The organism is Pseudomonadales bacterium (assembly GCA_024234165.1).
Taxonomy (GTDB): Bacteria; Pseudomonadota; Gammaproteobacteria; order Pseudomonadales; family UBA5518; genus UBA5518.
Genome location: JACKOP010000002.1, coordinates 692,059 through 749,729 on the forward strand (window position 1 = coordinate 692,059; position 57,671 = coordinate 749,729).

The 57,671-nt window shown below is 65.5% G+C and carries 42 protein-coding genes, 2 pseudogenes and 1 riboswitch (2 of these 45 only partly in view); of the genes and pseudogenes, 13 read left to right on the forward strand and 31 right to left on the reverse strand.

The features are described from left to right. From rlmN to H7A12_08825, 5 genes are all read right to left on the reverse strand, one after another. Positions 1-66, reverse strand: the 5' end (the start) of a protein-coding gene (gene rlmN, locus H7A12_08805) for a 23S rRNA (adenine(2503)-C(2))-methyltransferase RlmN (GenBank protein ID MCP5320906.1). It extends 1,092 nt beyond the left edge of the window; 66 of the gene's 1,158 nt are visible here — the first part of the coding sequence; it begins with the start codon at positions 64-66; its stop codon lies off the left edge, out of view. A 16-nt stretch (positions 67-82) separates the two neighbouring features. Then, entirely contained in the window at positions 83-511 is a 429-nt protein-coding gene (gene ndk, locus H7A12_08810; protein MCP5320907.1) for a nucleoside-diphosphate kinase, read from the reverse strand. Between the two features lie 120 nt (positions 512-631). After that, on the reverse strand, positions 632-1,810 hold the full coding sequence (locus H7A12_08815; GenBank protein ID MCP5320908.1) for an IscS subfamily cysteine desulfurase: 1,179 nt from the start codon (positions 1,808-1,810) through the stop codon (positions 632-634). A gap of 14 nt (positions 1,811-1,824) precedes the next feature. Beyond that, positions 1,825-2,319, reverse strand: coding sequence for an Rrf2 family transcriptional regulator (locus tag H7A12_08820; GenBank protein MCP5320909.1), 495 nt, complete (start codon positions 2,317-2,319; stop codon positions 1,825-1,827). Between the two features lie 60 nt (positions 2,320-2,379). After that, a complete protein-coding gene (locus H7A12_08825) occupies positions 2,380-3,162 on the reverse strand; it encodes an RNA methyltransferase (protein ID MCP5320910.1) in 783 nt (260 codons plus the stop codon). A gap of 131 nt (positions 3,163-3,293) precedes the next feature. Between H7A12_08825 and H7A12_08830 the strand changes: the two genes are divergently transcribed. Further along, complete coding sequence (locus H7A12_08830; protein ID MCP5320911.1) at positions 3,294-4,130, forward strand: inositol monophosphatase; 837 nt, start codon at positions 3,294-3,296, stop codon at positions 4,128-4,130. A gap of 12 nt (positions 4,131-4,142) precedes the next feature. Here the strand turns inward: H7A12_08830 and secF are convergent, their stop codons facing one another. From secF to purL, 3 genes are all read right to left on the reverse strand, one after another. Further along, positions 4,143-5,066, reverse strand: a complete 924-nt coding sequence (gene secF, locus H7A12_08835) for a protein translocase subunit SecF (GenBank protein MCP5320912.1) — start codon at positions 5,064-5,066, stop codon at positions 4,143-4,145. A gap of 15 nt (positions 5,067-5,081) precedes the next feature. Next, the gene (secD, locus tag H7A12_08840; GenBank protein MCP5320913.1) at positions 5,082-6,941 is read right to left on the reverse strand and encodes a protein translocase subunit SecD; all 1,860 of its coding nucleotides are present in this window, start codon (positions 6,939-6,941) and stop codon (positions 5,082-5,084) included. Between the two features lie 130 nt (positions 6,942-7,071). Further along, positions 7,072-10,944, reverse strand: a complete 3,873-nt coding sequence (gene purL, locus H7A12_08845; protein ID MCP5320914.1) for a phosphoribosylformylglycinamidine synthase — start codon at positions 10,942-10,944, stop codon at positions 7,072-7,074. A gap of 276 nt (positions 10,945-11,220) precedes the next feature. On the opposite strand from purL, the gene mltF reads away from it, so the two are divergent. Further along, on the forward strand, positions 11,221-12,714 hold the full coding sequence (gene mltF, locus H7A12_08850; GenBank protein ID MCP5320915.1) for a membrane-bound lytic murein transglycosylase MltF: 1,494 nt from the start codon (positions 11,221-11,223) through the stop codon (positions 12,712-12,714). Here the strand turns inward: mltF and tadA are convergent. Then, complete coding sequence (gene tadA / locus H7A12_08855) at positions 12,697-13,176, reverse strand: tRNA adenosine(34) deaminase TadA (GenBank protein MCP5320916.1); 480 nt, start codon at positions 13,174-13,176, stop codon at positions 12,697-12,699. The two genes, mltF and tadA, sit on opposite strands and share 18 nt — an antisense overlap. An 89-nt stretch (positions 13,177-13,265) precedes the next feature. On the opposite strand from tadA, the gene H7A12_08860 reads away from it, so the two are divergent. Genes H7A12_08860 through H7A12_08875 form a run of 4 tightly spaced genes read left to right on the forward strand, consistent with a single transcriptional unit; the run spans position 13,266 to position 18,518 of the window. Continuing rightward, on the forward strand, positions 13,266-13,958 hold the full coding sequence (locus H7A12_08860) for a class I SAM-dependent methyltransferase (GenBank protein ID MCP5320917.1): 693 nt from the start codon (positions 13,266-13,268) through the stop codon (positions 13,956-13,958). Continuing rightward, complete coding sequence (locus H7A12_08865) at positions 13,958-14,734, forward strand: TVP38/TMEM64 family protein (protein ID MCP5320918.1); 777 nt, start codon at positions 13,958-13,960, stop codon at positions 14,732-14,734. Before H7A12_08860 ends, H7A12_08865 begins: the two co-directional genes overlap by 1 nt. Then, positions 14,731-16,128: a glucose-6-phosphate dehydrogenase gene (gene zwf, locus H7A12_08870; GenBank protein ID MCP5320919.1), complete on the forward strand. Its 1,398-nt coding sequence runs from the start codon at positions 14,731-14,733 to the stop codon at positions 16,126-16,128. The genes H7A12_08865 and zwf overlap by 4 nt, the downstream gene beginning before the upstream one ends. Continuing rightward, positions 16,125-18,518: a glycosyl hydrolase gene (locus H7A12_08875; GenBank protein ID MCP5320920.1), complete on the forward strand. Its 2,394-nt coding sequence runs from the start codon at positions 16,125-16,127 to the stop codon at positions 18,516-18,518. The genes zwf and H7A12_08875 overlap by 4 nt, the downstream gene beginning before the upstream one ends. Before the next feature lie 87 nt (positions 18,519-18,605). Here the strand turns inward: H7A12_08875 and H7A12_08880 are convergent, their stop codons facing one another. Next, a complete protein-coding gene (locus H7A12_08880) occupies positions 18,606-18,803 on the reverse strand; it encodes a DUF2892 domain-containing protein (protein ID MCP5320921.1) in 198 nt (65 codons plus the stop codon). A gap of 255 nt (positions 18,804-19,058) precedes the next feature. On the opposite strand from H7A12_08880, the gene H7A12_08885 reads away from it, so the two are divergent. Further along, positions 19,059-19,574, forward strand: a complete 516-nt coding sequence (locus H7A12_08885; GenBank protein ID MCP5320922.1) for a hypothetical protein — start codon at positions 19,059-19,061, stop codon at positions 19,572-19,574. Positions 19,575-19,625: 51 nt separating this feature from the next. Here the strand turns inward: H7A12_08885 and H7A12_08890 are convergent, their stop codons facing one another. Further along, the gene (locus tag H7A12_08890; GenBank protein ID MCP5320923.1) at positions 19,626-20,168 is read right to left on the reverse strand and encodes a hypothetical protein; all 543 of its coding nucleotides are present in this window, start codon (positions 20,166-20,168) and stop codon (positions 19,626-19,628) included. Positions 20,169-20,323: 155 nt separating this feature from the next. Next, positions 20,324-20,914: an NAD(P)H:quinone oxidoreductase gene (gene wrbA, locus H7A12_08895; protein ID MCP5320924.1), complete on the reverse strand. Its 591-nt coding sequence runs from the start codon at positions 20,912-20,914 to the stop codon at positions 20,324-20,326. Positions 20,915-21,376: 462 nt separating this feature from the next. Between wrbA and H7A12_08900 the strand changes: the two genes are divergently transcribed. Beyond that, entirely contained in the window at positions 21,377-23,392 is a 2,016-nt protein-coding gene (locus H7A12_08900; protein MCP5320925.1) for an acyltransferase, read from the forward strand. A gap of 219 nt (positions 23,393-23,611) precedes the next feature. Here H7A12_08900 and H7A12_08905 read toward each other — a convergent pair whose 3' ends face one another. The 18 genes and pseudogenes from H7A12_08905 to H7A12_08990 form a co-directional block, all read right to left on the reverse strand. Beyond that, entirely contained in the window at positions 23,612-25,069 is a 1,458-nt protein-coding gene (locus H7A12_08905; protein MCP5320926.1) for an aminotransferase class V-fold PLP-dependent enzyme, read from the reverse strand. Positions 25,070-25,085: 16 nt separating this feature from the next. Continuing rightward, complete coding sequence (locus H7A12_08910; protein ID MCP5320927.1) at positions 25,086-26,282, reverse strand: tyrosine-protein phosphatase; 1,197 nt, start codon at positions 26,280-26,282, stop codon at positions 25,086-25,088. Between the two features lie 38 nt (positions 26,283-26,320). Further along, entirely contained in the window at positions 26,321-26,755 is a 435-nt protein-coding gene (gene trxC / locus H7A12_08915) for a thioredoxin TrxC (protein ID MCP5320928.1), read from the reverse strand. 69 nt (positions 26,756-26,824) lie between these two features. Continuing rightward, positions 26,825-27,106 carry a hypothetical protein gene (locus H7A12_08920; protein MCP5320929.1) on the reverse strand — a complete coding sequence of 94 codons (282 nt, stop codon included), beginning with the start codon at positions 27,104-27,106 and terminating at the stop codon, positions 26,825-26,827. Positions 27,107-27,118: 12 nt separating this feature from the next. Continuing rightward, on the reverse strand, positions 27,119-27,760 hold the full coding sequence (locus H7A12_08925; protein MCP5320930.1) for a hypothetical protein: 642 nt from the start codon (positions 27,758-27,760) through the stop codon (positions 27,119-27,121). Positions 27,761-28,044: 284 nt separating this feature from the next. Next, a complete protein-coding gene (locus tag H7A12_08930; protein ID MCP5320931.1) occupies positions 28,045-31,563 on the reverse strand; it encodes an AAA family ATPase in 3,519 nt (1,172 codons plus the stop codon). Continuing rightward, positions 31,560-32,819, reverse strand: a complete 1,260-nt coding sequence (locus tag H7A12_08935; GenBank protein MCP5320932.1) for a DNA repair exonuclease — start codon at positions 32,817-32,819, stop codon at positions 31,560-31,562. Before H7A12_08935 ends, H7A12_08930 begins: the two co-directional genes overlap by 4 nt. An 11-nt stretch (positions 32,820-32,830) precedes the next feature. Next, positions 32,831-34,874 (reverse strand): annotated as a pseudogene (gene brxL / locus H7A12_08940) (BREX system Lon protease-like protein BrxL). A 2-nt stretch (positions 34,875-34,876) separates the two neighbouring features. Next, positions 34,877-37,219, reverse strand: coding sequence for a BREX-1 system phosphatase PglZ type B (gene pglZ, locus H7A12_08945; protein MCP5320933.1), 2,343 nt, complete (start codon positions 37,217-37,219; stop codon positions 34,877-34,879). Next, positions 37,216-38,193 carry a ParA family protein gene (locus H7A12_08950; protein MCP5320934.1) on the reverse strand — a complete coding sequence of 326 codons (978 nt, stop codon included), beginning with the start codon at positions 38,191-38,193 and terminating at the stop codon, positions 37,216-37,218. Before H7A12_08950 ends, pglZ begins: the two co-directional genes overlap by 4 nt. After that, positions 38,190-39,392: a putative DNA binding domain-containing protein gene (locus tag H7A12_08955; protein MCP5320935.1), complete on the reverse strand. Its 1,203-nt coding sequence runs from the start codon at positions 39,390-39,392 to the stop codon at positions 38,190-38,192. The genes H7A12_08950 and H7A12_08955 overlap by 4 nt, the downstream gene beginning before the upstream one ends. A gap of 13 nt (positions 39,393-39,405) precedes the next feature. Continuing rightward, positions 39,406-40,665: a putative DNA binding domain-containing protein gene (locus H7A12_08960; protein MCP5320936.1), complete on the reverse strand. Its 1,260-nt coding sequence runs from the start codon at positions 40,663-40,665 to the stop codon at positions 39,406-39,408. After that, positions 40,655-44,143 (reverse strand): N-6 DNA methylase, encoded by a 3,489-nt coding sequence (locus tag H7A12_08965; protein MCP5320937.1) that lies wholly within the window; start codon positions 44,141-44,143, stop codon positions 40,655-40,657. The genes H7A12_08960 and H7A12_08965 overlap by 11 nt, the downstream gene beginning before the upstream one ends. Position 44,144: 1 nt before the next feature. After that, complete coding sequence (locus H7A12_08970) at positions 44,145-44,765, reverse strand: DUF4276 family protein (protein MCP5320938.1); 621 nt, start codon at positions 44,763-44,765, stop codon at positions 44,145-44,147. Beyond that, a complete protein-coding gene (locus H7A12_08975; protein ID MCP5320939.1) occupies positions 44,762-45,979 on the reverse strand; it encodes an AAA family ATPase in 1,218 nt (405 codons plus the stop codon). Before H7A12_08975 ends, H7A12_08970 begins: the two co-directional genes overlap by 4 nt. Positions 45,980-45,995: 16 nt before the next feature. Continuing rightward, positions 45,996-49,442, reverse strand: coding sequence for a BREX system P-loop protein BrxC (gene brxC, locus H7A12_08980; protein MCP5320940.1), 3,447 nt, complete (start codon positions 49,440-49,442; stop codon positions 45,996-45,998). Beyond that, positions 49,439-50,002 carry a DUF1788 domain-containing protein gene (locus tag H7A12_08985; GenBank protein ID MCP5320941.1) on the reverse strand — a complete coding sequence of 188 codons (564 nt, stop codon included), beginning with the start codon at positions 50,000-50,002 and terminating at the stop codon, positions 49,439-49,441. Before H7A12_08985 ends, brxC begins: the two co-directional genes overlap by 4 nt. A 75-nt stretch (positions 50,003-50,077) precedes the next feature. Beyond that, the gene (locus H7A12_08990; protein MCP5320942.1) at positions 50,078-50,776 is read right to left on the reverse strand and encodes a hypothetical protein; all 699 of its coding nucleotides are present in this window, start codon (positions 50,774-50,776) and stop codon (positions 50,078-50,080) included. A 333-nt stretch (positions 50,777-51,109) separates the two neighbouring features. On the opposite strand from H7A12_08990, the gene H7A12_08995 reads away from it, so the two are divergent. The 5 genes and pseudogenes from H7A12_08995 (at position 51,110) to H7A12_09015 (ending at position 57,063) form a co-directional block, all read left to right on the forward strand. Beyond that, positions 51,110-51,529 carry a MerR family transcriptional regulator gene (locus tag H7A12_08995; protein ID MCP5320943.1) on the forward strand — a complete coding sequence of 140 codons (420 nt, stop codon included), beginning with the start codon at positions 51,110-51,112 and terminating at the stop codon, positions 51,527-51,529. Then, positions 51,526-54,024, forward strand: coding sequence for an IS1182 family transposase (locus H7A12_09000; protein MCP5320944.1), 2,499 nt, complete (start codon positions 51,526-51,528; stop codon positions 54,022-54,024). The genes H7A12_08995 and H7A12_09000 overlap by 4 nt, the downstream gene beginning before the upstream one ends. An 821-nt stretch (positions 54,025-54,845) precedes the next feature. Next, positions 54,846-55,457, forward strand: coding sequence for a hypothetical protein (locus H7A12_09005; protein MCP5320945.1), 612 nt, complete (start codon positions 54,846-54,848; stop codon positions 55,455-55,457). Positions 55,458-55,579: 122 nt separating this feature from the next. Further along, positions 55,580-55,685: riboswitch (SAM riboswitch) on the forward strand. Between the two features lie 123 nt (positions 55,686-55,808). Further along, complete coding sequence (locus tag H7A12_09010) at positions 55,809-56,144, forward strand: DUF3293 domain-containing protein (protein ID MCP5320946.1); 336 nt, start codon at positions 55,809-55,811, stop codon at positions 56,142-56,144. Positions 56,145-56,249: 105 nt separating this feature from the next. Continuing rightward, a pseudogene (locus H7A12_09015) lies at positions 56,250-57,063 on the forward strand (hypothetical protein). Between the two features lie 133 nt (positions 57,064-57,196). Here the strand turns inward: H7A12_09015 and H7A12_09020 are convergent. Further along, positions 57,197-57,671: the 3' end of a DEAD/DEAH box helicase gene (locus H7A12_09020; GenBank protein ID MCP5320947.1), read on the reverse strand. It continues 2,012 nt past the right edge of the window; the window shows 475 of its 2,487 coding nt (coding positions 2,013-2,487); the start codon falls outside the window, past its right edge; its stop codon occupies positions 57,197-57,199.

Consider the following 57,671-nt stretch of genomic DNA (forward strand, 5'->3'; position numbering starts at 1 on the left):
CAGTCCCAGCAGGTTGACCCGTGCCGGTGCAGCGTCGCTGGCGATCAGGGCGGCGTTTTCCATCATGCGTGCGGATCGATCCTCAGGAACGCTCGCAGAGCTCGGTGGCCGCGAAGAAATACGCGATCTCGCGGGCTGCCGAAGCCGGCGAGTCGGAACCGTGCACCGCGTTGGCGTCGATCGTGGAGGCGAAATCGGCACGAATCGTTCCGGCTGCCGCTTCCTTCGGATTGGTCGCACCCATCAGTTCCCGGTTGCGCGCAATCGCATTCTCGCCCTCCAGCACCTGCACCAGTACCGGACCCGAGGTCATGAACCCGATCAGTGCCGGATAGAACGGCCGCCCCTTGTGCTCGGCGTAGAAACCACCCGCACCGGCCTCGCTGAGGCGCAGCATCTTCGCCGCGACGATACGCAGTCCGCTGCGTTCGAAACGCGACAGGATCTCGCCGATGGCGTTCTTCGCCACTGCGTCTGGCTTGATGATGGAAAGGGTACGCTCGATGCTCATTCGGGTGCTCCATGGAACCGGGAACGCCCGGTGCGAACCGCCGGACGTCGGGAAAGGGACCGGGATTATACGCAGCAGGTCGACCGGCGGTAAGGTGACAAACGGCGGAAATCGAGCCGTTCAGGCCAGGCGTCCCGATTCGGGAAAGGCACTGCCCTGCAGACGCGTGCAGGCTCGCCGCACGCTTTCGGCGACCACGGCGATGTCGTCCACGCTCGTGAAGCGACCCATGCTGAAGCGCAGCGACGACAACGCAAGCTCATTGCCCAACCCGATCGCCCGCAGCACCCGCGAGGGCTCCACGTTCGCCGACGCACAGGCCGAACCGGACGACACCGCGACGTCCTTCATCGCGCTCATCATCGACTCACCCTCGATCCCGGCGAAATGCAGGTTCAGCACCCCGGGCAGGCGCCGCCGCACATCGCCGTTCTGCCCTATGCCATCGAGATCGGCAAGTGCGCTCCACAGGGCGTCGCGCAGACCGGCAATGCGCGCCGCATCCTCGCCCATCTCGGCGCGCGCTATGCGCGCCGCCTCGCCCATTCCGACCAGCTGGTGCGTCGCCAGCGTGCCGGAGCGCATGCCGCGTTCCTGCCCGCCACCGTGCGTCTGTGCTTCGAGGCGCAGGCTCGGCAACCGCCGTACATACAGCGCACCAGCACCCTTGGGACCGTACATCTTGTGTGCCGACAGCGACATCAGATCGACCGGAAGCTTACCGAGATCGATCGGCAGCTTGCCCACCGACTGCGCGGCATCCACATGGAACACGATGCCGCGCGACCGGCACAACGCGCCCAGTGCGGCAATGTCGTTGATGGTTCCCAGCTCGTTGTTTACATGCATCACACTGACCAGGAACGTGTCCTCGCGCAGCAACGACGCCAGTGCCTCGGGGTGCACGATGCCGCCACGATCCGGTTGCACCAGGCTCAATGCGAAGCCGCGCGACTCCAGGTGACGACAGACATCCAGCACCGCGCCGTGCTCGATCGCCGAGGTGACGATATGGCCTGCCTTGCGCCCACCATGGCACGCCAGCCCCTTCAGTGCGAGGTTATTGGCCTCGGTCGCCCCCGACGTCCAGACGATCTCGCGCGAATCGGCCCCGACCAGCTCCGCAACCTCGCAGCGGGCCTGTTCGATCGCCTGTTCGGCACGCCAACCGTAAACATGGGTACGCGATGCTGCGTTGCCGAAGATACCGTCGATGGTCAGGCATTGCGCCATGCGTTCGGCAACACGCGGGTCCACCGGCGTGGTCGCGAGGTAATCGAGGTAGACGGGTGCTCGCATGCGCAGGTTCCGGTTCAGGACAACGCCGCGACCGGAATGTCCCCGATCGCATGGCTGCCGGGCGGCCCAAGCTCGCGCTGGTCCTGGCGCTGCGATACGCGCTGCACATCGGCCCGTGACACCAGATCCGTCAGCGTGATTGCGCTCAGGAACGAATGGATGCGCCCGCTCAGGTCGTACCAGAGTGTCTGCGTCAGGCACATCCGGCCGCGATCGCAGCTCTCGATACCCTGGCAGCCCACCGCATCGTAGGCTTCGTTGACCGCGTCGATGATCTGCGCCACGTCGATTTCCGAATGCAGCCGGCCAAGCCGATAGCCCCCACCGGGGCCACGCACGCTGCTCACCAGGCCGGCGCGGCGCAACCGGGCAAACAGTTGCTCGAGATATGAAAGCGAGATTTCCTGACGCCTGGCGATGTCTGCCAGACTCACCGGCCCCGTACCCTCGTGCAGCGCCAGGTCGAGCATCGCCGTCACCGCATAACGTCCCTTGGTCGTCAAGCGCATGGCCGTCTCCTCCCACGATACTGAGCCGTCGAGTATTCTTATTCCTACTTCAACAGTCAACTAATGAGGCGATCCAGCCCGTCGTGCCGCACCACTCAGCTTGCCGATTTCGGTAAGCATGCCACGCAGGATATTCAGCTCCATCTGGTCGAGTTGCACCCGGTTGAACAACCGCCGCAGGCGTACCATCAACTGCCGCGGCGCAGCCGGATCCAGGAATCCGATATCGGTCAGCGTGCGCTCGAGGTGCTCGTAGAAGCGTTCCATTCCTTCCACCGTGGCCAACGGTTCGTCCCACGCGGGAGGAGCCGGCACGCCGTTCGTCTCGAGCGCGCACATGCGCAGTTCGTAGCACAGCAACTGTACCGCAGCGGCCAGGTTGAGCGAGCTGTAACTGGCGCTGGTCGGCACGTGCACGTGCCAATGGCACAGCCGCAGCTCCTCGTTGCTCAGCCCGGAGTCCTCGCGTCCGAACACGAGCGCCACCTCCTCACCGCCGTGCTCCAGCAGGCAGAGCGGGCCGAGTTCCCGTGGTCCCAACTGCGGCAACTGGATGCGCCGCTCACGCGCGCTGGTACCGATCACCAGACTGCAATCGGCCACCGCTTCGGCAAGCGTGGTGGTGACCACCGCCGACTCCAGCACATCGGTGGCCTGCACTGCCCGGTAAGTCGCTTCGCGATGCGGAAACTCGGCCGGTGCCACGAGGTACAGCCGTGACAGCCCCATGTTCTTCATCGCCCGCGCGGCAGAGCCGATGTTGCCCGAATGCAGCGTCCCCACCAGCACCACGCGCAGTGACGCGAAACGTCGTTCGAGCACCTGCTCGTCCACCTCGACCATCATGATCAGTGCACTTCCCTGGCAAAGCGTGCATTTTGCGCGGCGGCATCACCGCTGCAAAGCACCTCGCACACCCGCTGTGTATACTGGCGCGCCTTTCGTGCGGCGCCCGCAGCAGGAGATTCCCGTCGATGCATCCCATGGTCAACATCGCCCTCGCAGCGGCACGCAAGGCCGGTGAGATCATCGCGCGCGCTGCAGACCGCATCGACCTGATCGAGGTGAGCCGCAAGGCGAGCAACGATTTCGTGACCGAAATCGACCGCGCTGCCGAGCGCGAAATCATCTTCCAGTTGCGCAAGGCCTACCCGGATCACCAGATCCTCGCGGAAGAAAGCGGACCTTCGGGCGATGACACGCGCTCCGGCGGCTTTCGCTGGATCATCGATCCGCTCGACGGCACGACCAACTTCGTGCGGGGCATCCCGCACTTCGCGGTGTCGATCGCGTGCGCGCGCGACGGCCGTCTCGAACACGCCGTGATCGTCGACCCGATCCGCCGCGAGGAATTCACCGCCACGCGCGGCGCAGGCGCCCAACTGAACGGTCGGCGCATGCGTGTCAGCACCCGCGCGGGGCTGAAGGAAGCCGTACTCGGCACCGGAATCCCGTTCCGCGAGCCTGCAATCGAATATCTCCCGGCCTACCTGCGCACGCTGGAGCAGTTCACCACGCGCAGCGCCGGGATCCGCCGTGCCGGTGCTGCCACGCTCGACCTCGCCTACGTTGCGGCGGGACGTCTCGACGGTTTCTGGGAAATCGGATTGCAGCCCTGGGACATCGCTGCCGGCGCCCTGCTGGTGCAGGAAGCCGGCGGCCTGGTCAGTGACTTCGACGGTGGCAACGACTGGATGGACAGCGGGCGCATCGTTGCGGCGAACCCGAAGTGCCTGAAAGCGATGCTGCAGGTGATCCGGCCTGCGCTCGGCAGCGAGGCCCGCGCTGCGGCTACCGCTGCCGACGGCTGAACTCCAGCACGCTCACGGCGTTTCCTGCGCTTCGCCCTGCTCGGACGATTGCGGCAACAGATCCGCCCGCCCGACGCCCAGGGTGAGAGCGAGGCTGGTCGCGATGAAAATCGACGAATAGGTCCCGATCACGATACCGATCGTGAGCGCCGCTGCGAAACCGCGCAGCGTCTCGCCACCGAAGAACAGCAGTGCGAGTACCGACAGCAAGGTGACGCCGGACGTCATCAGGGTACGATCGAGCGTCTGGTTCAGCGAGGTATTGGCCAGCGTGTACATGTCCGCACGGCGCATCTTGCGCACGTTCTCGCGAATGCGGTCGTACACCACGATGGTGTCGTTGATCGAATAACCGATCAGCGCGAGCACGGCCGCCAGCACCGTGAGATCGACCTCCCAGCCAAACACCGCAAACGCACCCATGGTGATCACGACGTCGTGCACCAGCGCCGCCACCGCACCCACCGACAGCTTCCACTGGAAGCGTGTCGAGACGTAGACCATTATCATCAGGAACGAGGCCATCACGGCCAGCAGGGCCTGGCCAGCCATCTCGTCGCCCATCTGCGGCCCGGCCAGCTCGGTTCGCCGCAGCGTCACGCCGCCATGCTCGTGCGCCGAGAGCGCCGCGACGATACGCTGCACGGTGGCGGGAGTTTCCGCACTCGACAGACGGATCAACACTTCGTGTTCCGATCCGTAGTGAACCACCGAGGCACGCGAAAATCCGGTTTCGGCAAGCGTGCTGCGCACCTCATCGAGCGCCACCGGGCCCGGGAAGCTCACCTCCAGCAAAGTGCCGCCGGTGAAATCGAGCCCGAGGTTCAGGCCGCGCACGCCAAACCCGACCAGCGAGATCAGGATCAGCAACCCGGACAGCACGAATGCCCCCGGACGCAGGCGTATGAAATCTATCGCGAACTGATGCACTTTCATCGATCGCTCCTGCACCTAGATGGAGAGCCGGGACGGACGCCGGCCGCCGTAGACCAGATTCACCAACACGCGAGTACCCATCACCGAGGTGAACATCGAGGTCAGGATGCCGAGCGACAGCACCACCGCGAAACCGCGCACCGGACCGCTGCCCACCGCGTAGAGAATCACTCCCGCCAGCAAGGTCGTGATGTTCGAGTCCATGATGGTCAGCCAGGCACGATCGTAGCCGGCCGCGATCGCCGAATGTGGTGGCATCCCGTTTGCGAGCTCCTCGCGAATGCGCGAGTTGATCAGCACGTTCGCGTCGACCGCCATGCCGACGGTAAGCACGATGCCCGCCATGCCGGGCAGGGTCAGCGTCGCCGACAGCATCGACATCACCGACAGCAGCAGCATCACGTTGAACGTCACCGCCAGGTTCGCGAATATGCCGAACACACGGTAGACGGCCAGCATGAACACGATCACCAGCACCGAACCTATCGCCAGCGAACGCACACCGAGCGCGATGTTGTCGGCACCGAGCGATGGTCCGACCGTGCGCTCCTCGACGAAATCGAGCGGTGCGGCCAGTGCACCGGCACGCAGCAGCAACGCCAGTTCGGCCGATTCCGCCGGGCTGTCGAGCCCCGTGATACGGAACTGCGTACCAAGCGCCGACTGGATCGTCGCCAGACTGATGATCTTCTTCTCGTCGTAACGCTGCAGCACCGGCACCTCGTTGCCGGCGTCATCCTTCTCGTAGCCGACCGTGCGCGACTTGCGCTCGATGAACAGCACCGCCATGCGTCGCTTGATGTTGTCGCGCGTGGCGCGGTTCATCAGCGTGCCGCCCTGGCTGTCGAGGCTGATGTTCACCTGCGGGCGCCCGTTTTCATCGAAACTTGAAGAGGCGCTGGTCACGCGATCACCGCCGATGATCAGATCGCGCTCGACCCAGGCACTGCGCTCCGGCCCCGCCTCGGCCCGGAACTCGAACTGCTCGCGCTCGGTGGCAGGGGTATCGGGCCTCGCCTCCAGGCGGAACTCCAGGTTCGCCGTCTTGCCGAGGATGCGCTTGGCTTCGGCGGTATCCAGCACGCCGGGCAACTCGACGACGATGCGGTTGCGCCCCTGCTTCTGGATCAGCGGTTCGGCCACACCGAGTTCGTTGACGCGGTTGCGCAGCGTGGTGAGGTTCTGCTCGACCGCGTACTCCTCGAGTTCGCGGACCTGCTGTTGTCCGATCGACAGCGTAAGCAGGAAACGCCCGCGTCGATCCTCGCTGAGCCGCTGCAGTTCCGGTGCCTGGTCGCGAATCAGCGCGGCGGCGGCATCACGTGCCTCGGCCGTCGTGAACGTCCCGTCGATGCGGTTGCCCTTGCCGGCCTTGACCAGCCCGCGTATACGCTGCTCGCGCAGCTTCTTGCGCAGGTCGGATTCGTAGACCGCGATGCGCTTGGCAACTGCGGCGTCCGTATCGACCTGCAGCAGGAAATGCACCCCGCCGCTGAGGTCCAGCCCGAGTTTCAACGGAGTCCCACCGATCGCGGTCAGCCACGCTGGCGTGGTCGGCGCGAGGTTCAGCGCCACCACGAAGTCATCGCCGAGCGCGCGGCGCACCAGTGCCTGTGCGCGCAGCTGCTGCTCGGGGTTCGTCAGGCGCAGCAGCCCCGAGCGCGGGCCGACCTCGCCTGCCTTGACATCGACCCCTCCGGTGACAAGCGCCTCGCGAGCGCGATCGAGCACGCCCTGATCGATCGCAAGCGCGCTGCTCGCGCCGGAGATCTGGATCGCAGGGTCCGGCGGGTAGAGGTTCGGCAGCGAATAGATGGCCGAGATGACCAGCACGAGCGCGACCAGCAGATTCTTCCAGAGCGGGTATCGATTCATGCGCGGACAGGTATCCGTGACGTGGGGGCTACGGGTCCGGTCGCGACCGGACCTCGAAGGCGGCGGATTATAGCGATGCGCTGTCGGCACGCCAATTCAAGACTCGGCCGACCCGACCGACCGCTGAAACTCAACCGAGCCATGCGCGCGCGTTGCGGAACAGCCGCATCCAGCCGCCGTCCTCGCCCCATTGCGGCGGACGCCACGAGTTCTGCACGCTGCGGAATACCCGCTCCGGGTGCGGCATCATGATCGTGACTCGGCCGTCGCGCGAGGTGACCGCAGCCACGGCAGCCGTCGAGCCGTTGGGGTTGGCCGGAAAGCGCTGCGTCGGCTCGCCGTGATTGTCCACGTAGCGCAGCGCCACGCCTGCCGCCCCGGTCAGCGCCTCGTACGCACCCGGTGCGAAACTCGCCCTGCCCTCACCGTGCGCGGTCGAGACCGGGATCAGCGATCCTTCCATACCGGCCAGCAGCACCGAGTGGCTGCGTTCCACACGCAGCAGCGTCACGCGCGCCTCGAACTGCTCCGACGCGTTGCGCAGGAACCGTGGCCAGTGCTCGCTGCCCGGAATGATCTCGCGCAGGCACGAAATCATCTGGCAGCCGTTGCAGACCCCGAGCGTGAACGTATCGGAACGCGCGAAGAAACGCTCGAACTGCTCGCGCGCCTGCGCGTTGAACAGGATCGTGCGCGCCCAGCCGGCACCGGCACCCAGCACGTCGCCGTATGAAAAGCCGCCACACGCCGCGATGCCGCTGACGCTGCCGAGGTCGAAGTCGCCACCGAGAATATCGCTCATGTGCACGTCGATTGCCGCGAAACCCGCCCGATCGAAGGCAGCCGCCATCTCGTACTGTCCGTTGACGCCCTGCTCGCGCAGGATCGCCACCCGTGGACGCGCACCTGCAGTGATGAACGGCGCCTCGATGCGCTCGGACGGATCGTAGCCGAGGCGTGCAACCAACCCGGGATCGTCGGCGTCGAGCAGAGCGTCGTACTCTTCGCGCGCGCAATCGGGGTTGTCGCGCAACGCCTGCATCCGGTAGCTCAGCTCGGCCCACGCACGGTGCAATGCAGTACGCGTATTCTCATAGACCACCCGCGCACCGCTGCGAATGCGCAGCGTGTCTCCGCGTGCCGGACGTCCCAGCACGTGCAGTGCATCCGCCAGCCCGGCATCCGCAAACAGCGCGCGCACCGCCTCGAGATCCGCCGTGCGCAGCTGCAACACCACGCCGAGCTCCTCGGCGAACAGCACTGCGAGCGGATCATCCCCGAGTCCGCCGATATCCACATCGAACGCAGCGTGTCCGGCGAAGGCCATCTCGCACAGCGTGACCAGCAAGCCGCCGTCGGAGCGATCATGGCAGGCAAGCAGCAGCCGCCATTGCAGGCAGCGCTGCATCGCGGCGAAAAACCCGGCGAGCATCGACGCATCGTCGACATCCGGCACGCTGTCGCCGACCTGATTGAATACCTGCGCCAGTGCCGAGCCACCGAGCCGGTTGCGTCCACGACCCAGGTCGATCAGCACCAGCAGCGTGTCGGTCTCGCCAGGATCGATCTGCGGCGTCACGGCAAGGCGCACATCGCTCACCGGCGCGAACGCCGAGACGATCAGCGACAACGGCGCGATCACTTCGCGCTCGCCGGCCGCGTCGCGCCAGCGCGTCTTCATCGACATCGAATCCTTGCCGACCGGGATCACGATCCCGAGCGCAGGGCACAGCTCCATGCCAACCGCACGCACCGCCTCGAACAGCGCCTGGTCCTCGCCCGGATGCCCGGCCGCCGCCATCCAGTTTGCCGACAGCTTCACGTCGGCAAGACGCGCAATCGGCGCCGAAGCCATGTTGGTCAGCGCCTCGCCAACCGCCATGCGTGCCGATGCGCCCGCATCGACGAGCGCGATCGGCGTGCGCTCGCCGATCGCCATGGCCTCGCCAGCGAAGGTGTCGAACGATGCCGTCGTGATGCCAGCATCGGCTACCGGTACCTGCCACGGGCCGACCATCTGGTCGCGCGCCACCAGCCCGGTCACGCTGCGATCGCCGATCGTCACCAGGAAACCCTTGCCGGCCACTGCGGGCAGGCGCAGCACGCGTTCGACCGCCTGCGCGATGTCGATGCCGCCGAGCGCGAGTGGCACGCGTCGCGGCGTCACGCGTGCGTATTCGCGGTGCATGCGCGGCGGCTTGCCGAACAGCACCGCGAGCGGCAGGTCTACGGCGCGGCTGCCGTCACGCCCATCGGTCAACGCCAGATGCGGCTCGGCGCTCGCCTCCCCCACCACCGCATACGGGCAACGCTCGCGCGCACAGATCGCATCGAAGCGTTCGAGATCCGCCGCGTCGATCGCGAGCACGTAGCGCTCCTGTGCCTCGTTGCACCACAGCTCGAGTGGCGACAGTCCGCTGTCGGCACTCGGGATGCGCTCCAGCGCGAAACGCCCGCCACAACCGCCATCCTTGACCAGTTCCGGCAGCGCGTTCGACAGGCCACCGGCGCCGACATCGTGAATGAACCGGATCGGATTGGCGTCGCCGAGCTGCCAGCAACGGTCGATCACTTCCTGGCAGCGGTGCTCCATCTCGGCGTTGTCTCGCTGCACCGATGCAAAATCGAGCTCCGCATCGCTGGCACCGGACGTCATCGAGGAAGCGGCACCACCACCGAGTCCGATCAGCATCGCCGGGCCACCCAGCACCACCAGCCGCGTGCCGCCCACCATGCGTCCCTTGTCGACATGCGCGTCCCGGATGTTCCCCATGCCACCCGCAATCATGATCGGCTTGTGATAGCCGCGTATCGCGCCGAGATGATTCTGTTCATAGCTGCGGAAATAGCCGCAGATCGCCGGACGTCCGAACTCGTTGTTGAAAGCGGCGCCACCGATCGGACCTTCGAGCATGATCCTGAACGCCGAAGCGATGCGCTCGGGACGTCCGTGATCGACCTCCCACGGCTGCACGAAGTCCGGCACACGCAGATTCGAGACGCTGAAACCCACCAGCCCCGCCTTTGGCCGTGCACCGACCCCCACCGCTCCCTCGTCGCGAATCTCGCCACCAGAGCCGGTAGCTGCGCCCGGATACGGCGCGATCGCAGTCGGATGGTTGTGCGTCTCGACCTTCATCAGGATATGCACCGGCTCGCGGTGGTAACCGAACTCGCGCGTTGCCGGGTCGGGGAAGAAGCGGCCTGCCTCGTGCCCGCGGATCACTGCGGCGTTGTCGGAATACGCACTCAGCACGGCCGGATCTGCAGCATGGCTGTGGGTGTTGCGGATCATCGCGAAAAGACTGTGCGACTGTGCCTCGCCGTCGATGCTCCACGAAGCATTGAAGATCTTGTGTCGGCAATGCTCGCTGTTCGCCTGAGCGAACATCATCAGCTCGACGTCGGTGGGATTGCGCTCGAGCGCAACGAAGCCTTCGCACAGGTAGTCGATTTCATCGGACGCCAGCGCGAAACCGAACTCGGCGTTTGCGCGCTCCAGCGCGGCACGGCCACCGTCAAGAACGTCGACTATCCGCAACGGACGCGCCGCTTCCTGCGCAAACAGGCTCTCGACCTGATCGAAGCTCGTGAACACCGTCTCGACCATGCGGTCGTGCAGCGCGCCGGCGATCCATTCGCGCGAGCGCGCATCCGCCGACCCGCCGGTCACGAGATAGGCGATGCCGCGTTCGACGCGCTGTACGCGCGCGAGCCCGCAGTTGCGTGCGATATCGGTCGCCTTGCTCGACCACGGTGATTGCGTACCGGGGCGCGGCACCACCAGAAAGAGCCCGCTGCCGGTCTCGTCGAGCTGCTCGGCACCATCCACCAGCTCGCACAGACGCTGCAGCTCCTGCGCGGCAAACGCGCCACTGGTTTCGACGAAGTACATGAAACGCGCACCGAGCGCGTCGATGCCGGGATCGAGTACACGCAACTGCGCAAGCAGCCGCTCGAGACGAAATGGCGAAAGCGCCGGAGCGCCGGCGAGTGTCAGCATGCGTGCTCCCGATGAAGTGATCGACGGATGCCGCAAGGCAGCGGCAGGGCGCAGATTCTACCGTAAGCGCCGGATGCCCGCCCAACGCCGATCGATGCGCCCGCACCCCTTGCGAACGCGACGCACACAGCAAATGCAGCGGTAGTACCCGCTGACATCAACCGCACATTAGACAATCCATTCCATGAATACCGGTATTTTTTGCTGTGATGCAAACTAGGCAGCCGCGTCTCAGCCTCTAGAATCGCGCTGCCAGTTACAGCGAGAGTGTGACCGATGAGGATCACAGTAACTACTGGAACACTGGAAAGCGGCTTCCGGCCTGTCACGAAGACCCTCAGGGCAGCGTTGATCGGCATTCTGTGTGCGGTTCTGGGCGCATGTCCCAACGAGACCCGACAGCCACACTCCGGAGCGCTTCCACGAGATTCCCTCGATGAAGTCCTGGCACGCGGCAAGCTGCGTGTCGTCAGCCGGGTAAACCCGGCGACCTTCGTCGTCGACAAGCACGGTCCTTCCGGGATCGAGTACGAACTCGCACGCGAGTTCGCCCGCTCGCTCGGTGTGAGGCTGGAGATGCTGCCGGCCGCCAATATCGCCGAGGTGTACGCTGCGCTCGACAGCGGTGCAGCGGACATGGCCGCATCGGGACTGTCGCAACGCGATGGTGTCGCGTCTTCCTACTGGTACAGCACACCGTATATGGAAGTGCGTCAGCAGATCGTGCATCGCAGCGGCACACCGCGCCCGACCACGCTCGCCGATCTCGTCGGCAAGCGCGTGATGGCACTCGCGCAGAGCAGCTCTGCCGATGCGCTGCACAGTGCACAGCGCGAGCAACCCACGCTCGGCTGGATGGAAGCGACGCGCATCGAGACATTCGACATGCTGCGCAAGATCGCCGATGGCAAGATCGACTATGCGGTCGTGAAATCGAACGAATTCCTGATGCACGCAGGCCTGTTCCCGACACTGGAAGTCGCGTTCGAACTCGAACAGGGCGAGCGCCTCGCATGGGCCACGGCGGAGCACTCGCCGAATGCGCGCCTGCACGGTGCGATGCAGAGCTTTCTGGCCGATCACGAGCGTTCCGGCAGTCTCGATCTGCTGCGTGAACGATTCTTCGGCTATCTGCCGGAGGTCAACCGGCACGCACTCACCGCATTCGCCAACCGCGTCGAAACGCTGCTCCCGCGCATCGAGAAGACCCTGCGCCGCGTGGCGACGGAAGAAGGTATCGACTGGCGCATGCTGGCCGCGATCAGTTACCAGGAATCGCACTGGAACCCGAACGCCGTCTCACGCACCGGCGTGCGCGGCATGATGATGCTGACGCAGACGACTGCACGCGAGATGGGAATCAGCAACCGCACCGACATGGAGCAGAGTCTGCGTGGCGGCGCGCGTTACTTCCTGCGCCTGCTCGAGGGCGTCGACCAGCGGATCGCTGCCGCAGAGCGCGAACTGTTCGCGCTCGCCGCGTACAACATGGGGCCGGCACACGTCGAGGACGCTCGCCGTCTCGCGGCGCTGCGCGGCGCGAATCCGGACGTGTGGGCCGATGTCGAAAAGCAGTTGCCGCTGCTCACCAAGCGCGCCTGGTATTCACGCACACGCTACGGTTACGCCCGTGGCCACGAAACGCTCGGTTTCGTGAATCGCATCCGGCAGTACCACCGCTACCTCGAACACCACGAGGACGGTCCAGGCCTGTTCGAGCTCGCGGTGACATCCCTGCACGCCAGCCAGGCCCTACCCGCACGCTCCTGAGTTCGCGTCACGCCGGGAGCGGAAGAAATCCCGCATCAGGTGCGCCGCCTCGTCGGCGCACACACCTTCGCTCCACGCGATGCGGTGATTGAAGAACGCCGCATCCAGCAGCCCCGCATTGCTCACCACGACGCCGGCGCGCGGCTCGCGCGCCGCAAACACCAGGCGCGCCACGCGCGCGTGCATCAGCGAGCCGGCACACATCGCGCAGGGTTCGATCGTCACGTACAGCGTCGAACCGACCAGGCGGTAGTTCTCCACTGCCTGCGCTGCCGCACGCAAGGCGATGATTTCCGCGTGCGCGCTCGGGTCACGGCGACCGATCGGTGCGTTCCAGCCTTCACCGATTGCCACGCCGCCACGCACCACCACCGCGCCGACCGGCACCTCGCCGGCTGCTGCGCCCTGGCGCGCGAGTGCGAGCGCGCGATGCATCCAGTATTCGTCCACCTCGTGCACCATGTTCCTCCCGCCAGACCGGCAGCGGTTATCATCGCGCAGTCGGCGCGCCGATGGCAGCCGTCAGGAATCCCCCACGCAAGGAACCCCGCATGAGCGACAAATACACCACACTGACGCCCGAACTCTACGCCTACATGCTCGAACAGCGCAGCGAACGCGACCCGGTACTCGAGCGCATAGCACGTCACAACGAGACTCTCGGCATGATGGCCGTGGCGCAGATCGCACCCGATCAGGGGGCGTTCCTGACGCTGCTGACGCGCGCGATCGGTGCGCGTACGGCGATCGAGATTGGCACTTTCACCGGCTACAGCGCACTGTGCATCGCGCGCGGGCTGCCGGACGACGGGCGCCTGCTGTGCTGCGACATCGACCCGGAACACACCGCGAGCGCGCGCAGGTTCTGGGATGACTCGGGCGTAGGCGAGCGCATCGAACTGCGGGTCGGCCCGGCGCTCGCAACGCTGCGCGCACTGCCCGCAGGCGAGCACTTCGATCTCGGATTCATCGACGCCGACAAGACCGGTTACCCGGCCTATTACGAGGAAGTGCTGGCGCGTTTGCGTCCGAACGGACTGATCCTGTTCGACAATGTGCTGTACCAGTGGTCCGGCCAGATCACGCGGGAGGACGCCACTGACGAAAACACCGTCGCGCTGCGTGCGCTGAACGCAAGACTTGCACGCGACCCACGCGTCGAGGTGGTGATGCTCGCGGTCGGCGACGGCCTCACGCTCGCACGCAAGCGCCGGGTGGGGGAAACCGACGCCACGCAGACCTGATGACATCCCACACCGGTCTTCCAGCGGCGCACCGATCGATCGCGCTGATCGGGGTGCTGGCGATTGCCGCAATTGCGATCGTGGTCGCCGGTGACGAGTTGTCGCGGCATCTCGCGACGATCGACGCGTGGATGCAAGGCTCCGGCCCGTTCGGCATCGTGCTGTTCGTGACGGCATACGTGGTGGTGACCTCGGCGCTGATCCCCGAAAGCCTGCTTGCTGCCACGGCCGGAGCCCTATTCGGATTCTGGTGGGGGCTCGGCGCATCCCTGATCGCCGGCATAGTGGCGGCCACCCTGCAATACGGCGTCGGCAGCCACTGGCTTCGCGCCCCGTTGCTGCGCTTCAGCGCTCGCCGACCCGCCTGGCGGTCGGTGCAGGGCGCGATGACGAAGGACGCGAGGCGGCTGCAATGGCTGCTCAGGCTGGCGCCGTTCAATCCCGCGACGATCAGCTACCTGTCGGGTGCATCCGGCGTGCGGTTCGGCAGTTTCCTGCTCGCCTGCTCCGCGCTGACGCCGCACGTCGCGCTGGAGGTCTGGGGCGGCCATGCCGCCCGGCATCTCATCGATGCGTCGCGCGCATCCGCAGGCACGCACTACCTGCACGATGCGCTGCTGATCGGAGGATTCGTCGCAGCGCTGGTGGTCCTGCACCAGGTATCGCGCACGGCACGGCAGGCACTAACCGCTGCAGTGCACGAACCCGGTGCCGCAGAACACGAGCCGTCATATGATGCCCACAATCCGGCTGCCGCACGGAGTACCCGATCATGAGCATGCCCGCCTGCGATGCACTGGTGCTGTTCGGCGCTTCCGGGGATCTGGCCGAGCGCAAGATCTTTCCCGCGCTGCAGGCATTGATTCGCAATCACAGCCTCGACGTACCGGTAATCGGCGTCGGATTCTCCGGCTGGAACGTCGAGCAGTTGCGCGAACGCGTGCAGCACAGTCTGCAGACGCACGGCGATGGCATCGACGCCGCTGCCACGCACCTGCTCGACCTGTTGAGCTACGTCGACGGTGACTATCGCGAGGCCACGACGCACCAGCAGCTGCGCGCGGCACTCGGCAGCGCACGGCACCCGCTGCACTACCTGGCGGTCCCGCCCAGCCTGTTCCCTACCGTGGTCGACGGACTCGGCAGTTCCGGCTGTGCAGCGGGTGCCCGTGTCGTGGTCGAAAAGCCGTTCGGCCGTGATCTCGCCTCGGCCGAGGCGCTGAACCTGGCGCTGCACCGTGTGTTTGCCGAAAGTTCCGTATTCCGCATCGACCACTATCTGGGCAAGGAAGCGGTGCAGAACCTGCTTTACTTCCGCTTCGCGAACGCGTTCCTAGAACCGGTGTGGAACCGCAACTACGTCGCCAGCATCCAGATCACCATGGCCGAGGATCTCGGCGTCCAGGGACGTGGCCGCTTCTACGAGGAAGTGGGTGCGCTGCGCGATGTGGTACAGAACCATCTGCTGCAGGTACTGGCCCACCTGGCAATGGAACCGCCGATCGGAAGCGATGCCGAGGCGCTGCGTGACGAGAAGGTCAAGGTATTTCGCTCGATCCGTCCGCTCGAACCGGCTGACATGGTGCGTGGCCAATACGAAGGCTATCGCGGCGAAGTCGGCGTCGACGTGAACTCGCAGGTAGAAACCTTTGTCGCGCTCAGGCTGCACCTCGATTCCTGGCGCTGGGCCGGGGTGCCGATCTTCGTTCGTGCCGGCAAACGACTGGCGACGACCGCCACCGAGGTGCTGGTGCAGTTGAAACACCCGCCACAACAGGTCTTCGGTGCGGCGGTCGCAGCTGCCAGCAACTACTTCCGTTTCCGCCTCGGCCCGGATCACGTGGCCATCGCGATCGGCGCCAACAGCAAGCACGCCGGCACCGCAATGACCGGCGAGCCGGTCGAACTCTACGTGTGCAACGAACACGGACCGCAAATGAGCGCCTACGAGCGCCTGATCGGCGACGCACTGAAAGGCGATCCCACGCTGTTCGCGCGCGAGGACGGCGTCGAGGCTGCCTGGCGTATCGTCGATCCGGCACTGAAGCAGTCACTGCCCGTGTACCCGTACCGCCAGGGAAGCTGGGGGCCGCAGGAAGCCGATGCGATGACCGCGCCCTGCGGAGGCTGGCATCGGCCGGCTGCAGCACCGACGAGGAACGAGGCATGAGCGACAGCAGGTTTGCGCCAGGCAGCCCCGGCATCGCGCCGAGCTGGACCAGCAGCGCCAAGGACCTGGTCGGCTGTTCGCTCGGCCCGGCGCGACTGTGGTTCACGATCGGCCACGGCATCGTGAACGAAGTCTACTTTCCGCGGGTGGACATGCCGCAGATCCGCGATCTCGGCTTCATCGTCGCCGACGACGCCGGCTTCTGGTGTGAAGTCAAGCGCCTCGGCAATTATCGCCTCGAGACCCCGGCGCCCGGCATTCCCGCCGCACACATCGTGCACACGCACGAACGCTTCACGCTGACGCTGCGCATCATCGGTGATCCGCAGCGCGACGCGCTGCTGGTCGAAGTCTTGCTTGCAGGCGACGCAACACTGCGCCCCTACGTGCTGCTCGCGTCGCATATCGACGGCAGCGGCTACGACAACCTGGCGGAAGCCGTCACTCAGGGCACGCGTCGCGTACTGCGCGCAGGGCGCGACGAGCCATCATCGACCTGGCTGGCGCTGGCAGCGGCCGACCGCAGACAGTGCGATGCGTTTGGCCGCACCAGCGTCGGGCATGTGGGCGCCAGCGACGGATGGCAGGATTTCGATCGCCACGATGCCATGCGCTGGCAGTACGACCGTGCCGGACCCGGCAACGTGGCGCTGCTCGGCGAACTGCAACGCGAGTGCACGCTTGCACTTGGCTTTGGCACCAGCCCGGAAGCAGCCACCACGCTGGCCGTCGGTGCGCTGGTACGACCTTTCGTTGCCGCCTGGGAGCAACAGGTGTCCGACTGGCGCAACTGGCATGCCACGATCGCTGCCCCGGCGTGTGCCCGGTGCGAGCCCGAACTGGCCCGACAGCTGGCGATCTCGGCCATGGTGCTGCACGTGCACCGCGACAAGATCCACCCTGGCGCGATGGTCGCCAGTCTGAGCATTCCCTGGGGCAACAGCAGCAACCAGCGCGGCGGCTACCACCTGGTATGGCCACGCGACCTGGTCGAGTGCGCGGGTGCCTTGCTCGCGCTGGGCCAGGAGGCAGAGGCGCGCGACGTATTGCGCTATCTGATCGCCACGCAGCACGCGGACGGCCACTGGAACCAGAACCAGTGGCTCGACGGCAAACCGTACTGGCAAGGCGTGCAGCTCGACGAGGCTGCCTTTCCGGTGCTGCTCGCGGCGCTGCTGGCGGAGCGCGAGGCGCTGGGCGGCATCGAGGTGCACGACATGGTGCGGCGTGCGCTCGGCTTCATCGTGCGCAACGGCCCCGCCACCGACCAGGACCGCTGGGAAGAAGACGCCGGGGTCAACACGTTCACGCTTGCGGCGTGCATCGCCGCACTCGCTGCCGGCGCCGGGTTTCTGGAACCCGCAGCCCGTGACTTCGCGCTGGCACTGGCCGATGACTGGAACGCACGCATCGAGGATTTCACCGCCGTCAGGGACACCGCGCTGGCACGCAGGCTTGGCGTCAGTGGCTACTACGTGCGCGTCGCGCCGCACGCCATCTTCTACGACGACCAGGCGATGCAGCGCTGCATGCTGATCAAGAACCACCGGGAAGAAACCGCACTGCCCGCCAATGAACAGGTATCCACCGACGCGCTGCAACTGGTGCGCTTCGGCCTGCGCTGCGCAGACGATCCGCTGGTGCGCGATACCGTCACCGTGATCGATGCCCTGCTGCGTGTCGACACGCCCAGCGGCCCTGCCTGGCGCCGCTACAACGGTGACGGCTACGGTGAGCACGAGGATGGCGCACCGTTCGACGGCAGCGGCAGCGGGCGTCCGTGGCCGCTCCTGACCGGTGAGCGCGGCCACTACGAACTGCTGGCAGGGCGTGACCCGTTGCCGTATCTGCACGCCATGATGGCAATGGCCAGCCGCGGCGGGATGCTGCCCGAGCAGGTTTGGGACACCGCCGCGATCCCGTCGCGCCGGCTGTCGCCGGGGCATCCCAGCGGTTCGGCGATGCCGCTCGCCTGGGCACACGCCGAGTTCGTTAAGCTCGCTCTGTCGGTGCACGGCTCAAAGCCGTGGGATTGCCCCGCCGCCGTATGGGAACGCTACCGGGGACAGCAATCGACCCCACGGCGCCGCGTCTGGCTCGAACAGGCGCCGACAGCGCGCATCGACGCGGGCAGCGATGTGTTGCTGTGCCTGCGCGAGCCGGCCCTGGTGCACTGGGGCGTCGACGGCTGGCACGCTACGGCCGACACCCGCACGCTCCCGGTACCTGGACTCGACGTCCATGTGGCCGTGCTGCCGAGTGCCGCTCTGCACGCGGGACAACGCATCGACTTCACGTGGCGGCACCAGGAATCGGGCGAGTGGATCGGCCTCGATCATTGCCTCAAGCTGCTCGACGAAGGCCCCAACACACAAGGAACCTCCCCATGAGCAGACCGACCCAGAGCGCTCATGCCGAACGCTTCCGCGCACTGCACGACCGCAGCAACGTACTGCTGCTGCCAAACGCATTTCACCTCAGGACCGGTCTTTCAGCGGGCAGGTATTCATGCCGAACGGCAGGTAGGCCGGGCAGAAACGGAACACCCCGGTGAGTACGGGAACCACCCCGATCCAGCCCCACCAGCCAACGGTACCGGTCACAGCCAGGGTGATCAGCACCAACCCGATCACGATGCGAACGATGCGGTCGATTCCGCCGACATTGGCTTTCATGGCAACCTCCTGGTTCGATGGCAAAATCAGGTCGCTCGTCAGACGTCCGACCTGCACAACAACGGCACGTGCAACGGGCGCAGAAAACGTGCGCCACCTGGCCCCTGTGTGTCTTGCAACGTGCGCGCACCCGCAGCGTAGCATCTCTGGCGCTAGCAGCGCTGCTTGAACGCAGCACGCTGGACGAACTGGCATGACGCTTGTCATCATGCCCGGAAGCCGCGTTCCCGTATCCCATGCCCGACGGAGCACATCATGCTCACACGCCTTGCCGTACTGACGATGGCGCTGCTCGCAGCAGCCTGCGCGAAGACGGACGAAGACGTGCAAGGCCTGCCTCCGCCCGTGGTCAAGGCGATCGATGCATTTGCAGAGGAATGCGCAGCAGCCGGCGGTGTGGCGAACACCCGCGACGCAGCGCGCCGAGTCGACCTGAACGGCGACAAGCGAGCCGACTTCGTTGTCTATGCAGGGTGGATCCCCTGTGACAATGCGCCCGGTGTATTCGGTGATCGGACGAAAGTTCTGATGGTCTTTGCCGGCGACACCGGTGACGACGCACAGCAGGCATTCAGCGATGACGTATACGACGCGACAGTCGAAACCCGCGACTCCCGGCAAGAATTGTGGCTGACGACATCCGGGGAAGAGTGCGGCCGCACGCAGGCTGCGGCCTTCGCCGACGAAACATTCTGTGACCGCCAGCTCGTCTGGACCACGGCTGGCCGGTTCGAACTCGCCCCCCTGGACGCCGCCCGTCTGCTGAAGTGATCAGCACCTGCGTGTTGGATAATCCTCCCCGTAACCGGGGATTCCGGGTCGTCAACCAGGCTGCAGCGCGAGTGCGGCCGCTTTGATCTGCGTCAGCAACGCCTTCTGGCCCCGGTAGATCCAATAGATGCCACCCAACCCGATGCCCGCCATGATGATCGCCGAACCTATGTTGCCATTTGTCATGTCATAAAAGCCCGCCGCGATGAAAATCGCAGTAACGATCAGCAGCATGTTGTAGAAAGGCGGTCCGGCAAGATCATTCACCGGTTTACGGATCACGTGGATCGCACCGGTATCGTGGTTGACGATACCCAGATACGGACCTTCGGTCTTGCCGTTCTTGATCCCCCAGAAGATGGACGCCCTCGATCCTGCCCGGGCGCTGAACCCCGAGTCCTCGATCTGCAGCGAGCGTTCCGATCCGTCACTGGCCCGCACGAAAATATTGTTGTAGTGGGTGGTGGAAGTCGGGTGGTTGGCGTCTCTCGACACTTCCGTATAGCTGGATTTCTGTTGCTCCACGACCTCTCCGCTGAACGCGTGGAGATCGATGCGCTTGCTTCCGGCATTGACGCTTGCAAAGGCAGCCATGGTCGAGACCTCGATTTTTATCAGGGAGTGGGTCGGACGCCGTCCAGTCTACGTGCGAAATAATTCACCTGTCACCAGCGCGGAAAAATATATGACGGCAGATCAATGCCCGCGACGGCAAATGCGTCATCACCCCCTGCGACGCCCTCCGGCCCTCAACCGAGCTTCTGTGCCACCTCCACCAGGCGGCGGGCCTGGTGGCTGATCGACGCACTGGCGTCGTCGCCGAACTCGGCTCCCTGGGTGTGGCTGTAGCCGTACGGGTTGCCGCCGGTCTTGAAGATCGCTGCGTCTGTGTAGCCCGGCGCAACGATGATCGAACCCCAGTGAATCGCGCTGACGTAGAACGACAACAGTGTCGTTTCCTGCCCGCCGTGCATGTTCTGCGCCGATGACATCGCCGAAACGGCCTTGTTGGCGAAACCTCCCTTGGCCCAGAAACCGCCCAGCGTGTCGATGAACGCGCGCATCTGACTCGCCATGTTGCCAAAGCGGGTCGGCGCCGAGAACAGGTAGGCATTCGCCCACTCCATGTCCGCAATCGTCGCCACCGGCACATGAGCCGTCTGTTCGGCGTGTGCCCGCCATGGATCGACACCGGCAACGATCTCGGCGGGCACGGTCTCCGGAACTTTCAGCAGACGCACTTCGGCACCTGCTTCACGTGCCGCTCCGGCTGCGATTTCGGCCATGCGATGGTTGGTGCCGTAGGTCGAGTAGTAGACGACGGCCAGCTTCACGCTCATGGGACTCTCCTTATCAGGTTTGCACGAACTGGTTTTCAGCCGGCGCGAAACCCCACCGATACGACTCACCCGCCTCCGGCAGCGAACCCATCCGCATGCGTGCGTGCCGGCACCCTGGCGACGCTGCGCTCGCAGCACACGCCACGCGTCGATATAGGCGTCCCGGACCCCGCATCTTTCGCCTCGGCGTCGCCCTTCAGGATGCTGCATGTAGTGCGGAACAGCAACCTGCTGGTGTCGCGCTGCTGCTGTCGCGCCGGCAAGCTCGAAGGCAGCCCCGTCACCACAACACTGCCCCTGCAACCCGCTCTGCGTCGATCGACTGCTGGCCGTTTGGGTTTACCATCCGCGCGCCAACTCATCCGAAGCATATGCATGCGAACAGCCACCGGCCCACACAGCAACGACTCGACCCGCGCAGAGAATGATCGGACAACATCACGACGTCCGGATATCCAGGGATTGCGCGCGATCGCCGTGGTCATGGTCGTTGCCTACCATGCAGGCCTTCCCGTACCGGGCGGATTCGTCGGCGTGGACGTATTCTTCGTGATCTCGGGTTTCGTGATCGTGCAGATGCTGCAACGCGAGTGGAACTCGACCGGGAAGATCGACTTTCGTCAATTCTATCTGCGCCGCTTCAAGCGGCTGACTCCGGCGCTTGCGTTGATGCTTGCCGTCGTCATCGTAGCGGCTGCGTTCATCCTTTCTCCGCTCGGCAGCCAGCAAACCGCTGCCAAGACGACCGTCGCTGCAATCCTTCTGCTCGCCAATCTCGTGATCGCGAGGACAACCGGAGGCTATTTCGATGCGCCCGCCGAAACGAACCCCTTGCTGCATTGCTGGTCGCTGTCGGTCGAGGAGCAGTTCTACCTTCTGTTTCCTGCGCTGCTGGCTGCGTGCTGGGCCTGGGGACGATATCGCAGCAACAGCAGCCCGCAACGCATCGCGCTCATCGGCGTCGTCGCGGTAACTCTGGTATCCGTGATTTTCAGCAGCCTCAACGTCCTTGCTCCGGATTCCCGGTCCGCACACTACCTCGCGAACTTCTATTCACCCCTCAGCAGAGCCTGGGAGTTCGGTGCCGGTGCACTGCTGGCCGTCTCCGGGATGAGCGGCAGGCGCTTCAGGCGAAGCGTTTGTATTGCCATGAGTGCTCTTGGGCTGGCGGCACTGGCTGTTTCGGGCCTGATCATCAACGGGTCCGTAGCATTCCCCGGCCCCTGGACGGCTCTGCCCGTCGCCGGTTCCGTACTGCTGCTTCTGGGTGGGGGCAGATCCGACCATGCGGTTGCCAAAGTGCTGGGCAGCCGACCATTCGCGAAGGCAGGAGACTGGTCTTACTCGATCTATCTATGGCATTGGCCATTCATCGTATTCGCCGGCCTCCTCTGGCCGGGAGATGCAGGCGTGAAGTTGGCAGCAGCGATGCTTTCGGTCGTACCGGCACTGGCATCGTTCCGCTGGCTCGAGGAGCCGCTGCGAGCGCGCCAGGACGTCGGCGCGCACCGCGTATTCTCGATGGTGCTCGCGACTGTCCTGCCGACACTCGTGCTCGCATTGGGTCTCGCTGCGGGTTCTCGCGTGCTCCGCTCCATGCCGGGAGTGGCCGAGGCACGGGTCGCGGTGTCGACAAGACACGCCCCCAGTGAACGAGGCTGCCTCAGCCGCGGGCCATTCAGTCCGGATCTCGTGAAAGCATGCTGGTGGAACGGGGATGTCGAAGCCTCTCCCATATATCTGGTCGGCGACTCGAACGCCTGGCACTTCGCCGAGGCCGTGCTGGGGGCCGCTCACTCGCTGCAACGGCCAGCGTGGATTTTCACCACCCCGTCCTGCCCGCTCATCCAGCATCTGGAAATCCGTGCCGTCGGCCGAAGCCCCTATTTCCCGCAAGCGTGGCCGCTCACGGAGTTTGCACACTGCACGGCGTATGCACGGTTCACGATCGACTCGCTCGCGCAGGCCACGCCCGGCGTCGTCGTGATCGCCGGTCTCGATCAGTACTGGTGGGACCCCACGCTCAGTGTTCGTCTCGGCACCGGGCAGCCTGTGGTCGATTCCGTCGGCAAGGCGCGTGTTTTCCGCGAAGGCATCGCTGCGACGGTTTCGCGGCTCGAAGCGGCCGGGCATCGCGTCGTCCTGGTTCAGTCGATCCCCACGTTTCGCAATCCGGCACCACCATGGGATCCGCGAGCGTGCACGAACGTCGCAGTGCTCCGGGGAACGTGCGGACGAACAGTCCCCGTGGCGGTCATCGAGCCGATCCAGGAGCCATCCCGGCAGGCGCTGAGCGAGGCGGCAACCTTGACCGGAAGCCATGTGCTCGACTTGCGGAACGTGCTGTGCCCGGACGGACTGTGCAGCACGCACCGCGGCCGTGAGTGGCTGTACATGGACGCCACGCACCTCAGCGTCCAGACCAGCCGGGAGCTTGCTCCGTTCTTTGTGCAGGCCATCGACGCGGCCTCGCGATAGCGGACGCGGACCCTCTGGAGCGAACGACTGGACGTGCACCCCGTCGATGCGGTGGCGATGTCTCCAAACGATTGCGCCCGGAGGTGCCTTGCTGGCCAGCGGCCCGGCATGGGCAGTCACGAGATCGAAAGTGGCATGCCCAACAGGCGCTCGATGAGCGTTTCCGCGGGCAAGCAGACCCAAGGCACGGCCGAGCGCAGCAGAAAATCTCCTGCCATGTCAGCATGCAGAAGCAGCTTCGGCCAGCAGCACCGCTGCCTCCTGCGCAATATCGTCCACGCATGCTTCCACCTCCGCGCGCCGCGAGCGGAAACTCAACACACAGATGCGTCCAAGGTAGCGCTCTCCGACCTGTGCACCAGTCAGCATCACCCGACCGCGCGCCGTCACGCGCTCCATCAACGCCTGCGTCGCCCGGTTGCGCGCGTCCTGCGTTGCGAGACGATCGTTCTCCAGGTGGAAGGCAAGCAACGAGAGTTGTGGCCTCGCGTCGATGACGATGCCGGGAACGGCGGCGAGCTGCTCCGCAGCCCACAGCGCCAGCTCGCGCTTTTCGGTCAGCGCCGCTCGATAACGCGCTGCACCGTAGAACTTCAGCGTCAACCACACCCGCAGGCCGGAAAACGCACGGGACAGGTCCGGGCCGTACTGTGCCGGATCGTAGAACTCGCTCTGGTTGTCGGGCAGGTAGCCGGCCGTCGAGGAATGCAGCGCGCGCAGAGCTTCACCGTCGCGCACCAACAGTGCCCCGGTACCGTAGGGCAGGAACAGTCCCTTGTGCGGATCGAGCGTCAGCGAGTCCGCGCGTGACAGCCCGGCGAGCAGACCACGCAGCTCGGGCACCATATGGAAAAAACCGCCGTATGCGCCATCGACGTGATGCCACAACCCTTCGCGCGCAGCCAGGTCGGCCACCGCGTCCAGCGGGTCCACCGCACCGGTATTGGTGGTGCCAGCGGTCGAGAACACCATGAAGGGTTTCAGGCCGCTGGCACGGTCGGCCCTGATCGCAGCCGCGAGTTCGTCCACGCGCATGCGAAAGTCCGCGTCGGCCGCGATCGTGCGCACCCGATCGTGCGCGATACCGGCAAGCCGTGCCGCCTTCACGATCGAATGATGCGACTGCGAGGACACATACAGCGTGCCGGAACGGATGTCCGTGCCAAGTTTCTGCTCGCGCGCACAGGCGATCGCACTGAACATCGCCATCGAACCACCGGTGGTGAACAGTCCCCGCGCGGTCTCCGGAAACTGCATCCACTCGCACAGCCACTCGAGCGCGTTGGCCTCGAGCTGCACCAGCGCCGGTGCTGCCTGCCAGATCCCCGTGTAGCGGTTCACGCTGCCGGCGATGAAATCCGCCAGTGCGGCGGTAAACACACCACCACCCGGGATATACGCGAAGTAACCCGGACTGGCCGTGTTGAACGATCGCGGTATCCACTGCTCGAACAGCGGATCGAGCAATGCATCGAGGTCCGTACCTGACTCGGGTGCTGGTTCACGCAGCGATCGGCACAGACTTTCGACTCCGGCAAGGGCACCACAGACCGGTGCAGCACGCAGCCCTGCCAAATGCGAGACCACGCGCTGCGTCACTGCCGCAGTCATCGCCCGCATCCGTTCCGGCGGCAGATCGAGATCGGCGGGATCGGCTGCAACAAACGTATCGGACATCTCCCGACGCTCCACGTCAGTCGAGCAGTTCGGCCCTGAGTCTGGCGAGATCGGCGTCCGAGACGCCGAGCACCTCGTGGAAATAGTTGTTCATTGATCCACTGCGTTGTTCGATCTCGCTGAAGACCGCCGCGAGGTATTCGGGTTCGGCGCCGAGCATGGCCTTGATCACCAGCGGCGGCAGCTTGCCGATCATCTGCTGCAGCGGCGCCTTTGCCTCATCCGCCTTGCCGCCTTCCTGCGCCTTCCGGTCATTCCCGTTCAGGAACGCTGCTGGCGTCAGGTAACGGTTGGTGAGCGCGTAGTCGGCAAGCACCGTCTCTCTGGGCACGCCAAGCGCAGTCAGGATGAGCGCAGCGGCAACACCGGTGCGGTCCTTGCCTGCGGTGCAGTTGAAGGCGAGCGGCAAATCGCCGTCCACCAGCATGCGGAACATCTCGCGGAAGGCGAGCGACTGTTCGTAGGCAAGGTTGCCATAGAGCCTGGCAAAACTGGTCTTCACTCCAGCCTCGGTGATGTCGCCGGTCAGCAAGCGGCTGAAGTCGGCGTCGCTCATCTCGTAGTCGCGCGTCCAGTAGTTGACCGCACCGCCAGCCTCGAGCCATCCGGCAGGTTCGTGCAACCGCTCACTCGTGGTCCGGAAATCGCACACCTGACGCAGCCCGAGATCGCTCAGGTACTTCTGGTCGGCAGCGCTGAGCGCAGCCATGGCGCCCGAACGAAACACCTTGCCCCAGCGCACCTGGCGACCGTCCGCAGTCAGATAGCCACCCAGATCGCGAAAGTTGCGCCCGCCTTCGAGCGGCAGCAGGCGCTCCGCGACCCACAGGCTGTGGCCGCTTCGATCCTCGATATGGAAATAGGGGCGACCGCCCTGGTTCACCTCGAAGGCAGCCTCTTCGCCCACGAGACCGCGCGCCAGGATCTGGCGCTCGGCAGCCCGCGCGTCCGGCACACTGGCCACCGAAATGCTGACCGCACCATCGAGACCGCTCCAGTGCAGCCGATAGTGCCCTGGCGAAGTGCGCTCGACCGTTGCCGGCGCCACATCACGGAAGGCCCTGGCGGCCGGTGCGTTGGTTGCAGTCACGCTCGCAGGAGTCGCAACGGGCACCGTTCGGGGGACGTCTGCACAAGCAACGCCTGCACCGATGAACAGCAGCGCCGCGGTCAATCCGCTTGCCAGCAGGCTGCGCAGGTTCCAGTTCTTCATCGTTCTTCTCCTCGTCGCTCGCATTGTTTGCCGGGTACTCAGCTGTGCGCCTGCACCCAGCGCACGATGTCCTGCGCGCCCATCATGCCAGCCTGACGTACCACCTCGCGACCACCGCGAAACAGGATCAGGGTCGGGATGCTGCGGATGCTGTATTGGGAACCGATCCCGGGCGCGGCGTCGGTGTCGACCTTGGCGAGACGTACGCCCGGTTCCAGCAACTGTGCCGCACGGGCGAAGTGCGGCGCCATCGTCTTGCACGGCCCGCACCACGGTGCCCAGAAGTCCACCAGCACCGGAATGTCGCTGCGTGAGATGTGTCTGGCAAAGCTCGTCTGCGTCAGCTCCACGGGATGGGCCGTGAACAACGGCCGATGACACTGGCCGCAATTCGGCTGTTGCGCGAGACGCACGGCGGGCACACGGTTGACTCCGTCGCAGTGCGGACAGACCACATGCAGTGCATCACTCATCACGGCTCCTCCGGTGCAATGGCAACCTCTGCAACATGGGGGCGCAACCGCCGTGCTGCAAGGTACGTTTCACCTGTGCCGAAGAAGGATCATCAGGCGCGCGCTGTGTTCAGCGCTGATTGCAGTCACTGCAGCACTTCTCTGGATGCGAAACTCCTGCTGCGTCCTGGGTTGCCGGGACGGTGACCAGCGTGTTCGCGATGCTGCCAGATCCTCGCCATCGATGAATTCGATGGCGCGCCAACCTTCGCGCTCCAGCATCGTGCACGAGTGCTCGATCGACTGTGCCTCTCGACCCTCGGGCTGGCGCCTGCCGCTCTTGTCCGTGGCGGTGAAGACGTGGGGTTTCATGGTTTTACCGTGTCAGACAAATTTCCTGGCAGAAGCGGAAAGCTTTAGCCGGCAGGACGACCGACAAAATATCTCGCTTGCCCACCGAACCTCACGAGCCGTCGGCCAAAGCATCGACTGAATGCGCAGCGTCATGCGTTCCAGCAATCCGTGCGGCAACGCTTGCTCCTCCACTGGCGTGGCCAGTCGTGACCGGATCGCCGCCCACGGCGCACTGGCGGCGAAATCCCTCTGCCACCACCGTCGCCAGCGCTCGAGCGTGCGCAAACCGACCCCGATACGCTCGCACAATCGCTGCCGGCGCCGCTCACTCAGACCCTGTGCCAGCGCACACGCCAGCACCACCACGGCGCCCGCAAACACCCGGCGCCCCAGAAAACGCACCGACGACGGCGTCATGCGCCGCCGGCACCCGTCGCGGGCACAGCAGAAACTCAGGCGCCGCACCCCGTCCGGCCCGAACAGCGCACGCGGCACGCCGCGCGGCTTGCGCGGGTAGTCGGCGCGATGCAGCGGCGCACCACACGCCGGACAGCCACCAGCGCTCTCCTGCTCCGCCAGGTCGTGATCGATCAGCTGCAAAAACCGCCAGAAGCTGGCATCGCGTAACAGGGCATGGCACATTGGAGCGGTCTCGCATTCTTGGTCGAACACGAGACAACCCCCTCGGAGGGCTTCTTGCAAGCTCTTCGAGGGGGCCTAGCTTCTGTCCCTCATCAACCGTGACAAAAAACGGCCGGAAATCCCTCAGATAGTCTGGTCAGGCTCATGCGATGCTAGAACTCGCGTTTAGCAGCGGTATTTCAACGGCCTGTTTGCTCCCCGATTCCTTCGCCAGCACACAGTGCCATGGCCTTCACATCGCCCCATGGGTTCCAAATGCCGACCCGGTCCCCTGGCGCATCGCTCCAGGAATCGCCGCGTCGATGCAAGTCCGGTCACAGGCGCTGCACAGTGATTGCCGCTGCAAGCTTCGATGCCTCCGCGAGCTCGAGCAGATGCTTGTGGTGCGTGAAGAACAGCACCTGCGTCTTGGCGCTCAGCTCACTGAGCACCTCAAGGGTTGCCACAGCACGATCGTCGTCGAACTGCACCAGGAGATCATCAACAATGACTGGGAACGGACCCCACCCCTCAATGTGCTGTTCGATCGCGGCAAGCCTCAGCGATAGAAATAGCTGGTCTCGCGTCCCCTGGCTCATCCCGGTGACGGGAACGCGTGCCGCACCTGGACGTATACCAAGTAGCACCTGGCGATCGTCCTCGTAATCGACCGTGAGGCCCGAAAAGCTGCCCAAGGTGATGCGGGCGAATACCTCGGCCGCACGCGCCAACAGTGGGCCTTGGTGCTGCTCGCGGTAGAGCTGCACAACCCGGTTAAGCATGGCACTGGCCAGTCGTGCGCGAGCATAGGTGCGTGCCTCCTTGGCGATGCGCGCTGCAATCGACTGCGTCGCCTGCTGCGCTTCCGCGGCAGCTGTTCCTCCATCGATTGCGTCAAAGCGTTGCTTCGCGCTGAACAAAGCCTCTTGCGCGGCTTCGACTTGGCGCTCCAAGTCTTCGATCTCGGTTCCAGTATCCGCGATCTGTCGGGCGACGCTATCAAGCGTCAGTTGACCTGCCTCCTGTAGCACGGCGTCGACTGGCCGGGCGTTCTGCTGCACCAGCTGCTCGTCGATCTCGTGTAGTCGTTGTTGCAGGCTTTGCTTTCTGGCTGCCATCCCTTCAATCTCGGGCAGCTGTTCCGTCGTCTGGCAACCTGCTTGCTGAACAAGCTCGTTCAGCGCGTTCCGCGCTTGCGTAGCGGCGACGTCCGCCTCCGAGGCTGTCCGGGTTTCGCGTTCAATGTCGTTGACAACCTGCTGCCGCCTCGAATGTGCACCGCGCGTATCGGCCAGCGCCTCATACAGTCGCTCGGCGACGTTGTCCGGGCCCTGCCCTTGCGCCGCTTCGGCGACGGCGCGGGCGATATCGGAAACCTTGGCCTCAAAGCCTGTCACAACGGACTCATGCTCACTGGAGTCCGCAAGAAGATCGCTCAACTCCGTCAACGCAGCGGACAACCGGGAGAACTGATCCAGCCGCGTCTTGGCTTCAGCGGGAACCGCTTCCTTCGTCAGGCGAAGGCCCTCTGCCGCCACACCCCACTTCAGCTTCCATTCGGCGAGCCTTAATGCCGTCTGTTGTCGTTGCCTCTGGAGATCCCGAAACTCGGCCGTCCCCGCTTGAATCTGCTCGGTAACCGAATCGCGATCTGCTCGTGCTTTTCGGGCTGCATTGACTGCCTGTTGAGCGCGCGCAAACGCACCGGCGGCGGATTCGTCGGGAGTCGAGACAGCCAGTCCACCTGCCAGCAGCGCCGTATCCAGAAGGTTGCGGGCTCGGGTGATATCGGTATCGACCGCTCCGCGCTCAGCTCGCAGACTCTCGAGATCCCCGTGTCGCTCGACCAGTCGCTGGTGACGAGACAACCATTCCCGAAGGGCGGCCGGCGGGAGGTCGGACCGACGAAGAGGCGCAACTAGGGCTTCCCATCGATGCTGCAGGTCACGCCGCTTGCCAGCAAGGCGCTCCCGCTGATCCTCATTTCGCTGCATCTCAGCCTGCATGTCCGCAATACGCTGTCGCGTCGCCTCCAGGGTCGTCGCTCGCTCGGTATCCGCGCGGAGCAGGTCGGCCAGACGGTCGGCTTCCCTGATCGCCGCCTCGAACGCAGACGCAAGGGCCTGCGGTGGCAGATTGCCGGCTTCCTTCGAGGCTGACTGGGAATCTCCATCGAGATGGGCGCGGCGCAAGTCGGTCCACTTGCGATCGCGCTCGACTCGCGATGCGACAACCTCCGCTTGCGTGACCACCTCACCCGTGGCGGCCAGTACATTGAGTTCACGGCGGCGATCGTCGAGATCGCGGGTGAGCGTCACCTCCTTCTCCGCAACCAGGCGTTCCTCTTGCGCAAGGGCCGCGAACTCGTTCTCAAATGCGCTTGCCACTTCAGCCAACGGAACCGTGAGCACCACGAGTTCCACCAGCGGACCTGGCCACAACGACGCCGCTTCGCGCTGTAGCCGCCCCTCCTGGTCGGCGATATCCTGGTCGAGCTTCCGCCGGCGCGCTTCGAGATCAGCCACGTTCGCAACGCTCGCCAGGGACGTCTCCAGCTCGTCTACCCGTGCGGACTCCGGCAGGGAGGCGAGACGATCCTTCAAGCGCTCGATCGCCGCTTCCTTGTTGCGAATCTGTACGTCAAGCTGCTCATCACGATCTGTAAGGCGCCCATGCTCATCGATGAGGAACTGCACGCGAGCGACCAGCGTTTCCGGCGGCAACAGCCCGGAAGCCTGAGCTACGTCGCATTGCAATCCGACTTCCGCGAGCAACTTCCGGATCGTTTCCGACAAGTCTGTACGTTGGCGAACCAGACGCGGTAGGGAGTCGCGCGCCGCGCGATATCCATCGATCGCATGAAACACCTGCTCGATGGCGCTCGCATGCTCCAGGACGCCCTCACGGACGATCAGGCCCACCGCGGCGGCCTTGAGTTGCGCCAATCGGGCCTCGGCCGCCTGCTTGGCGTCTTCCGCACTGCGAAGACGCTCCTGCGCGGCCGCGCGCAGCTGGGGCGCCTCGGATGGGAGCAGCGGAATGTGCGCAAGACTCTTCGCCTCCTCTTGCTTGGCCGCGCGTTCAGCAAGCAATGGCAGGTTCGCGCGGATGCGCTGTAGACGTTGTTGCTCCGACCGCTTGTCCTTGAGCGCCTCACGTAGCTGTTGGTGCTTCAGTTCGGCCTGCCGGTGCTCGCGCTCCGCCGTCTCCCAGACGTAGGTGCGGACCGTCGCGTCCTTGAGAACTCGCCTTTGCTCGTCGAACTCGCTCAGCGCGCGGTTCAGGCGCCCGGTGGAACCACGAGCCTTGAATATGGCTGCTGCTTCCTCGTCCAGGTCCGCGATGACGGTACGCAGGCTTGCGAGGCCGGCAGCCGCCTGAAACAAGCTGCGTCCCACCTCTCCCTCGCCGCGCAGCAATTCCTCGCTTCCAGCGACCAGGCCGTTGAGGTCCAAGCCAAACAGGTTCTGGTAGAGGCTCAGGTCGAGCCCGCCAACCAAGTTGGACGCAGCGCTTTCCGGCAGTGGCCGCTCCGTAATCTCGGCACCCGTAGTTTCGTCAACGGCAAAGAGCGTCACCTTGCGCGCCTTCCGACGCATTGCCGATGATCGACTTCCGTCCGGAAGCAGCAGCGTGGCGCCCACCCGCAGGGCGTTGTAGTCGTGGAGAAAAGCATCGCCCGTCCGCTCCGGAATGCCGAACAGGAAGCCGGTGACCGCGCGGAGGATCGTGGACTTGCCAGCCTCGTTAGGCCCGAAGATCACATGAAGGTCGTTGCCGGTACCCGTGGGCAGTTCGATGACGCGGTCCCTGAACGGGCCGAACGCCTTCAGGTACAGGCGCGCAAACTTCACTGGGCGCCCTTTTGACCGGCGAGGCGCGCCAGCAGCTCACCTTCGGCGTCACGCAGAAGCTCTCTGAGGACGTCCGGTGCATCGAGTCGCAGCTCCTCGTCCTGGCTCAGCTCGGCAGGAAGCTTCTGCTTCAGCTCTCTCAGGGCATCGTTCGCAAACGAAGTCAGTGTTCCCTGATCTTGTGCCAACGCCTTGATCTCCCTGACGAGAAGGGCAACCGGATCATCGCCAGCGGCGAATCGATCGATCTCGAACGGGGGACGAACACGGAGATCGACCTTCTCCACCCAGGCGTTGCCGCCCGATGCGTCCAACGCGACGGCTCGAAACTGTTCGGCAATCACCTCTGGCCGGGCGGACACCTCGCGGTGCACAGCGCCCGTGCCGTGCAACCGCAGGCGCACTCCGACGATCCGTCCGTCGGCTTTGGAAAGCTCAGTCCTCACGTCGACTGCTGCGCGATCAAGCAGCGCATCGAGGTCCGGCAGCCCGCCCACGTCGATAGCGATCTCGCTCCAGCGCAACACATCGAGCGCGACCGACTCCGTGGTGATGCTGCCGTTCTCAACGGTGACCAGTTCGCAGCCCTTTGCCCCCTGCTCCCTGATATGCCGCCCTTGCAGATTGCCCGGATACACGACCCAGGGATCGCGAGAGACGATCTCCCGCGCGTGGACATGACCCAGTGCCCAGTAGTCGTAGCCCTTGGATTTGAGAATCAGCCCCGTGGTTGGCGCGTAGTTGTCGTGTCCGGGCCTCCCGGTCAGCGACGTATGCAATGCCCCGAGATTGAAGTAGCCCGGGACAGCGCGTGGGTAGTCGGCGGCGAGGTCATCGAGGACCGCAGCCGTCGCAAAGCTCTGCCCGTGGACCGCGAGCCCGAGGTTGTCGTCGGTCAGCGTCTTGGGGGCCTTGTCGGGGAACAAGTGGACATTCTTCGGAAGTGGAAGAGATCGCGTCAGCTTGCTCGCGGCGTCGTGATTTCCTCGAACCACATAGACAGCGATGCCTGATTCGCCGAGCTGCGCCATCCCCTTCGCGAAGAAGAGCCCTGTATTGAAGTCCGGCCAATCGCCGTCATAGAGGTCACCGGCAATGACCACGAAGTCCACCTTCTCCCGGAGCGCACACTGAACCATGTTCTCGAAGGCTCTTCGGGTCGCGCCTCGGACCTGCTCAACCGGCGCGCCCTCATAGCGCTCCAATCCGCGCAGCGGACTATCAAGATGGATGTCAGCGCAATGAAGAAATCGCATGATCCGCGCCGTCACTCCACCAGCGCCTTGAACACAGCGTCAGCCGAGTCCTTGTAGAACTCGATGCTGATCTTCGTCCACAGTTCGTCGGGCAAATCGTTCAACTGACGGCGCGCCGCGACCGGCATCAGGATCGTCTGCGCCTGCTTGTCGATCGCGAGCTCGACGATCCGCGCCGCGTTGGGGATCAGTTCGACCGATCCGCCGAGGTTCAGCGCCCCGACGACCACCGTTCCGCCTCGCGTGTTCTTGTTGAGCAGCGAGCCGCACAAGGCCACCAGAACGGGCAGGCCCAGGCCTGCCCCTGCCTTGTCCGAATCCATCGCGCGCATCTGGACCGAGAACTCCTCTTCGCGCGGATTGCGGTCGCCGACAAGCTCCTTCGAGCGCGTGTAGAGGTTCTGCTCGCCGACCTTGACGCTTTCGCGAAAGGCGGGCGGCGTGGGCTGGTTGAGGATCTTGACGCCGCTGCCGCGTCCGCAGGTGACTTCGATCCTGTAGAGGCCTGCGCCCGTCTCCCCTGATCCCGGGTTTGCACCCCAGACCTGTCCAGGCGGCAGCGGGTCGGACTCGATCGCCTCGTCGCTGTGCTGCTCAGGCGTGGAAACGAACTGCTCGGCGCCCTCCGGACCGAGGATGTAGCTGAAGTGGGTGTTGCGGAACTCGCTCTTGAACACCCGCCGCTGCTGCTCCTTGACCCTCCTGCAGGACTCCAGCGCCAGGCGCACCATCCACTCGAGGTCCTCGTCCGAGACTGGCATCGCGGGGTCCGGGAACAGGAGCCAGCCAAGCCGCTGACGGTCTTGTTCACGGCCTCGATGTCACGCCCACTCAGCGCGCCGCCGAGATGCACCCGGCTTTGCATGACGGACACACGGTTTGCAGCGCGCAGCCGGTCCCAGCATTCGCGAGGAAATCGCTGACGAGGCCGAAATGGTCGGTCACGTGCTCCAGTGGGATTCAGCTTCAGGAAGTCCCATCCGGGCACATAAGCGTGCAGACGGTCCATGAAGGCCGTGTCGTTGCGCATCTCCGGCGGCAGCGGGCTCAGCAGATGTCCCACCCGCTGCTGCTGCTCGACGTCCACGTCGGTTGCCGACCATGACCGGGCTGCCGTCGGCACGGATGTTCTCCTTGCCACGGCTGAACTGGCCGGACGCCATGTAGCCCTTCATGATGTTGACGCCGTCCTTCTGATCGAACGAGATGCCCGACACCTCGTCGAAGCAGACCACGTCGTACTGGCAGACCAGCCTCTTTGCCCCGTCGAGTTATTGACGAACATCTTCGCCACCGTCGCCTTGCCGCCGGAAATCAGGTGCGAGTACGGCGAGATCTGCTGGAACAGGTGGCTCTTGCCGGTTCCGCGGGGGCAAGCTCGACCATGTTGTAGTTCCGCTCGACGAAAGGCACCATCCGCAGGAGGACGACCTTCTTGGCGCGATCGGATAACGCCGACGCTTCCAGCCCGATCGAGCGCAGCAGGAAGTCGATCCATTCCGCGACGGAGAAGGTCTGCCGCGCCTTCATGAGCACATCCAGCACATCCGCCTTCGACATCTGGATTGGCCGCAGAGCGTCCACCTTGAACGGCCGCCCTCCCGTCTGCTGGGCGATTACCCCGTCGTAGCTCAGCGTCACTTCCGCGTAGAAACCGTCGGTCAGCATGCGCTCGTTGTCGCGGACCGTTTGGTCTTCGATGCGGACATCGCGCAGCGCAAGGCTGGGCAGCTCAGCCAGGTAGCAGTCGTTCTTCGCGTCGAGCCGGGCGCGAACGATGTCGATCAGCTTGACCGACCCTGTTTCCTTGGCTCGCGCCTTGAACAGTTCCTCCTCGCCGGTGCGCACCGTGCGATCCTTCAGCTGCTTCTCGACGATCTGCAGACCTTCGTTGATCTCGTTCTCGTCGACGCTTGCGCAGTAGCGGCCCAGGAGGAACTCGACGACGTAGGTCGGCACCGGGTACTGGCGCGAGTACTTGCGTACGAGGTCTTTGCGAACCAGGTAACCGTCGAAGGCCGACGCCGCGAGCCTGTCCAGCGCATCCAATTCCATGCTCATTGCCCTTCTCCAATCGTCGTGGGCCGATAGTCGAGCACCCGTCCCGTTGCATCGAGGACGACGGCCATCGCCGCCGTTCCCTCGTAGTCGTCACGCTCGACGGCCAGGCTCGCTTGACCGTTGCTGCCCAGATCCTTTGCCGTGGCGATGCGCTGCCCTTCGGGATCGGCCTGCTTCCAATTGCGTCGAAGCTCGACGCGCAGTCCCGCGGCGTTCGTGTCAACGACGACCCGGCAACGCATGCCCCGCCAGCTGACCTCGGTGATCTGCGCCTTCAACGCGACTTCGCCTTGCTCCACCAGCATGTCGGGCACGACGCACTCCTGCGGGCTGACTCCGCCATGCGCGTATTCGGTGTTGACGATGAACGAGCCGATGCCCGGCGGCGATGCGATGCGTGCGTGGGCGTTCCAGAACCACCCAAACGTGGGCACGTCCGGGCTCGACTCGCCTCGCACGGAGGCACACCTCGCCCACTTGGTGGCGACCAGGTGAGCCGGCAGCTCCACTTTGGGCATGCCGCCCGGCACGAGCAGCCAGCCGTGATCAGTCACCACGCGAACGCGCGTCCACCCCGTGCCGAGCAACGCCGAGACGCGATCGGCAATTGCCTCGATCTCGACATCGATGTGCCGTACAAGCGATGCCCCCAGCGAATGACCCATCTCGTCCAGACGCCCGATCTCTGTCCACCCCCCCTTTTCGGCGTTGGCAGCAAGCGTCGTCTCGTCAGCATCCAGTATCTCGACACCAAGACGTGCCATCTCGTCGCGCAGGCGCGAGGCGCTCACCGGTTGCTTGCTGGTCGCAAGGACCGGGTTGAAATCCTCGGCCAATGCGGCGCCTTCACACGCCGCATGAGCCGGCGAGGCGATCGGCTTGGCGGTGGCAGTGACCGTGGGCAACGGCGCGAGGCGATGCCCGAGCTTCACTCTCAGTCCCCGTTGCTCCAACCGCTCCTGGAGCATGCCGGCGACATCGAATCGCAGCCCGTCGGCGAACACCAGGCAGGCCTCGGCCTCTGCCTCTACACCCAAGACCAGCCGGCGGTATTCGGCCTCGTTCTGAGCGGCAAGCTCCTGGAACCTGCGGGCGGACTTGTCCAGCCACGGCGCGTAGAGCGAGCGCACCACCTTGGCGACCAGTGCGTTGTCTGAAGGCGACTTCGCGTGGTTCATTGCATCGAGCGCCGCTCGATCACAGCGCCAGCCCTCGGTGGCATAGTCAGCTGCCATCGCTGCCAGCGACACGCCGCCCAGCGCATAGCGCGCCATGGTTGCGAGCCTTGCCAGCGGTTCCAGCGCGTGCGCCATCATGCTGTAGCCAAGGTCCGCCCAAACCCAGGATCGCCGATCGCGGTTCTCTGCCTCCAGCTCGAGAACCCGGGCGCACAGCTTCTCGTGCGGCATGGCCACCGCCGCCTCCAACGCATATCGGAGCTGAGCCTCCTGCTCGTCGTTCACCTGCGGCTGGCGCGCCCGGTCGACGAGCAGATCACGCGGCCTGGCGTGGCGAAGCAGCTCAGTGACGCCCGGGTAAGCCCGTGGCGCCTCACGGAACCTGCGCCAGACGTCCTCCCATTTGCCATTGCCGTTGAGCAGCAGGTCGCCCGCCCGCGCCGGGCCATCCTTGTCGGGGTCGAACCCGAACTCGCGAGTGCAGATGTTCCTGAACGCCCCCCACCGCGCCGTGTCGCAACGCGCCTGGAACGCTCCAGACTCCGACATCCAGCCCAGCAGATCGCGGACAGGATCCCCCACCGAAAGGCGGTCGAAGTCGTCCGCATCGAGTCGGCGCCCTCTGAGCGGTGCGATCGGCTCAGTGGCCAGCACCGGCAACGCGCGCATCAGCGCCTCGCGGGTTCGCATGTCCAGCGACATGTCGAGACCTAACGCCGCCTCGGAGGTCATGAACGCCTCCACCGTCCAATCCCGGCCGTTCTTCTGATGCCAGACCGCGCCGCGGTACTGAAGCTCGATCAATGGGTGCAGAGAATCGGGGCAGTCTCCGCCCGCGCGCAGTTCCTGTCGGCTGACTCCAGGCATGTACAGGATGGGCACGGTGCCGGGTGGTGGCGCCAAGTCGGGCAGGCTCCGGTCGACGACGCACTTGAGCCAGATGGCCGGCCCCGTGCGGCGCGCGGCGTCGTAGGCGCCGAGCACGCAGAAGCGGGAACACGCTTTCTGCAGGGCTGGCACCAGAGGGCGCCACTGCCCATCGGCATCCGTCCACAAGAGCGCCACCGGTTCCGCTACACCTTCGGGCGAGCGCGTGGCTGCAGCAAGCGACGCGATGAGCGCATCGAGCAAGGTCTGCGCGTCACCGCCTGCGGTCTTCATGGTGCGCAGCCCACACGGCGCGCGATTTCGCGGCACAGCGCTTCGAAGTCGTCGTGGCAGCGTTGAACGTTGGCCTGATGCGCACCGATTGCACCATCGGCTGAAGTCAGGTCGAACATGGGTTTGCGAGCTTCCATCGCCATCGGCATGAGGCTGCGGTAGTGCTTGATGCGCTGGATCTGGTTGGCGTCCGGTGTCGTGACCGTTCCTTGCTCGTCCAGAACGCTTTCCCGATAGGCTCCCGGCAGCCGAGCCTGCCACTTCGCGTAGGCCTTGGTCGGTCGGCCCAGGCGCTCCGCGTGCTGCATCAACACGTAGCCGACCGGTGCCATCTGACCTTGCGGCATTTCACCCAGCGCGGCAGACGCCTTGGGCAGTGCCTGCTGCCAGGTCTGCCGCCATTGGCGCAGGGTCGGACCCAGGTTCTTCAGGCCTTGCAGGGAAAACAGGTCAGGGGCAACCGGCACCACCACATGGCTGGACGCGACGAGCGCCGCGCGGTTGATCGCGCCCAGGTTCGGCCCCACGTCGATCAGCACCAGATCGGCCGCGTGCCGCTGCGCCGCCTCGCGGATCACGCGCCAGAAAGCCGTGGTCACGCGAAAGGCGCGCTCACGCCCTTCGAGGCAGCGCGGCCACTCGGTCGACAGATCGTCCTCGATGCGCGACAGCGCCAGATCGCCTACCAGCAGCCCGAGCTTGCCGGCCATGGCCTCGATGTGCGCTGGGCGGATGTCGCCCGTTCCTCCGAACAGCGGCGCTACCGCGCCGTGCAACGTCTGCGGGTGATCGTCGTCGGGCCACAGCGCTTCCAGCCGTTCCTCGTCCAGCGCCATGATGGATAGGTTGGACTGCGGGTCCAGGTCTACCGCCAGCACGCGGTGGCCGAGCTCGGCGAACATCCACGCCGTGTGATAGACGAGCGAGGTCTTGCCTACCCCGCCCTTGTTGTTGAAGAAGGCGATGCTGATCACGGTTGCTCCCCTGCAACGATCGCGGCCACGAAGCCCGGTTGCACCTCGAAGCGCAGCCGCCCCCCCAAGGCCTTGCGGGCGATCGCGATGCCGGCGCCGAAGCGCTGCACGTAGCCCAGCGCGCGCAGTGCCTCGGCAAGATTCGGGTTTCGATAGTCCGTGACACCCGGCTGCCCGAAGTTCTCCGGCGTCACGCTGCCGAAAGGCCCGCCCGGGTTGTGGATCTCGATGCGGTCGTCGAACCAATACACGCGCACCGGAGCGTTCGTCGCCTCGTAGCTGCGGTGCATGCAGGCGTTGCGCACGAGCTGGCGCAGCGCGTCCATCGGGTACGCCTCGTTGCGCGACTCCTGCGCGGTATCGGCGAAGCGAACGCCGCGCAGGTTGTGGACCTCGAGTTTCTCTTCCAGCCGACGAATCTGGTCGGCCACGGTGCCGTGAATCGCATCCTCGTCCGCCACCGGCGCCGTGAGGTCGTTGCCGGCGAGCCGCAGGAACTGCGTGTACGCGCCGGGGAGCCAGTCGGCCGGCGACTTGCCGACCACCAGCAGACCGAGCACGGTAGGTCGCGGTTCGGCATCGCTCAGCACGAGCTTGGTTGCCGCCAGCCTTTGCTCGTAGCTACGCTCGTTGGCGGCCAGCACGTCCCGCGCGACCACCGCGGGCAGGTACTCCTGCTCGAAGCGCAACCGGTCCAGTTCGTCCAGCGTGGCGTCCGCCACGGGCTGCACGTCGAACGGGCGGTCCCGGTGACGCCGTCGTTCGTTGAGGATGCGTTCGTCCTGCGCGCTCGCCAGCCCGCGGCGCGGTCCCCACCGAACGTGGATGCGCTGCTTGAAGCGTACCGGCGGCGAGTTGCACGGCCAGACCGTCACCACCGCCAGGTCGTGGCCGCGCAGATGGCGCTTTTCGACGAGCAGGGTCGGCGGGGGGACGATGTTTCCGTCGGTCTTGATGTCGGCGAGCTGGCGCAGCAATTCGTCGGACACGTCGAACCCCTCGACGGGGTCGCCGTCGTCTCGCGCGCCGATGAACACCACGCCGGGTGTTTCGTGGCCGGGGAGATCGTTGGCGAACGCGCAGACGGCCTCGCGCACGGTTGTAGGCGCGTCGCCCCTGAACGACTGCTTGCGCTCGACGCAGTCCGACTCCAGGTCCGCCAGCATCGCCTCGAGCTCGGCATCGGCGTGGGATTTCATCGTCCGGCACCTTTCATGGTTGCGCCGCGTAGATCGTCAGCAGCAGTTCGGACTCGTCGAGCAACCGGTACTCGGGCGTCTTGCCAGCGAGCCTGTTGCTGTTCTCCAGGATGATTCGTACCCCTTCGCCGCGCTTGTCCATCAGGGTCACGCGATCCGTCGCGAACGGCGCGTCCTGCGGCACGGGGCAGCGCGCGAGCAGGCTGGCCAGCGTCTCGTTGCGTGCCGCCTGGCGATAAGGCAGGCTGCCGATGTCCAGCGTGTTGGGCAAGGCACCGGGCGAGTACAGCTCGAGCCGGTCCTGGAACATGCGCAGGCGGATCTTCGAGCCGTGGATCGAGTAGTCCCGGTGCGCGACGGCATTGACCAGAGCCTCGAACACCGCGGTCATGTCGTATTGCGGCCGGTCGCGGCGGCCCACCGACTTGCTCGCCGCGACCTTCATGTTGCGGAAGACGAAGCGGCACGCTTCGACGATCTGCTCGTCCACGGGGCCCTCGATGTCCTTGGCATCGATCTGGTACAGGTCGCGCCCACCTTCGGGCACCACGCTCTTGCCGCGGTAGGCCACCGCCTGGATGAACGCGTTGGGCAACCAGCGCCGCGGCGTGCGCGTGGCAATCAGCACACCGGCGACGGTAGGCTTCGTGACGCCGTCGTCGTCGCGCCGGGCGAGGCCGAGCTTCGCGAGCAAGACCTCCTTGCGATCGCGAGACCGGGCACTGCGAAACCGCCGCCACAACGCCGTGTCCAGCTCCGCGAGCGCAGCCCCGGCGACGATCTGCTCGTCGAAGCGGATCAGGCCCGTCTGACTGCGCTCCTGGAACAGTCGCGCGAGCAGCTCGGGGCGCAGCGTGCGCTTCGAACTGCCCAGCCGCCGCAGATAGCCCCCGGGACTCTGGTGGACGAACAGGCTGCGCGGGATGTCGATCTTGAGCACCGCGACCGGCGACCCGTCGGCCGATGGCAACATCAGTCGCTCGATGTCGGCCGTGAGCGGCGGCTCGATCGAATCGTTGCAGATGGCGCGGACGAACTCCTCCACGGCATCGAGTTGCTGCACCGCAATGCCGACGACGCTTCGCGTTGCGTCGTCGACGCCGAGCACGCACACCCCGCCCTTGCCGTTGGCGAAGGCCGCCAGCTCGTCGGCCAACGCGTCGCGGTGCGGCGCCGTCACGCGCTTGCCCGTGATGCGCAGTTCCTTCAACTCCAGGCGCGAGTCCTCGCCGAGGCGAATCTTGGCCAACAACTCATTCACGTCATCGAACATGCGGTTCTCCTCGAGCGCGCGCCCTCGCGGCTTGCTTGATGGCCCGCGTGTAGTGCAGGTCATTCCAGCGGTTGCCGTCCGGTTCCTTGCCGCGGCCGCCGAAGTCCCGCTGGTCATCCTTGTTGTCCGGATCCCAACCCCAGAACCACGGGAAGTCGTCGCGCGGACGCTGCGGCTCCTTGCCACGGTCTTTGTCCCACTTGATCTTGGGCGTCGTTCGCAGGATGCAGGCGCCCTTGGCGCGCGCACCGAGGGGCTTCGCAGTCATGAACGGGCGGATGTTGATCCGCACACCATCGTTGATGTCCGGCTCCCAGCCGATCGGCTGCTCGGCAAGCGGCTTCCAGCGGACGAAGAGATCGTAGGGCGGCTCGCCGGCGAGGATGTTCGTCAACTCGATCTTCAGATGCTCCGCCGCGGCGACGCGCGCGTCCGCCCCTTCGACACCGGCCTTCTGGTCGGCGCGCTGCCGGTCGATCCAGTCGCCGAGATACGAGTACAGCAGCTTCTCCAGCGTGCGCCGCCCTTCGCCGTTCGGCGCGGCCAGGCGGTGGTAGTTCACCAGCGCATGGAAGCCGTCGCGGCGACCATCCCAGATGTGCCAGACGAAGGGGCGCTGATGGAACAGATCGCAGTGCTGCGTGAAGAAGCCGTCGCGCAGCCAGTCGTCTAGCGTCTTGCCGGCGAAGCCGACCTGCGCAAGCAGACCGTCGAGTTTGGCGGCGGACCACTCGCTGCCGAATGCATCTGCCAGCAGCGCCAGCAGGCGGGCGGCGGCCGGCTGCTCGCCCTTGACAGGATTAAGTGCCACGATGCCATCGTGGTCGGCGTGCTTATCCAGCCCGTCAGGGCCGAGCGCCGGGCAGTCGAGGAAGCTGGAGCCCGTCTGGCGCGGCCAGCGGTAGCCGGCGAGGCGCGCGACAGCCACCTGCAGCGGTGCTTCGCAGCCGCTTGGCACCCCGTCGAACAGCCACTGCGTTGGATCTTCCGAGTGCGGCTTTGGGAGACCCTCCGGGTACTTCTCAATGGCGACTTGCTGCCAATGTGCGAGATCGAACGGAACCTTGACCAACGTGGCGTTGGTGACGTTTAGCTTTTGATCGACCCGGCGAACGTCTTCGAGGAACTGCGACGAAGAACAGTACGACCAGAGTGCGGGTAGATCGGCCGCGTCATTTGGGACCATTACGGCACATGTCATGTCGTACGGTGTGCCGAGATACGGCGCTGGGGGCAAGGTCCGCATTTGCCCGACCGCGACCCCTAAGCGGCCCCAGATTGGACGCCCCTTCACTCCATTACCCAGTACCTGGGTGAGCGCGCCATCGCCCTGTTCCCAACGCAGAATCAGCTCTCTGCCGCTAGACCATGGTCCGTCATTACTCGCGCTCTGAGTTGGTTCCCACGCCTTGCCGAGAACCTGCTGCTCCCAGAACATCTGCATGAACTTCGGGTTGTCCCCTGAGGTAAGCCCTTGGTACGCGCCCGCACAAGTACCCAGCAAAGGCAATGCCGACGGTGCATCAAAGGTGATTCGTGCATCGGGATTACCGACCTGCTCGGCTTGGGTCACAACGCGCGCAGCGTCGCCGAGCAACGTGGCGTCCTTTTGCTCCGGCGCCACCCCCCCACTGGCGTCCCACCCACCGAAGCAATGCCCGTCCTCCGCCCGGCGGCGCGACAGCGCGAGCAAGGCGACGTTCACCACTTCGCCGCTTATGGTCTCGAAGGCGCGCGGCCCCAGCCGCGCCACCACATCCCACTGCGCCTCTGCGAGCAGCCGCTGGCGCAGCTTCTTGTAGGTGCCGAGGAACAGCCAGTTCTGCGGCGTGACGAGCGACGTGCTGCCACCTTCGGCGCAGAAGTCCAGGCAGCGCTCGACGAAGCAGGTGGCGAGATCGGCCTTGGAATCCGGGTGATGCCCTTCGCAGTATTCCTTGAGCACCTTGTCCTGCTTGCCGCGACCGAGATATGGCACGTTGGTCGCCACGAGCGTGAAGCGGCCGGCAAGAATCTGCGCCGCCTTCGCCAGCCCCTGCGCCGCAACCGCCATCTCCGCAAGCTCCGCCGTCTGTGCTTTCCCCATCACCTGCACGAGCAGTGGTTCCAGATCGTCGAAGCCGTGCTCGACCAGATCGCCACCGGCTGCGCGCGGGTCGATCAGGCTGCCGAGCCAAGGCGCGCGCGCGAAGAGGTCGTACAGCCGCTCGAACCCCCGATTCATCGCGTCCGAGAACAGGTTGTCCTCGGTGCCCAGCAGATCGGTCTTCGGCGGCACCGGCAATGCCTGCGCGGCCCGCTCCGCGAGCTTGAGCCACTCGCCTTTGGATACGCCGAGCGACAGCCCCGAGCAGGCCAGGTGCAATGTTGGAAGTTGCCGGTAGCCGATCCTCCGCCAGGCGGCCAGCGCAAGGTTGAAGGCCGCGATCTGCGTGCAGCGCGGGTCGATCTCGAGCCCGAACAGGTTGTCGCGCAGCACGGCCTCGATGGCGGCCTCTGCCGAGAGCCGCTCTTCGGCGGCCCGCATCGCGGCGAGCATTGGTAGTGCGAACACCAGGAAATGCCCGCTGCCCATGCAAGGGTCGAGCAGCGTGATGTGCTTGGCCGCCTTGGGCCACCCATCGAACGTCCCCGCAGCGGGACGCCACGGATTTCCTTCCTCACGCACGAAGCGCAAGTAGGTCCACGCGGCATCGCCGACCGCGCAGGCCGCGCGCAGCTCGTCCTCGTTCGATGCCGATTCGGCTAGATGCGGGCTTGCCGCGAGCACCTTTCCTGCCCACCACGCGCCCAGCGTGTTGTGCAGCAGGAAGAGCACCATGTAGTCCTCGGTGAACAACTGCGTCACCGCCGGCAGCTCGTCGGCCCCGATCTTCTTCTCCGACCGGTTGACCTCTTCCTTGCGGTCCGCCTGCCAGTACTGGTACACCCACCCGAGGCTGTCGTCTGCGATGAACACGTCACGCGGCAGCGCCTTCATCAGGTCTTCGAGTGCCGAACGCGTCTCCGGTGGAAGCGCCACTTCGAGAACCGGATCGCCGGAGCGAAAGATCTGCGGCAGCATGCGTTGCGCGTAGTCGGCGGCGAGCTCGAGCCAGTCGCGCGCTGAAGCGCGGGCCAGCTCTTCGCACTCCGCCAGCGAGATCGCCACGCCGGACTGCGGCTCGATGAGAAGTTCGCACTCCGCCAGATAGCGGGCGAAGAGCATCCGATGCCAATGCTCGTAGGCGCATTCGGTTGCGAGCCGATCGATGCCCTGCACGCCGCGCCGATCGTCGCGCCGGTCGCCGAGCTGCCGACCGTGCGCGCGCAGCCGATTGCGCAACTCGCGCTGCGCCGGCGTCATGCTCGGCCAAGGCTCGTGGTGGTGCACGGCAAGCTGCTCGATGATCTTGCGCGCGCCAGCTTCGGCGGTGCGGCGGGCCGCTCGCACGGTGTTTTCGAGTGAGCGGCGAAGCTCACGGGAGAGGGTTGGCATATCAGGGCCCCCCGAATCGGCCTTCGAGCGTCGCGAACAGCCGCTCGCAGTGCGGGCAACGCTCGCGCGCCTTGCCTGGATCGACCCGCGCGAGCAGGGCCGAAGCATGATTGATCTTCCCGTAGGCGCCTTTCGAGGTCTTCTGCGTCGCGCGCCCGAGCGCCTCGTAGATCGACTGCTTCGGTTCCTCTTCAAGGTTCTTCCGCCTCGAAAGGCGATTGGACTCGAAGTTCTTGCCGTAGTAACCGGCCATGGCATCCGGATCCGCGACCAGCCAGGCTTCCATGCATTGAGCCATCAGATGCACCTGGGGCTCGAGCGCCGTCTTGATCGTCCAACCGTCTCCTTCGCGACGGCGCAGGTGCTCGCAAGGCGGGCACGTCACCTCTTCTTCCGAATCCACGAGCAGGATGTGAAGCACCTCTGTGTCGTTCGCCACTGCACGATTCCAGCGCCGAAACGCCTGCTCGCGGCCGCCAAGGGCGACCAGTCGCCAGCGCCAGCCCCTGGAGTCCGCGAACTGCCTGAGCGACCGCAGGAACGCATCCATGCCCTGGCGCAGCTGGGCCTGCGTCTCCCGAATGTCGCCGCCCCCCTCGAGGTAGATGACGACCTCCTTCACGGGTTACCCCCGAGCTCGCCGATGCGCCACAGGTCGCCGAGGCGGTATCGGTCGAGCCAGTCCTGAACCCTCGCCGACTCGATCCGCCGCAACTGACTGGCGCCGGCAATGCGCTCGCAGACGAGCACCGATTCGGCGTGCTCGGTCAGCGCGGACACCAGGACATCAGAGTGGGTCGTCACGATGAGCTGGATGCGTTCCGATGCCGCCACGAGCAGCTCGGCGATCAGGGCCAGCGCGTCGGGGTGGAGGCCGAGCTCGGGTTCTTCGATACACACCAGCGGCGGCGGCGCCGGATTGAGCAGGGTCGCGAGCAGCGCCAGGAAACGGATCGTACCGTCCGAGAGGCGAGTGGCCGGTATCGGTGAAGCGAAACCGGATTCATGCAGGTAGAACTGGACGGTTCCCCCGATCACCCGGGTGCTCATCCGCTCGAACCGCGGGAAAAAGCGCTTCAGGCAACGGTTGAATTCCGGCGCGTGGCCGCGGTGGTCGAGTTCGTTGAGCACCATCCCGAGATTGGCGCAGCTCGGCAGCAGCACGTCGCCGGGCAATGCGGCCGACTGAGGCTTTCTCAGCTCCGCATAGCGCCCGAAGCTCCATTCGCGAAAAGTCTGGATACGCTCGAACTGGCCCCCGAGCCACGCCACTTCCGGGTAGAGATCGGGTTCCTTGCGTTGCGACAGCACCGATTCGTCAGGCCGCAGCATCTGGCGTTCGATCCGTCTGGCCACATAGTCCGAGGCCCGCGGCTGCTCGACCCTGAGGGGTTGTTTACGGGTGTTGATCGCGGGCTGACCACCTTGAAACCGATAGTAGAAAAACACGTCTTTCGCATTGGGTACCCGTCTCGAGGCCTCTTCCAAGACCTCGTCCACGATCTCGAGACGATGATTCACGGCGCGAAATGCGAGCCGGTAGCGAAGGTCTCGCACGTTCGTCGGGCTGGGCGCCAGCGTGACTTCGATCGCCGCATCGCCCTTGCCGTCCTTGCCCTTCCAGAGCCATTCCTCGGCGCCGCCTCCATCGCGGATCGCGTTGGCGAACGCCGTCGGCGTGGCATGCAGTAATTCGAAAGCTTCGATCAGATTGGACTTGCCCGAGCCGTTCGGGCCGATCAGGACATTGAGATTGCGCAGCTCGATGGGTGCGCTGTCCGGGGCGAAGGAAAGCAGCCCCGACAGGCCGATGCTCTTGAAGCTCAGTGGATTCATCGCGGCCCTCCCGTCTTCATTGAATGAGCACTGGCCCATCGGCAATGGCAGCGAGCAGCTTGCCCTTCTGCCGTATGAGCCACCCATCTACATCGTCCGGCGTCCTGAGGGTGACGCGCTCAATGGCCACCGCTCGCACCCTCGGCTCCAGCAGCTTGGCGGCACGTTCGATGGCCTGCTGGACCCGCCCCGCAATCGCGTCCCGTTCGGCCAAGGCGACCTTCAATGGGCGACCATCGAGGTGCCGGCCAAGCACATCGTCGCTGGACACGTCGGGCTTCACGGGTACCGTGAGGCCGACGGCAGCGAGGATGCCGGCCTGCTGCGTCGGGTCGAGCCTGGTCCAGTTCTCGTTGCCCGCCAGCGCGGCGAGCGCCTGGTCGTACGCGGCGGTGTGATCGGCATGCGCGCCGTTCACGGCCTCACGCAGCAGGCCGGCAATGGCCACCCGGATCGGCGCGACGGAATCCGTCGGCTCCAGCAGCAAGCGGTGCGTGCGGATCGCCTCGATCTGGTCCAGATGCGATTGCATGCCCGGCAGATCGCCGGCATGGCGCGCGAGATGCTCGACCACCGCCCACGAAGGCAGGCGCTTGGCGGCCAGGTCGCGCGCCGCCGTCCAGGTCTTGATGCGCGATTCGAGGTCGGCGGCCCTGTCCTTGATCGCAACGAGTTGCTCGTTGCCCACCAGGCGCTGCATGTCCTCGATATCCGTCACAGCCGGTTGCAACGGCAGCGGCGCGTCGCCACCGGCAGCTCGCGCGAGGTTCACCAGCGCGGTCAGGAACTCGGGTGCCTTGGCACCCTCTTCGCCGCTCTTGCATGGAACGAGCTGCGTCAGCAGCTTTCGCAGCAGCAGCCGGTCCTGGACCGACAGCGTCGCGTGCTCGACACGGAACTCGGCCTTGGCAATCTTGTTCTGATCGAGCTGCCCCAGGGTGACCGCAGCACCGTTAGAGGTGGCCGTGATGTGCTGCGACCGGTGCAGTGCGATCAGTGCCGCGTCGATCGCGTCCTGCGGCCAGCCATAGGGCGATGCGCGCAAGGCCTTGCGGATTTCTCCGCCGATCTTGCCGGCACCGATCGCCGAGATCACCTGCAGGCAGACCGGATGCTTGTCCGTCGCATCGGCATGGCCGACGCTCTGGAAGGGCTGATCCGCGCCGTCGCGTGCCCGCTTGATCGCCGCTTCCCACGCGCCGGAGTCCGCGTCCTTGAAGCGCGGGAACAGACGGACCAGCGAGTCCGCGGCGCCATCGCGGATGCGCTCATCGAGCGTCAGGCGGATCAGCTCGCTGCCGCCGCCCTGGAAGACCTTTGCGTTGGCCACGATCTCGCGCACCAGGCGGTCGCGCTCGCCCGCCGCCTTCGCGTAGCGGCTGTCCATGCTCTGGCGCGCCTCGCGCCCCTCGTCCCCCGTGGGGATGCCTTTGGCGGCGAGGGTCTGTTGTGCGGCTTCCGCCTCGACGATCAGGCGGCGCAGGTCTTCGGCCGACTGACGCGGAATGAAGACGTAGAGGATGGGGCTCGTCGCGCCGGCGCTGCGCGCGGCATCGACCATCCGCTTCTCGGCGGCCGCCCAGCCATCCTGAATCCACACCGGGATGCTGGCGCCGTCGGTGCCCGGCGGCGTGGCATCGCGCGAGATCAAAAACTGGCGCGGCTCCTTGGCGGCGCCCTGGATCAGCTTGACGGCACGAACGATCTTGTCGGTCTCGGAATAGAGGAGCTGGTCGCGCTGGAACTGAACCGCTGCGTCGTCGTTGTTGAGCTTCGTCTGGCGGTTGCGAAACTCGCGATCCCATTCGCTCCCCTCGCGCGTCTGCAGCCGGTACTCGTCGCCCACCTGCATGAGAACGCCGTCCTTGGCCAGCTTCTCGAGAACGGCTCCGACATCGGAGCGCAGCTTGCCGTTGTCGGCCGTCAGGTCTTCAACCAGCAGGTCGGCCAGGTGCTCCCTCTTGGCGCGCACGCCGATGTCGGCCCCGCTTTCGCGGGTGAGCTTGCCGATCAGGAAGACGAGTCCGCAGACACGCTGCGCCAGTGCGCCGTCGGACTTGCCGACCTGGATGATGCGTTCGTTGATCTCGCGCAGCAGCACGCCGGTGTTGACCATCTCGGGCGCGAGCGCCTCGAACAGCTCGTCGCCGGGAACCACGGCCCCGAGGGGACGGCCGGAGATCTTCTTGATCGCGTCGTAGATGATGCGAAGTTGGGAGCGCAACTGGCTGTGCGTGCCAGCGGCGTCGATCTGCCGGAAGCAGTTCTCCCAGAACCGCCGGCGCACCGGCAGCAGCGGGTAATCCAGGGCGATGACGGCGCGGTCTTCGACGACCTCACCGATGCGCGTGCCCTGCAACTGCCGCGAGATCTCGCCGGCGTTGGCGTCGAGCAGCTTGCGGACCTCGCCCACCGACGCGGGCTTCTTGTGCAGCAGGACCTTGCGCGTCACCTGCTCGACTTCGGCGTCCGACAGCGGCACGCGGATCGTGAAGCGATCCATCAGCTTCTGCAGCAGGGGCACGTCCGTCAGCGCGCTCTGCCCCGCGCCCACGATCATCACCTGGCTGTCGAGCTGCTTGCACACGGCCTCGGCGACCTCGGTCACGAGCACCGAGCGATCGTTGGATTCGCCGATGTACTGCTGCACCTCGTCGAGGATGAGCAGGACGCAGGGCGTGCGACCGTCGCGGCCGTGGAGCTTGAGTGCCTCTTTGACGGTGGAGAGGAACTCTTCGGTCGTGATGTCGCGCGCCATCGGCGGGTAGCTTGCGCGCAGCGTTTGTCGCGCTTCGGCCTCGCTCGATGCATAGCCCGGATCGCAGGCCAGCAGCGCCTTCGCGATCGGGCCGCTGACGTACAGGTTGTTCAGTTCCCGGTCGAATGCCTTGCCGGCGGCCTCGACCGAAGCCTTCGCTTTGTTGAACCAGCCCTGCGAATGCAGCCACAGGCAGAAGCGCGCCTGAGGGTACTGCTCCGGCAGACCCACTGAGCGCAGCAGGATGCCCAGGATCGTGAGCCTGACCTGGTCGGTGGTTCCGCTGGGCAGCGAGCCCGCCGCCGCGAGCAAGCCGCCGGCGCGCCGGCCTGCGGTGTCTAGCTCGCGCAGGAGTTCGCGCAACTCGTCCGGCATGGCGGGGACGATGGCTCTGGCGGTCGCCCCGTCTGGAAAGGCGGTGTCCTGCCACAGGTGGCACAGCATCTTCAGCAAGTGCGACTTGCCGCTGCCGAAGAAGCCGCTGACCCATGCGGCCTTCTGGTTGGTCTTGCCCAGACTGTCGAGGTACGAGCGGATGATCCTCTGCACACCGTCGGCGTACTGGCCTTCGCACACGAACGTCGAGAGCTCGCCGCGCAGCTCTTCGAGCGCCTTTGCGTTGTGGCTGTCGACGATCCGCGCCTGCCCCTGGTTGACCAGGGGGAAGGCATCCGGATCCCGCTGCAGGACGTCCTTGATCTTCATTGCACTCCTCCATCCCCGTGCAGGGTGATGGGCACGGCCATGTAGTTCCAGCCGTCGCGCGCATCGAGCAGGCGGTAGTTGCTGCGCTCGAGATGCCCGGGAAAGAACACCACGAGGCGGCCCTTGATGTCGGACTCGACCATCTTCAGGATGTGCGACAGCCGAGCGAAGCCGAACAGCGTGCCAACGCCGAACAGCGCAACGACGGAGTCGTCGGTGATCTCGGGGCCGTTGAGGACGGCGCGAAGCCGTTCGGCGACGTACTCGGGGAACTCGGCCTGCAGCTTGAGCTGGAGGTCCTCGGGCGCGGCGAAGTACTCCTCGCGGTAGTCGTCGGCTGCCATCCACGCGGCGAACGCCTCGGAAATATCCAGCTCGTGCCAATCGTGTCCGGCCTGTCGTGTCGCCGTCTCGAACGCCACCTTTCGTGCCCGCAGCGTCCGCTCCAATTCCTTGTCGTATACGAGCATGACCACACGCTGAGCGCCCGAGACGGTTCGCTGCCAGGGCGTCGCGATGTGGCGACCAAAACGATCTGCCAGGTCTTCGATGCGGGCCATGTCAGTACCGCCCGGCCGTTCCGAAGGTACTGACAGCCCCCTCGGGGGGAAGCGAACGCAGTGAGCTTGGGGGCTTCATCTCGAGCTCCGTCCTTCTGAAGGGTCCAGTCGATCGAGAGCCAGATCGACAACGTCGCCCGCGATGCGCAGATCGATGAGCCCGATGCGCTTGGCTTCGATGGCGAGATCGCGGGCCGCGACGGGCGTGCAGTCGAGCAGCGACACCCAACCGGTTGCGAAGAGTGAGGCGCCGCGAAAGCCGACGGCGTGACCGAGATACAGGCCGAAGGCGACGCTCCCCGGCGTGGCCCGCACCAGCGCACGCTTCTTGAAGGTTCGGCCGACGAGGTGCCCAGCCTGTTCCCACGAACTGGCGACGTTGCGGATGACCTTGTCCAAGGTCGCTTCGCTGAGGCGCTCATCGACAGCGTCCTTCAGGGCCGCCCTGATCGCGTCGCGCTGCACGTCGCTTCCAGCGACCAGCGCCAGGACCGGCGACACAGTCGCGGCAAGCAAAGGATCGCGCGCGAGTGCGCATTGCAGCGCCAGCAGCGGGCGGCCAGGTGTGTCGACAGACCAAAGGCGCCGGAGCACCCGAAAGAGCGGAATCCCCGGATCCAAGCCGTAGAGCTCGCCGAGGCGCTGGTTGCTGAGCCTCCGGGTCGCGGTGGTCGCCTTGCCGAGGCAGTTGCCCTCGACGATCGCCGCCGCGTAGTCCTCGCGCGATGCCGTTTCCGGCGTCGCCGCAAGTACCGCAGTGAGTTCGCCGAACATCATCGTTCGGCTCGTGTGCGTACCCTTGGCGCCGAACCGAAAGCCCACCTTCGCGGCGCGATCCGAGATCCCCGCGGACGGGAACAGAGGGGAGGTTGAAGCCATAGTGGTAGAGGCTCGAATTTCTGCCGGCAAACTTGCCGGCGGACGTACTGTGGCACGATCGAACCGAAAGCACAACAACTTCGTGATCCGCCGGCAAACTTGCCGGCGCCTTAAGGCAGCTGTTCGATATCTCCATTGCTGCGGCACACCCGCTTGTTGTACCGCCGATCGCGCCGCCCTCTTTTGTGACAGTTGCTAAGTACAGTTTTAATGTCTAGTATGGCGGGCATGAACGAATTCAAGACGTTCACCCTCGACGAGATCGCAGCTCTATCCGAGCTGCCGCGTCGCACCGTCCGGTACTACATCCAGTCCGGACTGATCGACCGCCCGCTGGGTGTAGGCAGGGGCGCCTACTACACCCAGCGCCACGTCGAGCAGCTTCTGCTGGTGCGGAAGTGGCAGCTGGCGGGACTGTCGCTGGAACGGATCGGCGAGCTGCTTAAGCAGCAGGCCGCCGGGCCCCTGCCCCCGACGCCACGGCGCGCCGGGACCGTCGAGGTCTGGAGCCACCTGATCGTCGCCGACGGCGTCGAGCTCACCCTGGAGCCCAGCCGCGCCGGCCTGACGCCGGAGCAGGTGCGGGCCTTCTTTCGCGCGGTGACGCAGGCCTACGCGCAGATTCACGAAAGCGAGGAAAAAGAATGAACAAGCTGGCATCGGCCCTGACCGGCCTGGGCGGCGAACGCGTCGCCGTGTGCGACGTCTCGGCCTCCGCAGTCTTGCAGGATCTGCTCGCCGAGGTCACGGTCTCACAGACCTACCGCAACGACGAGCGCACGAACATCGAGACTGTCTACACGTTTCCGCTGCCGCTCGATGCGGTGCTGCTGGATCTCGAAGTCGACATCAGTGGGCGCGTGCTCAAAGGCGTCGTCGTCGAGAAGAAGGCCGCGGAGGAGAAGTACGAGGACGCCGTCGAGGCCGGCGACGCGGCCGTGATGCTCGAAGCGCTCGAGCCAGGCCTCTACACGATGAACGTCGGCAACCTGCTCCCGCAGGAGACAGCAAAGATCACCTTCCGCTACGCGATCCTCTATCGATGGGCAGGCGATCGGCTACGGTTCTTCCTGCCGACCACGATCGCGCCGCGCTTCGGCGAATCGCCTCACCTGCCCCACCAGGCGCCGGAAGCGTCTCTCACGGTCGAGAACCAGTTCTCGTTGCGCGTCGAGGTCTTCGGTACGCTGCGCGACGCCCAATTCGTCTGCCCATCGCACGTCGTCGAGCTAGTGAAGTCGCCGGAGAGCGTCGTGCTCTCGCTGAGCCAGCCCAAGGCGGTCATGGACCGCGACTTCATCTTGAACGTGAGGGCCCCGCAGGCGACGCGCAGCTTCGTCCTGTGCGGCCAGGACGGCGACGGGCTGGCTGCCGTGGCGAGCTTCCAGCCGTTCTTCCCGGGGTTGCAGCAGCCGCGACCGCTGAACCTCGCCATCGTCATCGATTGCTCCGGCTCCATGCAGGGAGACTCGATGGAGCAGGCGAAGCAGGCGCTCGACGGCATTCTCGAAGGGCTGCAACCGCACGATCGAATTGCGCTGATCGCCTTCGGTAACACGACCAACGTGATGTCGGATCGGCCGCTTCCGTGCAATAAGACCAACCTCGCCAAGGCCAAGCGTTTTGCCAAGGCGTTCGACGCGAACATGGGCGGTACCGAGATCGGCAACGCTCTGCGCGAGACCTATCTGGTGGCCGGCCGCTCGGAATCGGCCGACGTCTTTCTGGTGACAGACGGCGAGGAGCCTGCGCGGCAGAAGCCCAACGCTGCTCTGATAGGCGACAATAATGGCATGACGACGATGGGCGACGACTGCGACATGACGACTTCCTACCTTCCGTATCACCCTGATCAAGGGCATTTGCTGCCGGTGTCGGCGGCGGACTGGCTGCCCGAAGGGCATCTGGCGTACTTCATTGCCGACACCGTGGCCTCGCTGGACCTGTCGGCGTTCCACGCCCGTTACGCCAAGGGCGGGCCACGCAATCAGCCGTTTCACCCGGAGATGATGGTGAAGGTGCTGCTGTATGGCTATGCGACGGGGGTGTTCTCCTCGCGCAAGCTGGCGCGTCGGCTGTATGACGACGTGGCGTTCCGTGTGTTGGCGGCGGGCAACTTCCCGGCGCACCGGACCCTGAGCGATTTCCGTGCGCTGCATCTGGAGGAACTGTCGGCCTTGTTCGTGCAGGTGGTGAAGCTGGCGCGCGAGTGCGGGCTGGTGAAGCTGGGCACGATTGCGGTAGATGGGACGAAGGTGAAGGCCAACGCCTCGCGCCACAAGGCGATGAGCTATGGGCGGATGCTCAAGGCCGAAGTGGAGTTGAAGGAAGAGATTGCGGCGCTGCTGGAGCGCGCCCGCGCCACGGACGCGGCAGAGGCGAGCGAACCCGATCACGATCTGCCGGCCGAGATCGCGCGGCGCGAAGCGCGGCTGGCGGCGATCCAGGCCGGCAAGGCGCGTCTGGAAGCGCAGCAGCGCGAGGCCGATACCGCACGCGGGCGCTATGAAGGCGACGAGCGCAAGCCGCATGATTCCGACGGCAAGCCGAGAAAAGGCAAACCGTTCAAACGCGACTTCGGCGTGCCCGAGGACAGCGACCAGACCAGCTTCACCGATCCGCAGAGCCGGATCATGAAGCAGTCCAACGGCGGCTTCGACCACAGCTACAACGCGCAGACGGCGGTGGATGCCGAGCGTCAGATCATCGTGGCGGCAGAGCTTACCGACTGCGCCGCCGACAGTGGCCAGTTGCCGGGGATGGTGGACGCGGTACAGCGCACGACGGGGGCCTTGCCGAAGCAGGTTCTGGCCGACACCGGCTATCGCAGTGAAGCGGCGCTGGCCGCGCTGGCACACACGCCCTGCGAGGTCATCGTGGCACTGGGGCGAGAAGGGCGCGAACAAGCGCAGGTGGATGCACAAAAATACCCGCACACCGCGGACATGGCGCAAACGCTAGCCAGTGAAGCCGGCAAGGCGGCGTACCGCCGCCGCAAGGCCATCGTGGAAGCACCCAACGGCTGGATCAAATCGGTGTTGGGATTCCGGCAATTCAGTTTTCGTGGCGTGGAGAAGGTACGGGCCGAATGGAAACTGGTGTGTCTGGCGATGAACTTGAGGCGGATGGCAGCGTGGGCATGAGGGGCAAGAGAGAGAAAACTCGCCCTCAGGCCACTGCCACGCTTGGGCATGTGTCATCAGGTACGTGCCGCACAGGTCATTTCCTCCACATCGCCGCGTCCACTGCTTCAAAAAGTGCGCTTGGAATTTCTCGTCAATGTGATTTCCCTTCTGCCGCGCAGGCTCCGAGGTCTCCGATTGGGAGACCGTTGTCGGCGAGGCGAAGAAGTCGGGCCACCGGGTCTTCACGGTGGGTGTCGGCAGTGCAGTCTCGGAGGCGTTCGTTCGCGAACTCGCGGCAGGCACCGGTGGCGTGTGCGAACTCGTCTCGCCCCGCGAGGGCATGGCGGACCGCGTCGTCCGTCACTTCGAACGCATGCGCGCGCCGCGGGCGAAGCGGGTGGCAGTTCGCTGGCCCGATGGCGCCGTGAATATCACCCCAGCCCGGATTGGCGCGGTCTTCGAGGGCGACACAGTAGTCGCCTGTGCACGCTTCGATCGCGCGCCGGCGCACGGCGCCGCGATTCTCGAAGTCGAGACGAACAAGGGCGAGACCGTCCGACAGGAGTTGGCGTTTCCAGCGACGACACCCACCGCTTCCCCGGACGGCATGTCCACGGTGGCTCGCGTGGCGGCTGCCACCCGCTTGAAAGAACTGGATGATGTCGTGGGCTTGGAGACGGCGCTCCGTTACCGGCTCGTGAGCCCTTGGACCAACTGGCTGGTCGTTGCACCCAGGATCGACGAAGAAAAGGGCCCAGGACCTCCCGGCCCTGCGCAAGGTCCCGCAGACATTGGCAGCCGGCTGGGGCGGCGTGGGCAGCGTGGCGATGTCCCTCAGCATGGACGCATTGGCGGCCCCGCGGGCGATGTATTCCCGCAGCGTCGACTTCGCGGCCATGGAGGACTTCGACCTCTCCGAGATCGAGACGCCGCGGCGTGCACTGCCTCTCGACCTGCCAGAGCCTTATCGCCGACTGCTCGAACTCGTCGATGCGGATGCTTCCCGGCTCGACGTGGCCGGTGCACTCGATCTGCTTGCGCACTCCGGTCTTGCAGCCGAGCTCGACGACCTCTTCCGGCACACGGCCGACCTCGGCCTCAGTGTCGACGTCGTTGCAGCGATAGTCCTTGCCCGCCTCCTGGGCGGTCCTCTCGGCGAGTTTCTTTCCGGCGACGCGCAAGTGGCGTTGGCAACTCTGCAGGAGCGGGCCCGGGAAGCTACGGACGCGCTTCAGCAGATGGGACGTCACGGCGTCGCCCTGGCTCGCCTGACGGAGGAGCCGGCTGCGCGCGAGGTACTTCGGCAGCGTTCCGACGGCGAAGACCTGGAGCGCTTCGCACGGATGCGAGAACTGCTCGACCATCTCGACGATGCATTGCGCAGGTCGGTAGAGCGCCTCCGGCACGAACGAGCCCGTCATGCTCACCGTGAGGGAGGAGCGATCGCGTAGCAGATGGTCGGAGGACTTATCCACGGCCGCGCGATCGGCGCCTCTAACGCAAGACTCGCGCGGCGGTGGGTAAGTCACGGCGACCGGTTGGATGCTGCCGGCGAGACGACTGAGTTAGAATGGCGTCACATTTCGATTTGGGCCGACGCCCATGCCAACCTGCCTACCTGGGCAAGGTGGATCGCGAAAGCGGATGCGGCTCCTTCGGGAGCAACCAAGCGGGCAACAGCGTCGGCCCTTCTGTTCAGGAGGGCTTTTTTGTTTCCGGATTCAGTCATCGACGCCGGCCTTATCCAGGCCTTCCGCGAGATCCACTATCAGGTCCACGGCGCCGAGCCATTCACCCTGCGAATGGACGAACACAGCGCGGCGCTCGCCGCCGCGCACAAGCGCTTCCGGTCGGATTGCTGCGCCTTCATCACGGCCTGCAACCCTTTCAGCGAGGGTGTCGACGCCGCATCCAACACGCAGCTCCACGCCGATCTCGGGCTGGAACTCGCCCGCCGCAGCCTCGCCCACATCGAAGGCATCGGCCAGCACCCATCCAACCAGTGGCCGGGCGATGCGAGCTACCTTGTCTTCGGATTGAAACTAGAAGCCGCCAAGACCCTGGGGCGGGCCCTGAAGCAGAACGCCATCGTCTGGAGCGACGCCGACGCCGTGCCGCGCTTGATCTTGCTGCGCTGAGTGTTCATGGGCTGGTCCGCCCGCCATCGAGGCAAAGGACCGGGGGGATTTGATCCGGATTGCCGCCCCCGACAGATCGTCAAAGCGGCTAAAGAGGAGTGATCGATGTCTGTTCGCAATGGCCTGTTCTCGTCGGAGTCCGTCTCCGAAGGCCACCCCGACAAGCTCGCCGACCGCATCTCCGATGCGGTGCTCGACGAGTTCCTGCGCCTGGAGCCGAGCGCCCGCGTGGCCTGCGAAACCCTGCTGGCCCGACCAGTGTGTGGTAGTGGCCGGCGAGTTCAAGACTCGCAACCCCGATGTGTTCCGCCAGGTGCGTGAACGTGCGGTGTCCATCGTGGCTGGCGTGCTGCGCGACGCGGGCTACCGCGACGGCGCCACCGGCATCGACCCCGAGCGCTGCGAGGTGCAGGCGCGATTCAACGGCCAGTCGGCCGACATCAACCGTGGCGTGGACCGGGCCGACGGCGTGATCGGCGCCGGCGACCAGGGCCTGATGTTCGGCTACGCCTGCGACGAGACGCCGGAGTTGATGCCGGCGCCGATCGTCTATGCACACCGGCTGGTCCGTCGTCAGCCCGAACTGCGCCGCGCCGGCGCCCTACCCTGGCTGCAGCCCGACGCCAAGTCGCAGGTCAGCTTCCGCTACGAAGACGGCCGGCCGGTGGCGGTCGATGCCGTGGTGCTCTCCACCCAGCACGCCGAAGACGTCGACACCGACACTCTCCGCGCAGCGGTGAGGCGCGAGATCATCGACGCCGTCATCCCGAAGGCGCTGCGCGCCAGCGGCTACCGCGAGTTGATCAACCCTACCGGGCGCTTCGTCACTGGCGGCCCGAAGGGCGACACCGGGCTCACGGGGCGCAAGATCATCGTGGGCGTTCGCGCCGCGTTTTTTGCCGGCACGCCTTTGGCTTGAGCTCGCAGCCGGCGGCACAACGGGTCCGCGAAGCCACCGCCGAGATCCAGAAGGTCACCCAGCGTTTGCGCCCGATTTCGCGATAGCCCACCTTCCGAGATCTATCGACGTCTGCCGGCGCAATGACGAACAGTCACTGGCCCGCCCTCGTTCCACGAAGCGAGTCCGCAATCACCGAGAGGGCCTCGGCAAGCCGTCGCGCCGTCTCCGGCGGCGGCAGTGGCAGCCGGAGGCTGCGCGCGCCGGTCGCCGGGTCATGCTCGAGCCAGGGATGCGACGGCGCCTCGGGATTGCCGGCTGCGCTCAGCGCCGATGCCAACTGCGCGCCGGCCTGTAGCAGCACGGCCCAGGGATCGACGGACGCGTCCTGCAGCGCCGCCGCGGTACCTTCCAGTACGGAGGCGTCGGCTGCCGAGACCATCTCGACAGCGACGGCAGGTTCGTCGACGGTGGCCGCTTCCATCGGCAGTTCCACCGGCGCGCTGCCGACGCTTGCTGCCTCTTCCGCCGGCGCCACAGCTTCGCCCTCGCCCATGCGGCCGGTTACGTTCTCCACTTCCTTCATGAAGCGACTAAGGCGTGAACCACCGAGCGCGATCTCGCTCTGG

Bases quoted from the DNA above. Each gene is read 5' to 3' on its own strand.
- ndk (MCP5320907.1), bottom strand. From the start codon at position 511: ATGAGCATCGAGCGTACCCTTTCCATCATCAAGCCAGACGCAGTGGCG.
- H7A12_08815 (MCP5320908.1), bottom strand. From the start codon at position 1,810: ATGCGAGCACCCGTCTACCTCGATTACCTCGCGACCACGCCGGTGGAC.
- H7A12_08820 (MCP5320909.1), bottom strand. From the start codon at position 2,319: ATGCGCTTGACGACCAAGGGACGTTATGCGGTGACGGCGATGCTCGAC.
- H7A12_08825 (MCP5320910.1), bottom strand. From the start codon at position 3,162: ATGGTCGAGGTGGACGAGCAGGTGCTCGAACGACGTTTCGCGTCACTG.
- H7A12_08830 (MCP5320911.1), top strand. From the start codon at position 3,294: ATGCATCCCATGGTCAACATCGCCCTCGCAGCGGCACGCAAGGCCGGT.
- secF (MCP5320912.1), bottom strand. From the start codon at position 5,066: ATGAAAGTGCATCAGTTCGCGATAGATTTCATACGCCTGCGTCCGGGG.
- secD (MCP5320913.1), bottom strand. From the start codon at position 6,941: ATGAATCGATACCCGCTCTGGAAGAATCTGCTGGTCGCGCTCGTGCTG.
- purL (MCP5320914.1), bottom strand. From the start codon at position 10,944: ATGCTGACACTCGCCGGCGCTCCGGCGCTTTCGCCATTTCGTCTCGAG.
- mltF (MCP5320915.1), top strand. From the start codon at position 11,221: ATGAGGATCACAGTAACTACTGGAACACTGGAAAGCGGCTTCCGGCCT.
- tadA (MCP5320916.1), bottom strand. From the start codon at position 13,176: ATGGTGCACGAGGTGGACGAATACTGGATGCATCGCGCGCTCGCACTC.
- H7A12_08860 (MCP5320917.1), top strand. From the start codon at position 13,266: ATGAGCGACAAATACACCACACTGACGCCCGAACTCTACGCCTACATG.
- H7A12_08865 (MCP5320918.1), top strand. From the start codon at position 13,958: ATGACATCCCACACCGGTCTTCCAGCGGCGCACCGATCGATCGCGCTG.
- zwf (MCP5320919.1), top strand. From the start codon at position 14,731: ATGAGCATGCCCGCCTGCGATGCACTGGTGCTGTTCGGCGCTTCCGGG.
- H7A12_08875 (MCP5320920.1), top strand. From the start codon at position 16,125: ATGAGCGACAGCAGGTTTGCGCCAGGCAGCCCCGGCATCGCGCCGAGC.
- H7A12_08880 (MCP5320921.1), bottom strand. From the start codon at position 18,803: ATGAAAGCCAATGTCGGCGGAATCGACCGCATCGTTCGCATCGTGATC.
- H7A12_08885 (MCP5320922.1), top strand. From the start codon at position 19,059: ATGCTCACACGCCTTGCCGTACTGACGATGGCGCTGCTCGCAGCAGCC.
- H7A12_08890 (MCP5320923.1), bottom strand. From the start codon at position 20,168: ATGGCTGCCTTTGCAAGCGTCAATGCCGGAAGCAAGCGCATCGATCTC.
- wrbA (MCP5320924.1), bottom strand. From the start codon at position 20,914: ATGAGCGTGAAGCTGGCCGTCGTCTACTACTCGACCTACGGCACCAAC.
- H7A12_08905 (MCP5320926.1), bottom strand. From the start codon at position 25,069: ATGTCCGATACGTTTGTTGCAGCCGATCCCGCCGATCTCGATCTGCCG.
- H7A12_08910 (MCP5320927.1), bottom strand. From the start codon at position 26,282: ATGAAGAACTGGAACCTGCGCAGCCTGCTGGCAAGCGGATTGACCGCG.
- trxC (MCP5320928.1), bottom strand. From the start codon at position 26,755: ATGAGTGATGCACTGCATGTGGTCTGTCCGCACTGCGACGGAGTCAAC.
- H7A12_08920 (MCP5320929.1), bottom strand. From the start codon at position 27,106: ATGAAACCCCACGTCTTCACCGCCACGGACAAGAGCGGCAGGCGCCAG.
- H7A12_08935 (MCP5320932.1), bottom strand. From the start codon at position 32,819: ATGCGATTTCTTCATTGCGCTGACATCCATCTTGATAGTCCGCTGCGC.
- pglZ (MCP5320933.1), bottom strand. From the start codon at position 37,219: ATGAAGACCGCAGGCGGTGACGCGCAGACCTTGCTCGATGCGCTCATC.
- H7A12_08955 (MCP5320935.1), bottom strand. From the start codon at position 39,392: ATGAAATCCCACGCCGATGCCGAGCTCGAGGCGATGCTGGCGGACCTG.
- H7A12_08960 (MCP5320936.1), bottom strand. From the start codon at position 40,665: ATGTTCGATGACGTGAATGAGTTGTTGGCCAAGATTCGCCTCGGCGAG.
- H7A12_08965 (MCP5320937.1), bottom strand. From the start codon at position 44,143: ATGCCAACCCTCTCCCGTGAGCTTCGCCGCTCACTCGAAAACACCGTG.
- H7A12_08975 (MCP5320939.1), bottom strand. From the start codon at position 45,979: ATGAATCCACTGAGCTTCAAGAGCATCGGCCTGTCGGGGCTGCTTTCC.
- brxC (MCP5320940.1), bottom strand. From the start codon at position 49,442: ATGAAGATCAAGGACGTCCTGCAGCGGGATCCGGATGCCTTCCCCCTG.
- H7A12_08985 (MCP5320941.1), bottom strand. From the start codon at position 50,002: ATGGCCCGCATCGAAGACCTGGCAGATCGTTTTGGTCGCCACATCGCG.
- H7A12_08990 (MCP5320942.1), bottom strand. From the start codon at position 50,776: ATGTTCGGCGAACTCACTGCGGTACTTGCGGCGACGCCGGAAACGGCA.
- H7A12_08995 (MCP5320943.1), top strand. From the start codon at position 51,110: ATGAACGAATTCAAGACGTTCACCCTCGACGAGATCGCAGCTCTATCC.
- H7A12_09000 (MCP5320944.1), top strand. From the start codon at position 51,526: ATGAACAAGCTGGCATCGGCCCTGACCGGCCTGGGCGGCGAACGCGTC.
- H7A12_09005 (MCP5320945.1), top strand. From the start codon at position 54,846: ATGGACGCATTGGCGGCCCCGCGGGCGATGTATTCCCGCAGCGTCGAC.
- H7A12_09010 (MCP5320946.1), top strand. From the start codon at position 55,809: ATGGACGAACACAGCGCGGCGCTCGCCGCCGCGCACAAGCGCTTCCGG.